The sequence below is a fragment of the Kitasatospora cystarginea genome (genome assembly GCF_039533515.1).
GTDB classification, from domain to species: Bacteria; Actinomycetota; Actinomycetes; order Streptomycetales; family Streptomycetaceae; genus Kitasatospora; species Kitasatospora cystarginea.
On the sequence record NZ_BAAATR010000035.1, the window covers coordinates 1 to 57,671 of the forward strand.

Here is a 57,671-nt window from a genome sequence, read left to right on the forward strand (position 1 = left end):
GACCGGTGGGAGGTTGCCGTCCGGGTCCACCACCGCGCCCTCCGAGCGCGGGAAGAACTCGTACCAGGACCCGAACAGCGCCCGCTGCCGGTCCACCACCAGATCGAACGGCCCTGTCTCGGTGAGGAGTTCACGCAGCGGATGACGGGCGAGGGTCTGCCTGATCCGCTCCTCGCCGGCCGCCGCCAGCCGGTGCGCCGGGGGCAGCTTCTCGTCCCGCAGCACTCGCGCCGCGCCCAGCAGGGCGGACCGGCCGGCGCCGCGCGGGACGCCCCCGGCGGCCCGCTCCAGGAGCAACGCCCCTTCCTCCAGCACGAGTTCGATGTCCTGGCCGGCCGGAACCTTGATCTCGGCGGTGTGCAACCAGTCGGCGACCGGGTCGCTCCAGGTCTCCACGGTGTAGGTCCATCGGCCTTCCGCGTCGGGGGTGACCTCGGCCCCCCAGCGGTCGGTACCGGGCGCCAGCTCGCGCATCGGCGTCCACCGGCCCCGGCGGCCACGCGGGCCGCGAAGCACCACATTGGCTCCGACGGCACCGTGCCCCTCACGGAAGATCGTGGCGGTGACGGGGAAGGTCTCGCCCAGTACCGCCTTCGCGGGTCTGCGCCCGAGGTCGACCAGGGGCTGGACCTCCAGCACGGGGATCCGGCCGATGGCCGGGGACTGCTGCGGATGGGTCGGCTGGATCGTGATCGTGCTCATTTCCGGGATCTCCTCGGCAGGCGGTCGAACGGAAAGGACGAGCGGTACGGACAGGACGAGCGGTACGCTCGGGCCGCGCGGGATCGGCGGGGCACGCGGCCCGAGCGGAGCGTGCGGCATGGGCGGAGCGTGCGGCGCGCGCGGCGCGCGCGGGTGGGGAAGCCGGACAGTGCATGCGGAAACGTCTCGCCAGGGGGATGTCCGGCCGGACTCAATCGGCGGACGAGCGCCGGGCGGCCAGTTGCTCGATGATGGTCCGGGCGAACAGATGGCAGTGGTTCCCGGTGCGGGCGGTGACCAGGTCGCGGTCCACCACGATGTCCTGGTCCACGAAGACCCCGCCCATGTTGCGCAGGTCGCCGAGCAGGTTGTTGTGCACCACCGCCCGGCGGCCCCGGATCACCTGCGGGATAGGGGCGGCCAGCCACATGCCGTGGCAGATGATGCCCTTGACGATGGCCGGGTCGGCGAACGCCCGGCGCAGGAAGGCCGCGGCCGGCGGGAGGCGGTCGACCTCCTCGGTGTACCGCAGGCGGTCGGCGACGATACCGGACGGGACGATCACCGCCGCGAACTCCTTGAGCCCGTACTCGTCCAGTTCCTCGAAGGACTCGTCGACCTCGAACGGCAGCCCGTGCTCGTGCCCCCGGAAGACCAGCCGGTCGTTTCCCCAGAGCCGGGTGAGGAAGTGCGTCTCGGCACCTTCCTCGGCGAACCGGCGCTGGTAGTAGAGGATTTCGGGCTCGTAGAAGTCGCTCTCCATCAGTACCGCGATCTTGAGACCGTTCAGCCGCACGGTCCTCACACCCCTCTCGGTCAGCTGGTGCGGTCGATGACCAGGTCGATGAGGAACGGCCCCGGGTGGGCCAGCGCCTCGGTGATCGCCGGGGCGGCCTGCTCCGGCTTCTCCACCCGGACGGCCCGCACGCCCAGCGACTCGGCGAGCGCCACGAAGTCGATCTCCGGCCGGGTGAGGTCGAAGGCCCCGGGGAAGTCGTGGGGTTCGATGCCCTGGGTCCGCCAGTACTGCTCGATGTTGTGGTCGAGCAGCCGGTAGCGGCCGTTGTTGCAGATCACGAACTTGGCAGCGATCTCGTAGCGGGCGGCCGTCCACAGGGCCTGGAAGGTGTACATGCTGCCGCCGTCGCCGGTGAACCCGACCACCGTGCGCTCCGGGTGGGCGAGCTTGGCGCCGATGGCGCCCGGGATGCCCACGCCGAGCGATCCGCCCCGGGTCTGGAACCAGTTCCCGGGCACGTTCGGCGGGTTGTGCTGGAAGATGCCCGGCGAGCAGGTCAGCGCCTCGTCGAAGAGGATGGCGTCCGGGGGCAGTTGCAGCGACAGCTGGTGGCCGAAGAAGCCGGCCGTCAGCGGCCCGTCCGCCCCGCTGTCCCGCTCCACCGCCTCGGCCAGCGCCGCGGACTTCTCCTCGGCCCATCCCTGCAGCCGGCGCCGGGCGGCCTGCCGCTGCTCCTGGCTCAGCCGGTGCTCCAGCGCGTCGGCGAGCCCGGCCAGTGTCGGCCTCGGGTCGGCCACCAGACCGAGGTCGACCGGGAAGTTCTTGGCGATGGCACCGCTGTCCAGATCGACATGGACGACCGGAGCACCCTCGGCGAACACCCCCTCCAGCGCCGGGAACACCTCGGGCAGCGCATAGGTACCGGTGATCAGCACGGCATCGGCCGCCGAGGTGACCCGACTGCTGACCGAGCCGAACATGTGGCCGAGCTGGCCACGGTAGGCGGGGTGGTCGACCGGCAGGTTCACCTCGGCCCAGTCCGCGCCCCAGACCTCCGCGCCCCAGACCTCGGCCAGCCGGGCGAGTTCCCGCTGCGCCCCGGCGAAGTGGATGCCGTCGCCCGCGATGATCAGCGGCCGCTCGGCTCCGGCCAGCAGCGCGGCGGCTTCCGCCTGGGTGCCCTGCTCGGGCACGGTCGCGGTCCGCAGGTACGAGGTCGGAACCACCGGCTCACTGGTCGGGCTGTCCAGTACGTCGGCCGGCAGCACCACCATGACCGGCCCGTACGGCGGGGTGGCGGCGACCTTGAAGGCCCGGCGCAGCACCCGCAGGGTGGAGTCCGGATCCACCACCCTGGTCGCCCACTTGGTGACCGGTCCGGCCATGCCGACCAGGTCCGCGGCCATCTGGGCCTCCATGCTGTCGTAGGCCAGCCCGGCCTCGCCTACCAGTACCACTAGCGGAGCGTGGCCGCGCATCGCCTGGTACAGCATGCCGATGCCGTTGCCGAGGCCGACCCCGGAGTGCAGTTGCAGCAGGGCCGGCCTGCGGGTGGCCCGCGCGTACCCGTCGGCGAGGCCGACGACCGCGGCCTCCTGCAGCGCCAGCACGTACTCCAGCTCCGGGAAGCCGCGCAGTTCGTCCAGGAAGCCCTGTTCCACGGTGCCGGGGTTGCCGAACATGTACCTGATGCCGTCGGCCTTGAACTGTTCGAGCATCGCCACCCGGGCGGGCCTGCTCACCATGTCGTCCTCTCCATCCGTTCCGTGCGGTAAGGGAGTTGGTCGGGACGGGCGGCCGGTACGATCGCCACGGCCGCCCGTCCCCGGGCTGCGTCAGGCGGTGTAGCCCCACTGCCGCAGGCCCTGCTCCAGGACCTCGACCAGCTTCTGGCCGGTGAGGTAGGAGTCGGGGGTGGAACGCCCGGTGATGAACGGGTAGTCGACGATCACCGAGGTCTCCTTGCCGAAGTTGCCGTGGAAGGCGCCCTCGGGTGCGGTGGCGTCACGCAGGATGTACTCCAGCGGGTACGGCGGCGGGCCGATCACGAAGTCGGTCCCCATGAAGCCGGTGCCGTCCTTGTAGTCGTACTCGATGCAGTGACCGGTGATGTGCTTGTTGCGGATGATGCTCGCCCGGTCGTCCTGCTCCCTGGCGAATGCCAGGGCGGCGACGCCGTAGCACTCCGCGGCGATCGGCAGACCCAGGTGGTAGAAGGCCAGGATCAGGTCGTGGATGCGCCAGTTGTTGGCCAGGTCGACGATCGGGCCGCTGCCGCCGACGATCAGCAGCGCGTCGTAGCGGTCCGCGACCTGCTGCTGCACGTGCTCCCGGCGGGTCTGGTAGCCCTCCCAGGCCCGCAGGAAGTCGCTGCGGCTGCGGTAGGGCCGGTCGGGCAGCCAGGAGGAGAGGTTCAGCGGGTTGTCCAGCCGGTCCGAGCTGTCGATCGCCTTGACCTTCTCCGCCATCTCGGTGCTGGTCACCGAGCGGCCGAGCGGCGGGTCGATGTACTCGGGGTCGTAACTCGGCGGCAGGGCCACCGGACGCTTGCCGGTGGGCGTCGCGAAGGTGACCTCGTAGCCGGCCTCGTCGAAGGTCTCCAGCGGACCGATCAGTTCCTCGCCCCAGTAGCCGTACTCGGAGAGGACCACGAGAATGCGTTTCTTCGCCATCGGTGATGGCCTCCTTGGAGGAAGGTGGGTTGGCGGCACTCGGTGGCGTCGGGCGCGCCGTCCGGAACCGGATCCGGCCGCCCTCGCAGTGCCCGACTCCTGTGTAGCAAGCGGCTGCAGGGGGCCGCGAGAGTCGAGGGGCGACCCGTCGGGCACACGTCAGGTCCGTCTGCGCACTACTCCAAGTCGAGCCTCTGCCGAGCTGGTTCGGGATGTCCCGGGGTGAGTGGGGTGGACCGGGGTGGGTCCGGGCGGTTTCGGGCCACTGCCGGGCCAGTTGGGCGCACCGAGCGGCTCCGGGCCGACGCGGGGCGGAAAACAGAGATCCCCCGGCCGGTTGCGATGCAACCAGCCGGGGGGATGCCTCTATGCGGAGGCTATATGACGCTACGTCAGCTGACCGGAGTGCGGACCGTGCTCTCCAGCAGGCCCCGGTAGCGGCGGCCGGCCTCGGCGACGTCCTCGTCGGTGTAGGTGCGGACACCCTGGAAGATCAGCGGGTCGGCGTAGACCATGCCGCACAGGTGTGCCGTGGCGTCCAGCGGGAGGAGCAACTGGCGGGCGGTGAACCGGTTGTAGCCGTCCGGACGGTAGGACTTCTCCGGGCCGCCGGTCGTGGTGACGAGCTGCAGGGTCTTGCCGTGCAGGGCGTCGCCGCCGGCGCCGTAGGCGAAGCCCTCCAGCAGGACCTCGTCCAGCCACTGCTTCAGCCGCGGCGGCACCGAGTACCAGTAGAACGGGAACTGAAGCACGATGACATCGTGCTCGACCAGCAGCCGCTGCTCCCGCTCGGCGTCGATCGGGCCCTCTGGGTAGGCGGCGTACAGGTCGTGGACGGCCACGTGCTCGGTGTCACGGGCCTGGGCCACCAGGGCGGAGTTGATCCGCGAGGTGTCCGGGTTCGGGTGGGCGAACACGACAAGGGTGCTGGTGGAACTGGGCATTGGGGGCTCCAGTGCTTGTTGGGTCGGCCCCTGCCCCGCCCGTGCGCTCGCGGCACGCGGGCCGGGCACGGTACCGGAGGGTTCGGTCAGCGCTCTTCGAGCAGCCAGTCGCCGACGCGGTCACCGATCATGATGCAGGTGAGGTTGGTGTTGGCACGGATCATGATCGGCATGACCGAGGCGTCCGCGACGCGCAGGCCGGGCACGCCGTGGACCCGGCAGCGGGAGTCGACGACGGCCATCGGGTCGTCGGCCGGGCCCATCTTGGCCGTGCCCACCGGGTGGAAGTGCGTTCCGACCGCCGACATCATGAACTCGTCGAGCGCCTCGTCGGAGGCCAGCACCTCGGGACCGGGCACCATCCGGCCGGTGGCGAACATCTCGAAGGCCCGGCTGCTGGCGATCTGGGCGGCCAGCCGCATGCCGGTCCGCAACCGGCGCCGGTCCTCGGGGTGGTCCAGGAAGTTGAACTCGATGTGCGGAGCCGCCTCCGGGTCCGTGCTGTCGATGGTCACCCGGCCGCGCGAGAGCGGCCGCTCGATGCCGGCGGAGAGCATGAAGACCTTGTCGGTGCCGACCGCCTCGACCAGGGCGGGGGCGTAGCCGTTCAGGTCGACGTGGTTGAACAGGTAGATCTGCATGTCGTTGAACTCCGCCGACTCCGGCGCCGTGTACTGCAGCAGGATCTGCGTCACGGGCAGCGAGTCGTCGTAGACACCGGGCCGCGGCTTCAGGGTGACCATGCAGGTGGGGTGGTCGAGCAGGTTCTCCCCCACCCCGGGGAGGTCGGCCACCACCGGGACCCCGAGCCGCTCCAGGGTGGCGGCCGGGCCGATGCCCGAGCGCATCAGCAGGGCCGGGGTGCCGATGGCCCCGGCGCAGAGGGTGATCCGGTCGGCGTGCACCGTCTCCGCGACGCCGTCGGTGATCACGCGTACCCCGACCGCCCGACCGTCCTCGAAGACGATCCGGTCGACCGTCGTGTTGGCCCGGATCTCCAGTTGTTCACGCTTGCGCACCGGTCCCAGGTACGCCGTGGCCGTCGAGACCCGAGTACCGTCCACCAGGTTCTGCGCCAGCGGTCCGACACCGGTGCCCTCCGGCGAGTTGTGGTCCGGCATGTCGGGGAAGCCGAGGCCCTTGCAGGTGTCGAGCAGTGCCCGCTGCAGCGGGGTCAGCTGCTCGTCCCGCCAGCGGGCGACCGGGATCGGGCCGCCCTTGCCGTGCAGCGGCTGCCCGAAGTCCTTGTCGTCCTCCATCCGGACGAAGTACGGCAGGACGTCCTCCCAGGTCCAGCCGTCGTTCCCGAGGCGCGCCCACTCCTCGAAGTCCAGCGGGTGCGGACGGACCGCCAGGCAGGTGTTGATGGCGGAGGTGCCGCCGACCACCTTGCCGCGGGCCAGGTGGATCTCCCGACCGGGGACGGCCTCGGCCTGGTAGCCCCAGTCGTGCCCGGCGAAGGACGGGTAGAGGCCGTTGCGCAGGTTCTCCGGCAGGGTCCCGGGGTCTGGGTAGTCCGGGCCGGCCTCGATCAACAGCACCTGGTTGGACGGCTCCTCGGTGAGCCGGGCTGCGACCACCGCACCGGACGATCCGGCGCCGATGACGATGTCCGTGTATTTGACCATTGCGACAAGCTCCTTGTCTGCGACAGTTGTGCGACATGAGTTGTGCTGGTGGTGCGAGGGGTGCGGTGCGGAGAGTGCACTGTGCAAGGGAGTGCGAGGCGCGGAAGGTTTGCGGTGCGGGCGACCGCGTGGTCCGGCTGCGGGCCACGCGGTCGCCCGGCCGGATCAGTGCTGGTGCGTGCCCCACCAGCGGCGCGGCGTCGTGATGACGGCCGTGATCAGGGCCAGCAGCAGGGTGTAGGCGAGGCTCGCGGCGAAGGCCCGGCCGTAGTGGCCGGGGGAACCGGCACTGCCGAGCGTGCCGTAGAAGATGATCCCGATCAGGGCCACGCCCAGCGCACCAGCCATCTGCTGGGTGGTGGAGAGGACACCGGACGCGGAGCCGGTGTGCTCACCGGGTACGCCGAGCAGCACCTGGGCGATCAGCGGCGGGCCCATCGCACCCATCCCGGCCCCGATCACCAGCATGAGCAGGGCCAGCAGTGCGGTGCTCGGGCGGCTGTCGGCCCGCAGTGCGACCAGTGCCATGGCGATCTCACCGATGCCCAGGATCACCGCACCGAGGGCCAGAGTCCGGTGGCCCAGCGCGCGGACGATCCGCGGCGAGCCCATCGAGAGCGCGAAGAAGCCGACGCCGCAGGGCAGGCAGACCAGCCCGGACTTGAGCGCCGAGAAGCCCAGCCCCTCCTGCAGGTACAGCGCGAACACCAGGAAGAAGGAGGCCATCCCGGCGTAGACGGTGAACATCGTCAGCAGTCCGGTCAGGAAGCTCCTGGTCTTGAAGAGCGCCGGCTCGACCAGCGGAGTGCCGCCGCGCTGGGAGAGCTGCCGCTGGTGCCGGGCGAAGACGCCGAGCACCACCACGCTGGCCACCAGGCACACCCACGACCACAGCGGCCAGCCGGCCTGCCGGCCCTCGACCAGCGGGATCAGCAGCAGCAACAGACCGGGGGTGACGATGGCGAACCCGACCAGGTCGAGACCGCGGGCGGTGGCCGAACGGCTCTCCGGCACCAGGGAAGGAACGAGCGCCAGCACGGCCAGTCCCACCGGGACGTTGACCAGGAAGCAGCTGCGCCAGCCCAGGCCGAGGACGTCCGCCTGGATCAGCAGGCCGCCGATCACCTGGCCGCTGACCGAGGCCAGACCGATCGTCATGCCGAAGCCCATGAAGGCCTTCGGCCGGTCCTCGCCGGTGTAGGTGACGTTGATGATCGACAGCACCTGCGGGAAGAGCAGGGCCGCGGCCACGCCCTGCGCCATCCGGGCGAGGATCAGTAAGTTGGCACTGGTGGCCAGACCGCAGCCGGCCGAGGCCAGCGTGAACAGGGTCAGGCCGATGACGAACAGCCGCCGCCTGCCGTACAGGTCACCGAGCCGACCGCCGGTGATCAGCCCGGCCGCGTAGGCCACTCCGTAACCGGCCACCACCAGCTGGATCTGCGCGCCGCTGGCGTGCAGGTCCGACTGGGCCGACGGGATGGCGACGTTGACGATGAAGAAGTCCAGGATCGTCATGAACGTGCCGACGAGGATCACGGGAAGGGCCAGCCAACGGCGTCCGGCCGACCCGGCCGTGGGTGGGGCGAGTGCTCCGGGTGTTTCGGAGACGGTATTGCTCATTGGAGATCACTCCGTTGCTGTGCGAGGGAAAAGAGCCCGGCGACGGCCGGACGGTCGGCTGGGCAGCTACAGCGCCGCGGAGCCCGGCATCGGCGCCAGGTCCTCGACGATGTACTCGGAGATCTTCGGTTCGCCGTCGCGGAGGACCACGGTCCAGGTCTGGGTGGCGTCGAAGCCGAGCCACTCGCTCCTGGCGGCCGGCGGACTCCACACCCTGGCCTGCCAGTTGACCACGACCTGGATGTCGGCCCGGCCGTCGGCGTTGGTGCGCACCTCGACCGACTTGACCTCGTGGACCTCGTCGAAGAACCGGTTGGTGACGGCGGCGTACCAGTCGTGGAAGTCCGCCGAACCGCGCAGGGTCGCCTCGGGGAACACCATGACCAGGCCGTCCTCGGCCAGGAACGGGGTCACCTGCTCGACGGCGTCGTGCCGGTCGAGCGCCTCGTACCACTCTCGGACGATCTCCTCGATCTGCCCGGTGGTCAACTCCTGCTTTCCCATGGGGATTTCCTTTCCGGAATGGGTGGACAGCGAGCCGCCAGGGCAGTTCCTCTGCCTCAGGCAGCCAGGCTCCCGCACCGTCGCCGCCTCACCACGGCGGATGCGGGCACTGCGTGCGCATCTGAGCAGGTTCGCGCTCGTACTACGTCAAGTCGCCGGCCGGGCGGGAGTGCGCGGCGGCCCGCGCACTCCCGTCGGCCGCGGGTCAGGCCAGTTCGGCCGGGTCCTGGTCGACGTACCCCTGGCTGACCTCGACCACCACTCCGTCGGGGTCGGTCACCCAGACCGTGCGCCAGCCGGGGATGTGCTCGTCGAAGCCCAGCGGTCCGAGGGAGACGTCGAAGCTCCCGTCGGCCGCCGCCAGGAAGGCGTCGAGGTCGTCCACCTGGAACGCCAGGTGGCGTACCGAGCCCGGGTTCGGCGGGCCGTCCCCGCCGGCCCTGGCGGCCGGCTCCGCCTGGGCCGGGAACAGCTCCAGGCAGGCGGCGTCGTTGCGCAGGAAGACCACCCGGACGTCCGGCGTCTCGACCACCCGCGCCCGGCGGAAGCCGAACCAGCGGGTGTAGAACTCCTCGGTGCGCTGCTGGTCCTGGCAGTTGAGGCCGACGTGGGCCCAGCGCACGCCGTTGGCTCCCGCCATCACGCCACCTTCTCCAGTGATCGGACCCGGTAGGTGACGATCTCCAGCCGGCCGGTCCGGAAGGACCGCCGCACCTGCCAGGACTGCAGCCCGCGGAAGGCCGAGCGGGATCCGTCGGCGCGCGTGGTGGCCTTCCAGATGACCGCGAGGTCCACGTCCACCGCGCCCGCGAGGTCGCCGGGGGTGACCTTGAGGTACTCCAGGTCGTGGGTGTGCTCGTGGAAGGTCGCCATGACCGTGGCGTACCACTCGCGCACGTCCTCGACGCTGGTCAGGGTCCCCTCGGGGAAGTCCATCCGCAGCCCGGCCGGGCTGAGGAAGCCCAGCAGCGTCTCGACCGGCGCCTCCGCGGTGATCGCGCCGAACCAGGAGGTGGCGAAGGCCAGCACCTCGTCGGCGCTCGGCTTGGTCGCCAACGGGACCACCTGGCGCAGCAGTTCGGAGCGGGGCTCGTCCGCCAGCGCCGGCAGGAAGGACTCCCACAGCGACTGGTCCTGCGCGAGGTGGGCGTCCAGGTGCTCCTGGCTCTCCCACTGCTCGACCAGCGTGAACCGGTAGGGGTCGGCGTCATGCTGGAACCAGGTGAACTGCAGGCAGCCGGCGTCCCGCAGCGAGCGGCGTTCGATCGCGCCGAGCGTCTCCAGCGCCTGCTGCTCGTGGCCCGGCCTCACGGTGATGTGCAGTGCGTAGGCGAGCATCGGTGCTCCTCTCTCTCGGTGGTCAGGTCGTTCCCGGGTCGGCCCTCGGCCGCCGTCACGGCAGGGTGACGCCGAGCTGCTTCATCAGGCCGGTGGTGTCGGCCTGCACCCAGCGCTCGACGATCTTGCGGTTCTCGATCCGGAACACCTCGATGCTGGTCCACTGAACCTCCTTGCCGGTCGGCTGCACGCCGAAGAACTCCCCGACGTGGCGCCCGGTGAAGGTGAGGTGGATGACGATCTTCCCGCCCTCCGCGGCGTAGATCAGGTCCTGCTGGGAGGTGAACTCCAGCGCGGCCTTGGCGACCTTGAGCAGCTCCTTGAGCTCGGCCACGCCGGTCACGCTCCAGGCCGGGTTGCGGTCCACGAACGACTCGTCGAACAGCTCGTCCATGTCGTCGTAGCGCCGCTCGTTCACCACGTCGTTGAGGCGGCGGATCAGCTCGACGTTCTCCGCGTCCGGCGACAGCTGGTTGCGCAGGCCGAGCAGGTCGTCCTCGGCCCAGCGCTCGACCAGCATGCCGTCGGCGACCCGCCAGATCTCGGTGGTGGTCCAGGAAACCGCCTTCCCGGTGGGCGCGAAGCCCAGCACCGGCCCGACGTGACGGCCGGTCAGCGCGACCCGGGCGATGATCCGGTCGCCGGTGGTCAGGATCTCCTCCAGCTCGGCCCTGATCTGGAGGGTCTGTGCGACCCCGCGCAGCGCCTCCTGGTACTGGGCCACGCCGTGCACCTCGAAGCCCGGGTGGTGGTCCTCGAAGTCGGGCGCCATCACCTGGGCGATCCCGTCGTAGTCACCGTCGTTCAGTGCCTTGAGGAAGCGGTTGTACAGGTCGACACCGGCCTGTTCGGCAGCGGTTGCCATGATCGGCTCCTTGGGTTCGAAGGGTACTCAGCTGTCGGTGGTGCGGATCAGGTCGGCGGCCTTCTCGCCGATCATCACGGTGGGTGCGTTGGTGTTGCCGGACACGATCACCGGCATGATCGAGGCGTCGGCGATCCTCAGGCCCGGGACGCCGCGGACCCGCAGCTGCGGATCCACCACCGCGTCACTCCCGGTGCCCATCCGGCAGGTTCCGACCGGGTGCCACAGCGTGGTGGCCTCGGCCGCGACATAGCCCCGCAGCTCCTTCCCGGTCCCGAAGGCCGGTCCGGGGGCCAGCTCCTCGCCCCGGAAGGCGTCGAAGACCGGGGTGTGCGCCAGCTCCCGGGCCAGTTCCACGCCCTCCACCAGCACGTCCACGTCGGCCTGCTCGCCGAGGTAGCCGGCCCGGACGACGGCCGGCTCGTGCGGGTCCGCGCTGCGCAGGCTGACCCGGCCCCGGCTGCGCGGGGTGAGCAGGATCGGGGCGAAGGTGAAGCCGTGGCCCTCCCCCGCCCGCGCCGGCGCACTCGCGGGCAGGAACTTGACCGTGCCGAAGGTGAACTGCAGGTCCGGTGGCGCGTCCGCCGGTGTGAGCCGGCTGCGGGTGAACAGGCCCGCCTCGGAGATGAGTTCGGCCGACGGATGGGTCTGCAGGGACTGGTAGCAGACCGGTACGAAGACGTGGTCCTGCAGGTTGCCGCCGACGCCCGGGAGGTTCTGGACGCAGCGGATGCCCTGCCGCTCCAGGTCCGCCGCCGGGCCGATGCCGGAGAGCATCAGCAGCTTGGGGGTCTCGAAGGCGCCGGCACTGAGCACGATCTCGCCCTCGGCCGTCGCCGTGCGCAGCCGGCCCTCGTGCAGGTGCTCCAGGCCGGCCGCGCGGCCGTCGCGGAGCACGATCCGGGTGGCGTGCGCACCGGTGCGGATGGCCAGGTTCGGCCGGTCCGCGGCCGGCCGCAGGTATCCGGTGGCGCAGCAGCAGCGCTCGCCCTCGGCGGTCCGGTTGGTCTGGTAGAGGAATCCGAAGCCGTCCTGCCGGGGGCCGTTGTAGTCCGCCTCGGGTGCGGCGTAGCCCAGGTGCTCCGCCGCGGCCACGAATGCCTCCGCCACCGGGGTCGGGTCACGGTGGTCCTGCACGCTGATCGGGCCCGAACTGCCGCGGTCCTGGGCGCCGGTGGGGTAGGACTCGGCCCGGATGAAGTACGGCAGCACCTCCTCGAAGGACCAGCCGGTGTTCCCGAGGGCGCTCCACCGCTCGTAGTCGAGCCGGTTGCCGCGCACCCACATCAGCGCGTTCACCGAGCTGCAGCCGCCGACTCCCTTGCCGCGGGCTATCGGTATGCTCCGCCCCTCGAGGTGCGGCTCCTGCTCGGTGGTGTAGCCCCAGTCGATTCCGCGGCCCCAGGGCTCCGTCCAGAGCGCCGTCAGCGAGGGCACGTCCACCCGGTTGATCTCCGGCCGGGTGTGCCAGTCGCCCGCCTCCACGAGCAGGACCGAGCAGGAGGGGTCCGCACTGAGCCGGCTGGCCACCGCACAGCCCGAGGATCCGGCGCCGACCACGATGTAATCGAAATTGTCGACGGATCGTTCTGCTGACATGGCGTGATCCCCCTTTTCGACTCTTCCGACGCTACCGCCGGAGGAATTCCGATCGGGACTTCTGCGTTCCGGGATTGGGTGCTTCGCGAACTCGGACCCGACATTGCGTCAGATTCCGTTCTCAGCAAGGAATCAGAGGAGATCCACGGCCCGGCGGAAGAACAGCGGGATGGTCCTTCCGGTGGTGAGCATCCAGTACTCGATGCCGTTGACCGCGATCAGCACGGCGGCGGTGACGGCCAGGGTGACCAGGCCGGGGACGAGCGGTGCGGCCGGCGCGGCCAGCAGCAGGCACAGGCCCGCGATCACCCTGGTCGAGGAGGCCCCGCCGAACATCCGCCAGCGGGTGTAGCCGAAGGTGAGGGTGAACAGACCGGCTCCGATCGGCACGAGTGCGCCGATTCCGGTGTGTGGCGCGGCGGTTGGCTCGGACACGATCCGGCTGGTGCCGACGGCGACCAGCAGCAGCCCGACGACCAGGATGAAATGGCCGTAGCTCAGGACGTCGCGAACCACCACGGCCTGCGTCCGGTGGGTGCGCAGCGCGTGCTCCACCGCCGGGGCCACGTAGTGGAAGTAGAGCCACCACAGGGCGCAACCGGTGACGAAGCTCAGCACCACGGCGCACATCCCAGCGAGGTCGAGGTGCGAGGTCGCGGCGCGCAGACCGGCCGAGAGCACGCACTCGCCCAGCGCGATGATGATGAACAGGCCGAACCGCTCCGGGAGATGGCTGGGTCCGAAGGTCATCCGGTGCAGCCGGTCCCGGTGGACGACCGGCGCGGCGATCTCCGCGAGCACGCCGGTCGCCCACACCGGGCCGCGGATTCCGGCGGGCAGCAGGGCGCCCGCGACGAGTACGGTCGCGCAGGCCCAGCCGACGTTGTGGTGGTTGATGCTGTGTGAGATGGCCCGGGTGCACCGGACGCACTGCGCCATCAGCACCCGCAGGCCCAGGTAGGAGCCGGCGAACAGGAGTGCCGCGCCGCGGTGTTCCAGCGCCAGCGGGGCGCTGACGCCCATGGTGAAGGTGGCGAGTCCGGCCGCGAACAGCAGCAGGCGCTGGGTGTTGGTCTCGCTGACCGCGTTCAGCGCGAGCGTCATGCTGACCCACGCCCACCACAGCGGTAGCAGGACCAGCAGGGCCTGGGCCATGCCGCCCCAGCTGGGGGCCTCGGCCAGGATGTGCGCGGCCTGGCCGATGCCGAAGACGAGCACGAGGTCGTAGAAGAGTTCGGCCCAGGTGGCACGGTCACGGGTCGGCGCCGAGGGCGTGGTGGCCGGGTTGGCTGTCATGGCGTTGTCCCTCGCTAGGTCGGAGCGGTGAACAGGGTTCGGTGACCGACCCGGCAGTGGGTCGGCGTGCCTCGTCCAAGGTGGTGCGGTCCTTTCGGGAGAGGGGTGGTGGCGGCCTATCCGAGGCTCACGGGGCGGTCCGGCTCGCCGGGTCGCGCCAGCTGCTGCAGGGCGTGGAAGCCCCTGGCTGCGGAGACCAGCGTCACGTGGTGGTGCCAGCCGGGGAACGACCGGCCCTCGAAGTCGCCGAGGCCGTAGTCCTGATGGAGCTGTTCGCAGCACCGGCTGGACTGGTGGCGGAGTTCGGCCAGTGCGACCAGCTCGTTCAGCCGGTCGCCGCACAGGTTGGTCACCAGGTAGGTGCGCGGCTGCGGACGGCCGAACGGCCACTCCACCACCAGCTGGCGCGGCGCCGGCGAGCGGCCGGTGGCGCCGGTGGTGAGCGGGACGAGCATGAACTGCGAGTGCTGGTACCGGCTGTCGGGCCGGTCCCGCCAGACCGCCACCGACCTGTCGGTGCGCAGGGCGGGGTCGCGGGCGACGGCCGCGGCCGTCCAGCGCCTGGCGGAGGTGCTGCGCTCGGTGCTGGGGTACGAGTGGACCGGCCGGCCGGGCAGTTGGGTGGTGGCGCCGACCTCGACCAGGTAGCCGAGGCCGCGCTGTTCGAGTCCGAGCAGCAGCGGTTCGACCTCAGGTTCGAAGCTCCAGTCCGCGAGTACCGGCGCCGGGGGCAGGTCCCAGTCCTGGAGCATCTCGTCCACCGAATCCAGCAGGTAGTGCCATCTCGGCCGGTGCCGCTCCTCGTCGGGCACCCGGGCCTGGGTGCGCAGGTCCTCGTCCGCGTCCCAGTGCCTGGGCATCAGCAGCCGCCAGTTGACCGGCAGGCTGGCCTCCTGGCTCACCAGCGAGGCGGCCAGCGCCAGCTGGCAGTTGACCATCCGGCCCTCGGCCGGCACGAACTGGCGGGCGACGCCGACCGAGCGGGTGCCGTTCTTGCGGAAGACCACCTCGTCGAAGGCCCAGGCCTGCGGCTGGGTGGCCGCGCAGAGCCGTTCGGCGAGGTACCGCCGCAGTTCCGTCGGGTCCCAGGTGCTCTGGTTGACGAACTGTTGGATGGGCTGGGTGGCCGGCCGGCCGAGCACGTGCTCGGCGATGTTCCGCGGGGTCCTGCGACCGCTGGCGTGCAGCAGCCCACTCAGGTAGACCTCGCCCCAGCGGCGCTGGTCGGCCCGCCCCAGCAGCGCGAAGAGCTCCTTGCAGTAGGTGGAGAAGCCGTCCGGCGCCTCGGCCGCTTTCGCCGGACGGACTTGCAGCATCGTGGACACATCGATCCTTCGGGGAGTCGTGACGCCTGGTCAGCCGTGACGTCGGCGGTCAGTAGTCGTCGCAGGGGGCGGTGGGGTCGAGCAGGAAGGCGTCGGTGGCCACCAGCGCCTGGGCGACCTCGGGCAGGGCGCAGCCGACGATCACGAAGTCGACGTCCAGCCCGATCTTGGTGCGCTGGAAGAGCAGTTCGTTGATCACGGGCCGGGCGAGCTCGGTGACCTTGCACAGGTGGAACTCCACCCGTCGCGGCTCGCAGGACAGCGCCTCGGTGAGGGACCGGCGGAACTTCTCCAGCTCCTCCAGATCGATCACGCCCTCGCAGTGGATGTGGGCGGTGCGGCCGTCGAAGTCGCTGGAGATCCGCAGCCGCATGTCGGCCGGTTCCAGTTCGACCCGGACCCGCACGGGCCGGCTGGTGACCGGGAGTTTGACCGTCAGGGCCTTGGCGTCGAAGTCCTCGAACGGCTCGTCGTCGATCCACACCCGGCCGATCTGGACCGACCCGGTGGGCAGCAGGTCGGGGGCGACCCGCAGGATCCGGTCCGGGTACGCCTCGGGCCGCGGCCGGAAGTGCAGGGTGAGCGGCGCGGAGTCGTTCAGCAGGCCGGTGTAGACGGCGGCCAGGTAGCACAGCTCCAGGGCGTGGTAGCCGGCCATCGAGTGGCTGCCCTTGAGGCGCTCGGTGCCCACCAGGTAGGGCATGCCGTCGGCGAGCACGTTGAAGTAGACGCCGCCGTCGTCGTAGTCGAGGAAGAACGCGTTGTAGAACGAGGCGGCCTCGCGGGCCAGCCGGCGGTGCTCCGGGTCGCCGGAGACACCGGCCAGGATGAGGTAGGCGAGGATCGCCTGCTCCTGCTGCCACCAGGCCTTGCGGTCGTGCCAGACCAGGCGGTGGGTGCCGCTGTCGGGGTCCGCCTTCCGGTCCACCACGTCGTACCAGCCGCCCCGCTGCTGGTCGCTGCCGACCGGCGGCATGATCTCTGCGATCCGCTCGGCCAGGGCGGCGTACTCGGGCTTGTCGTGCAGGGCGCGGATCCGGGTGAGGTTCCAGGCGATCTTCAGGTTGTGTCCGACCACCGCGCGGTCCTGCTGCCAGCCCCAGGTCCGGTCCGGGCTCCAGTCCTCGTGGAAGCGCTCCTGGACGAAGGGGCTGTCGGGCTCGTCCGGGAAGTACCGGACGATGGTGTCGGCGGTCTCCTCCAACAGGTCGGCGAAGTCCTGGCGCTCGGTGGCCAGATAGGCGTTGATCAGGTAGGCCGGTGCGTGGTCGCCGATGGAGTTCCAGTTCTTGCGGGCCCGGTTGCGGCCGAGCGCGTCCGAGCGCGGGTCCATGGTGATCGGGTCGAGGTGGGAGAAGAACCCGCCCTTGTCCTCGTCCTTGAAGTACCGGTGGAACAGCTCGACGGTGCGGTCGATGTCCGACATGATCCGCGGGTCGCCGGTGATCCGGTAGGTCTGGGTCGGGCCGGCCAGTGCGTAGATCTGCTCGTACATCGGGACGGCGTCGTAGTCGTCGCCGAACTCCGAGGCGAACACCTTGCGCTGGCCGCTCTCGGCGATGTCGATGCCGTGGTACCAGTAGACGATGCCCTCGCGCTCGTCGGCGACCTGCATGTGCTCGCGCAGGTACTCGGTGCCGGACTCGGCGGCCTGCAGGAAGCGCTCCTCGCCGGTCAGCAGGTAGGCGGTGGCCAGGCCGTAGACCAGCCGGGAGATGGTGTCGGTCTCCTGGCGCACGTCCTCCCCGGTGTCCGGGACGTGGGTGCCGTGCAGGGTCAGCTTGGTGCGGAAGTTGCGCCAGTCGTACACGCCGTCCGGGAAGTGGCCGCGCAGGTAGAAGTCGGCGATCTCGGCGGCCTGCTGGACCCACCAGCCCGGCTTCTCGAAGACGTACGCGCCGCGGCTCTCCTCCGGGAAGGTGATCTGCCGGGCCTCGATCCGCTCGCCGCCCTCCCACTGGTAGAACAGCCCGTGCACGAAGACGTACCGCCCCTCGGCCAGCATGTCCCGGGTGGCGGCGGTGGTGTCGCGGTAGTCGTCGCCGAGGTTGCGGACGATCTGCGAGCCGAGGAAGCCGTCCAGGTGGATGGTGAACTCGCGGCCGTCACCCGTGCGCAGGCCGAAGCGGTCGCGGGTCGGCTCGTACGAGGTCACGTAGCCGGCGATGCAGTCGGAGTAGGTACGCCGGGTGTCGGGAGTGCTCATCACAGGGTGCCTCCGTGGTCGGGCAGCGCCGTCAGGATGACGATGCTGCGGCCGTGGGCGTGGTAGGTGCGGCCGTGGACCCGCTCTTCGCTTCCGGGTGCGAGGAGGTCAAGCGGGGAGTCCTGGGCGGTGTCCGCGACGCGGTGCCAGGGCCGGCCGGGGATGTGCGGCAGCTCGAAGTCCAGGCCCAGGTGGAACATGTTGAGGATCACGTGCAGGTCGGGTTCCTCACCGAAGCCGGCCAGCGTGAACGACAGCACGCGCGCTCCGGTGTCCTCCCAGCCGGGCTGTTCCAGCTTGGTGCCGTGCCAGGTGACGTCCGGCAGGCCGCGGTCGTTGTGGCGGCCGGTGAAGAAGTGCGGGTCGCGCAGGGAGCGGTGGCGCTTGCGCAGCCCGATCATGCCCTGGAAGAAGTGGCGGACCTCGGTCTCCTTCTCGGCCTGGTCCCAGTCCAGCCAGGTGATCGGGTTGTTCTGGCAGTAGGCGTTGTTGTTGCCGCCCTGGGTGTTGCGGAACTCGTCGCCCGCCAGGATCATCGGGACCCCGCGGCTGAGCAGCAGCAGGGCGGCGAAGTTCTTGATCTGACGGATCCTCAGCTGCTCGATCTCGGGCGAGTCGCTCGGACCCTCCACACCGCAGTTCCAGCTGAAGTTCTCGTTCGCCCCGTCCGCATTGGACTCGCCGTTGGCGCTGTTGCGCTTGTGCCCGTAGCTGACCAGGTCGTTGAGGGTGAAGCCGTCGTGGCAGGTGATGAAGTTGATGCTGTTGGTGGGCAGTTCGCCGTCCTTGCCGAACAGGTCGCGGGAGCCGCCGATGCGGGTCGCGATGGTGCCGACCAGGCCCGCGTCGCCGCGCACGAAGCGCCGCACGTCGTCGCGGAACGGCCCGTTCCACTGCGCCCAGCGCCGCCCGGGGAACCGGCCGACCTGGTACAGCCCGCCGCCGTCCCAGGGCTCAGCGATGATCTTGCTGTCGGACAGGATGCCCGACAGCTCGATGCCCCAGAGCACCGGCGGCACCTCCATCTCGTAGCCCTCGGCGCCGCGCGAGAGCTCGGAGGCCAGGTCGAAGCGGAAGCCGTCGACGTGGTGCTCGGTGACCCAGTACTCCAGGCACTCGATGATGAACTTGGCCACCGCCGGGTGGTTGGCGTTGATCGCGTTGCCGCAGCCGGTGAAGTCCATGTAGTGCCGGCGGTCCTGCGGCCAGAGGTGGTAGTAGATCTCGTTGGCCTGGCCGCGGAAGCTGATCGTGGGGCCGTGCTCGTTGCCCTCGGACGTGTGGTTGAAGACGACGTCCAGGATCACCTCGATGCCCGCCCGGTGCAGCGCCTTGACCATGTTCCGGAACTCGGTGATGTGGGTGCACTGGCAGGGGTTGGAGCAGTACCCGGTGTGCGGGGCGAAGAACCCGAACGGGTCGTACCCCCAGTAGTTGTAGAGCGGGACGCCGTGCGGCCCCATCCGCAGCAGCTGCCGCTCGTCGAAGTCGAAGACCGGGAGTAACTCGACCGCGGTGACGCCGAGTTCCTTGAGGTAGGGGATCTTCTCCACCACAGCCGAGAAGGTCCCCGGGTGGGTGACGCCCGAGCTCGGCGAGGCGGTCAGGCCCCCGACGTGCATCTCGTAGATCACGGTGTCGGCCAGCGGCGTGCGGAGCGGCTCGTCGTCCTCCCAGTCGTAACCGGACAGGTCGACCACCATGCTGCGCATCGAGTAGGCGCAGTTGTCCTCGGGGCCGATCGCCCGGCTGCGGTCCCAGAGGGTGTTGATGTTCGCCCGCGAGTAGGGGTCGAGCAGTACCTTGCGGCGGTTGAACCGGGCACCGGTGGCCCGGGTGTGGTTCGGCCCGTCCATCCGGTACGCATAGGTCTGGCCCGCCTTCAGACCGCTCACGTGGCAGTGCCAGAAGTGGTAGCTGCGGTGGTGGTCCGGGTCCAGGTCGATGGTCCTGGTCGGCGCCAGGTCGTCGTAGTTGTCGAACAGCAACAGCTGGACGTGGGTGGCGTGTTCGGAGAAGACCGAGAAGTTGACCCCGTTGGCGTCCAGCGTGGCACCCAGTGGCTGCGAGCGTCCGGGAGTGACCTCTGCAAGCACGACAGGCGACGGCGTTGTGTGACTCACTGTCATTCCCTCATCGTTGTGATCGGCGCGGCTCTCAGGCGGTGCCCGGTCAGGCGACGGCCACCCGGTCGGGCTCCAGCTCGGCGAACGCCCGGCCCCAGTCGGCCAGCGGCGCTCCCGGCTCGTTGAACAGCTCGAAGGTCACGCCCCTGGCCGCCTCGGCGTAGAGGGCGCGGACACAGGCCTCGGCCGCGTCCGTGCGGGAGACCAGGCCGATCCCGCGATCGCCCTGCTCCAGGCGCACCCGCTCACCCGCGGACTGGTCGTCGACCAGCCAGCCCGGCCGCACCACGGTGTAGGGCAGCCCGGAGCCGCGGACCGCCTCCTCGCCCGCCCGCCGCCAGTCGAGCAGCCGGCCGTAGGCGTTCAACGGGTGGCCGCGGTGGGTGACATGGAGCTGGCTGACCAGGACCACGTGCGGCCGCCCGCCGTCCGCGGTGGCGGCGGCGAGGACGTTCCGGACACCTTGGTACATGGTGGTCTCCGGCCGGTTCGGGCCGTCCTCGTCCGTCCCGGGCTCGACGCAGTACACCAGCGCCGAGCAAGTGCCGAGCGGTCCGGCCAGGGTGTGCGGCACCCGCACGTCGCCCTGGCTGAATCCGACACCGGGCGGCAGCGGCCAACGGTCCGACCGGTCGGTACGGCCGATCGCCCACACCCGCTCGCCGCGGTCGAGCAGGCGCTGCGCGATGAGCCGACCGACCCGGCCGGCGCCGCCCACCACCACTACGGGGTTATCCATCGTTCCTCCTCCATTGCCTCGGACTCGTCGCCTTGCTGCTGCTTGCCGCTGGGTCTGACCGCCGGCCGGCGGTCAGACCCAGCGGAGAATGTCGTCGGAGCTGGTGAGAGTGGTCCCGGCCGGAAGACCGGCGATCGCCGGGACGTTGAGCCGGGGGTAGACGCTGACCCCGGAGAGCCGGGCGCCGGCGAAGACCCGCGCACCGTCGCCGACCGCCGAGTAGCCGTCCAGCCGGGCCGGCCGCACCCGGGCCGAGCGGATCTCCGCCATCGGCCCGACGTAACTGTCGCTGATCTCGGCGTACGGGCCGATCACCGCCGAGTCGCCGCAGGAGGCGCCGCTGAGCCTGGCGCCCTCGCACACCTCGGCACCGTCGCCGATGTCGGTGTACTCCAGGCGGACGTCGGCGCCGATGCTGACGTGCCGTCCGATCCGGACCCCGGGGCCGATCTGCACACTGCCTTCGGCGATCTTGTCGGCCAGGGTGGTGCCCGTGAGGTCGTCCCGGGCCGCCAGGCTCGACTCGTGGATCCAGTACCGCGGATCCTCGCTCTGCGGCCGCGGCATCAGCTGGTTCATCCCCAGGTAGTCGCCCGACAGGACGTCGCGCAGGGTCACCAGGTAGTCCTCGACGTTGCCCAGGTCGCCGAGGCGGCCGATCCGGTGCGCGGCCACCCGGTGTCCGTGGCGCACCAGCCAGGGCAGCAGTTCACCGCCCCAGTCCAGCCGCCGCTGGGCCTGGCGCATCAGCGCCGGCTCCCGGGCGGCCCGGCGCAGCCGGGCGCAGTCGACCAGGTACATCCCGGCGTTGGTCGGGATCACGTCCTCGTCGTCGGCCGCGTCGGGGAACAGGCCGTGCAACCGGTCGAGCGCGGGCTTCTCGACGAACCCGGCAACCAGACCGTCCGCCCCGGTTCGGATGGCGCCGTACTTCCCGGCGACCTCCCGCGGGCTGCGGGCCACCGAGGCCACGGTCACCACCGCGTCGGCCGCGTCGTGCGCGGCCTCCAGACCGGCCAGCGAGAAGTCGAAGACGGAGTCGACCGGCAGGACCAGCGCCCGCTCGGTGAGGTCCCACTGCTCCAGGTTGTGCAGCGTGGCCGCACCGGAGCCGACGTTGTAGCGGTCGAAGCTCGACCGGGAGTAGCGGACGTCGACGCCATAGCGCTCGCCGTGGCCGAGCACCAGCTTGATCTGGCTCCGGTTCTCCAGGCCCTGCGCGACCACGTGGAAACGGCGGATGCCCTGCTCCCGGCAGGCGTCGACCACCCACTCGATCAGCCGGCGGCCGGCGAACGGGAGCAGGGCCTTGCTGCGGATGTAGTCGGCGGACTCCAGGGTGAGGGGCTTGGCCCGTTCCCCGCGCCCTCCGGCCAGGATGATCCCGACCGTGCTGGACTCTCCCCCGGTCATGGCGTTCCTCCCCTAGGCAACCTGTCGACAAGATTCAACATCGGTTGTCAATTCTTGTCAAACGCCTCTGTCAATCTCCCCCTCCACTCAAGTTGAGGCCTGCGGCTTCACTGTCCGATTTATTAACCTTTCCACCTATTTACCATTCAAGGTGCGACGGTTTTCATGAGCACGACATAAGTCTTTCGGCCAATTCGCGAACGGGGATTCCCTGACGATCCGGCCCCATGGCTGGCCAATGACCTCGTGCGCTACGGTCGGTCCGACAGAAGTGACTGTTGGTGTCAATGAGTCGGTAAAGTCAACCGCCGGACACGCGCGCTTTAGGCGAACAGGGATGGACGGGGGCCATGGAGACGGAATTACGCCGCGCTGCCTTTTTCGACCTGGGTTCCTGCTGCAGATCCGTGGCCGGCGCGGTGGTCAGCGCGATCGAGACGCACAGGCGTGCCGGAGACCTGCTGATCCTCGTACTTCCTGACGACCGCGTCCCGCCGCACCCCTACCAGCTCGGACTGCGGATGGATCTGATGGTCTACGCCAGAAGCGCCCGCACCCCGGAGGACATCAACCAGCCGAGCAGCCTCGACAGCGCCAAACTGCAGATCGTCGTGGAGACCATGGCCAGGCTCGGGCTGGACGCCTCACGCTGCTTCGCCTACGGCCACCGTTCCAGCGGGCTCGGCACCCTCGCCGTGGTGGGCAACCCCCGGGTGATCGCCCCCGATCCGGAACTCACCCGGTACGCGCGCTCCCGGGGCTGGCCGTTGATCGACGCGCCGCGGGTGAGCCCGGAGACGCCCTCGTCCTGCTGACCGGACCGCACCGCCGTGCCGCTAACCCTCCTCCCACGCAGGGCACTTGCACCATCACGGCAGGACCCTGATCCCTCCTCACCGGGGAGCGGCGATCGGGCCCGCGGGTTCGCACCGGGTTCCCCCGGCCGCGGCGGAGCCGGTCCAGCCGGTCTCCAGGGCGGCCCCGGCAGGCGGGAGAACGCGCCGCGCCGGGCCGAGAGCCCCTCGAACGGCCCAGTCCCCGGTGGGATGTGCCCGCCACGCGATCGGCGGCCGAACGGCCGCTCCCCGGCGGCCCGACCGCTCCGGACAGGCCCGACCAGCGCACTCCCGCAGGCGTGGCGCGTCAGCACTCGAAGCAGAATCGGGCTAAAACAGGCATATGGCCCGAGTCCTGGGCCGCTGCTTTCGGCTGCCCCCAGCGCCGACCGGGTGGCCGCCGCGGGCGGCGACAGCCGTGCCCAGTTCGGAGGGAGCCGTCAGTGAGGCGTCTGCGGTCGATGGCGAGCATCCGCAGCGTCGCCGGGCAGATGTTCCTGCTGCAGGTGCTGATCGTGCTGCTGCTCGTGGTGTCCGCGGTGACCACGCTGGTGCTCAAGGCACGGAGCGACAGGTTCCAGTCAGCCCGCAGCCGTTCGCTCGCCGTCGCCGCGACCTTCGCCCAGGGTCCGGCCCTGGCGGACATCCTGAGGGGCCCCGACCCCACCGCGCAGCTCCAGCCCTACGCCCAGGCCGCCCAGACGCAGAGCGGAGTCGACTTCGTCGTGGTGATGAACCGGGACGGCATCCGCTACACCGCCCCCACGCCGGAGGAGATCGGGAAGAAGTTCATCGGCACCATCGGCCCCTCACTGGCCGGCGGCATCACCGTGGAGACCGTCAGCGGCGTGAGCGGCCAGGACGTGCAGGCGGTGGTCCCGGTGACCGACGCGAGCGGCACGGTGGTGGGCCTGGTGTCGTCCGGGCTCACGGTCAGCCAGGTGAGCGGTGCGATCAACCGTCAGCTGCCGGTCATCCTGGGTGCCGGCGCGGCCGCACTGGCGCTGGCGACGGCCGGTACGGCGCTGGTGACCGGCCGGCTGCGGCGGCAGACGCACGGCCTCGGCCCGGCCGAGATGACCCGGATGTACGAACACCACGACGCGGTACTGCACTCGGTGCGCGAGGGCGTGGTCATCGTCGGCGGCGACGGCCGGGTCCTACTGGTCAACGACGAAGCGCGCCGCCTGCTCGGCCTGCCCCCGGAGGCGGAGGGCCGGCTCGTCGACGACCTCCGCCTCGACCCCCGGATGGCCGAGTTGCTGAGCTCGCGCCGGGTCGCCACCGACGAGGTGGTACCGCTCGGAGAGCGGCTGCTGGCGGTGAACAACAGGCCCATCGAACGGGCCGGCGGGCCGCCCAGCAGCGTCGCCACCCTGCGGGACTCCACCGAGCTGCGCGCCCTCGCGGGGAAGGCCGAGGTGGCCCAGAGCCGGCTGCGACTGCTGTACGACGCCAGCGTCGCCATCGGCACCACCCTCGACGTCCAGCGCACCGCCGAGGAGCTCGCCCAGGTGGCGGTCGGCCGGTTCGCCGACCATGTCACCGTCGACCTCGCCGAGTCCGTCCTGCGCGGCGAGGAGCCGTCGACGGGCGTCTACGACGAGGCGCCGGAGCTGCGGCGGGTGGCCCTCGCCGGTGTCCGGGACGACCACCCGCTGTACCGGGAGGGCGGGGTGCACCGCTACCCTCCGGCCACCCCGATGGCGGTCGGCTTCGTCACCGGGCGCCCGGTACTGGTGCCGGACCTGCGGGCGTCCCTCGACACGCACACCCCGGGCGGTGACCGCACCCAGGTGATGCTGGGCTACGGCCTGCGCTCACTGATCACCGTCCCGCTGCGGGCCCGGGGGGTGCTGATGGGGATCGCCAACTTCTGGCGCGCCGAGGGGAGCGTGCCCTTCGACGAGGACGACCTGTCGCTGGCCGAGGAGTTGGCGGCCCGCGCCGCCGTTTCCATCGACAACGCCCGCCGCTTCACCCGCGAGCACAGCATGGCCGTCACCCTGCAGCACAGTCTGCTGCCGCGCGGCCTTCCCGAGCAGAACGCCCTCGAGATCGCCTACCGCTACCTGCCCGCCCAGGCCGGCGTGGGCGGCGACTGGTTCGACGTCATCCCGCTGCCCGGCACCCGGGTCGCCCTGGTGGTCGGCGACGTGGTGGGGCACGGTCTGCACGCCGCCGCGACCATGGGGCGGCTGCGCACCGCCGTGCAGAACTTCTCCACCCTCGACCTGCCGCCGGACGAACTCCTCGGCCATCTGGACGAACTCGTCACCCGGATCGACCAGGAGGCCGCCTCCGCGGAGGGGGAGACCGCGATCACCGGCGCCACCTGCGTGTACGCCATCTACGACCCCACCACCGGCCTGTGCAGTCTGGCCCGGGCGGGCCACCCACTGCCCGCCCTGGTCCACCCCGACGGCAGCACGGAGTTCCTCGAACTCCCCGCGGGACCACCGCTCGGCCTGGGCAGCCTGCCCTTCGAGGCGGTCGAGCTGGCCCTGCCCGAGGGCAGCAGCCTGGTGCTCTACACCGACGGCCTGGTCGAGGACCGCACCCGCGACATCAGCACCGGCCTCGAGATCCTCACCGACACGCTGGCCCACCCCGGCCGCAGCCCGCAGGAGACCTGCGACGCGGTCCTCGACGCGCTGCTGCCCGCCCGTCAGACCGACGACATCGCGGTGCTCGTCGCCCGCACGCGGCTGCTGGACCCCGAGCGGATCGCCGAGTGGGACGTACCCTCCGACCCGTCGGCGGTGGCCGGGGTACGGGCCGAGGTCACCCGGCAGCTGACCCGGTGGGACCTGGACGAGGCCGCGTTCGTCACCGAACTGGTGCTCAGCGAGCTGATCACCAATGCCATCCGCTACGGAACGCCACCGATCAGCGTGCGGATGCTCTACGACCGCACCCTGATCTGCGAAGTCTCCGACACCAGCAGCACCGCACCCCATCTGCGCTACGCGGCCGCCGAGGACGAAGGCGGCCGCGGGCTGTTTCTCATCGCACAGCTCGCCGAGCGCTGGGGGACCCGGTACACCCCCGACGGCAAGATCATCTGGGCCGAACAGCTCCTCCCCGGCGCCGCGGGCGCCGAGATCGTCCTACCCGGTCTCGACCTGGACAACTTGTTCTGATCACACTGGGAGTTGACGATCAAGCGGGGTCCCCAGGCCGTCCCTCACGGGTCGTGCGCGCCGCCCCGGAGGCCGCATCCGGCCCGTTCCTCAGCCACCCGCACCGACACCGGCCGACGCGCTTCGACTCCGACCACTCCGAACCGAAGGCCGATGTCGCGGCAATCCTCGACAAAACCAAATCCAGGGGGTATAAAACCAGCCACTCGCGGCCACAATCGATCAACGATTCGACCCTTGACAAATGTTTCACATGTCCTAATCTTTACATTATACCTTCGTAGACACAGGGGGGAGGAGGGGGCGCACTGGCCGCGGCCTCCACCGCCGCCTTTCGGTGCGCACGCCCAGCGTTTCTTATGAACCAATTGCAGGACGTCCTGAATTTCACCGACCGCATCGTCGACCGCATTCGATCCGACGACCGCATCCTGCCGACCGTCACCGTCTCGCGGGGGGACCACATCTACAACTGCACCGAGCGGGACCGCAGCGTTTATCTGATCAAGTCTGGGCAGGTCAAGACGGTGATGGTAACGTCCAGCGGCAAGCGATGTCTGCTCGACCTCTACATCACCGGGGATATCTTCGGCGAACTCTGCATGACGGATCCGTGTCGTGTCGAAACCGCCATAGCGATGGCCGACACCGAAATCACGAAAATCCCGCGCCGACGGCTCCTGACAATTCTCGAGGAGGAGGACCTCTTCGAGGGATTCGCCGAGCACCTCACCAGTCGACTCTCCGAACAGCAACGGATAATCGTCAATCTAGTAACGATGGAGAGCGAATTGCGGCTGGCTGCAAGATTACTCCAGCTGTCGCATCGTTTCGGCCAGATCCACCAGAGCGGGTCCACCATCGGCGCCCGGCTCACCCAGGAGGAACTCGCCGAAATGGTCGGGACGACCCGGTCCCGGGTGGGCTTCTTCCTCAAGCGGTTCCGGGAGGCCGGCCTGCTGGAGTCCAGCCGGGGCTGGATCACGATCCGCAACGAGGCGAGCCTGGCCGACTACATCGACGAGCGCATGGGACTCAGTACCGCCTTCTGACCTCCTCTCCCCGCCGTGTGGCACCCCCCGGGCCGTCCGGGCCGGTCACGCCGGCCCGGTCACCACGGTGTGCACCAGGCGGCCCTGGGCCACCTCCGCGAGTTCGCCGCCGAGTTGCTCCACCACCAGATGGTCATGGGTCACCACCACCAGCGCGACGCCGAGCTCCCGGCTGATCCGGTCGAGCACCTCCAGCACGGCCAGTGCGGTGGAGCGGTCCAGCGCGCTGGTGATCTCGTCGCAGAGCAGGACGTCCGGCCGGGCCGCCAACGCCCGTGCCAGTGCGACGCGTTGACGCTCACCTCCCGACAACGCCGCTGGCCTACAGGATAGATGACTTTCCGTCAGACCGATCCGGCGGACCAGATCCAGTGTCTCCTCGGCGACCCGGTCTGGCGGCACCAGGGCGAACTGCCGCATCGGGCGCCCCACGATCCGGGCCACGGTGTGCCGCGGGTTGAGCGAGTCGTACGGGTTCTGGGGGACCAACTGGAGCCTCCGGCGCTGGAGTGCCGTCCGCTCCCCCACGCTGGCCGCCAACACCTCGCCGGCCAGGGCGACTTGGCCCCCGGTCGGCTCCACAAGACCGGCCATCGACCGCAGCAGGGTGCTCTTGCCGCTGCCGGAGGGGCCGACGACGCAGAGTCGGCCGCCGGCCGGAACGGTCAGCTCCACCCCGGCGAGGACCTGCCCGGCCCCCGGCCGCTCCACCGTGAGCCCGGCCACCGACAGGCGGGCGGCACCGGCCGGCTCCGCCGCCAGCAGACCGGGCACCGGCTCCACTGGTCCGACCTTCTCCTCGTCCACACTGGTGGTCCCCGGCTCGGCGGGGCCCCGGCCGGTCGGCCCGGTCTCTACCAGCACCTCGGCCGCGGGACCCGTCCGCACCACCCGTCCCTCGCGCACCATCACCACCGTGTCGGCGCTGCGGGCCACCGCGGCGAGGTCGTGCGAGATCAGCAGCACCGCGGTCCCGGCCTTGCGGCAGAGTTCGACCACCTCGACCAGCAGCCGGGCGGTGTTCTCCGGATCAAGCGCGCTGGTGGGCTCGTCCAGCACCAGCAGGCGCGGGTCGCGAGCCAACGCGACCGCCATGGCGAGCCGTTGGAGCTGGCCGCCGGATAGCTGGAACGGGCGCCTGGCGAGGAAGGCCGCATCGTACGGCAGGGCAACCCGGCGCAGCGCCTCCTCGGCGCGCGGGCGCCGTTCGGGCGCGGGCACGCCGGCCGCGCGCAGCTGCTCGGTGATCTGCTCCGCCACGCGGAGGTTCATCGGCAGCGAGGTCCTGGGGTCCTGGGCGACGTACCCGACGGTCCGCGCGCGGTGGCGGGCCAGTTCGCGGCGCGACAGCCCGTCCAGGGCGATCCCGAAGAGGTGTGCCGTACCGGCGACGCGCTCCAGGCCGGGGGCGGTGTGGCCGAGCAGGGCCAGGGCGGTGCTGGTCTTGCCGCTTCCGGAGTCGCCGATCAGGGCCACCACCGTCCCCTGACTGACCGTCAGATCGATGCCCCGGACGGTCTCCCGGCCGGACTCGGCGACCCGCAGGCGCAGCCCGCGGACGGCCGCCACGGTGTCCGGGGCCGCGCCGGGCCCGGTGGGCGCGGCCCGCCCGGGTGCCGGCTTCCGCACCGCGGTGCGGAAGCCGCGCCGGCGCGCGCGCTCCGCGAAGCCGAGGCTGTCGGCCAGCCGCCCGGCGGCCAGCAGCAGAACCAGCAGCATCGCCGCGGGTGCCAGCACGGCGAGGGGCTGGAGACTCAGACCACCCTGGTTCTCCATGATCATCAGACCCCAGTCGGGCGTGGGTGGCTGCGCCCCGAGTCCCAGGAAGCCTGCGGTGGCGACCGCGTAGGCGGCGCCGGCGAAGCGCACCGACGCGTCGGCGGCCAGCGTCAGTACCAGGTTCGGCAGCACCTCGCGGAAGAGCACGGCGGCGGTGGACTCGCCGCGGGCCACCGCGACCTCGACGTAGTCGTGGGCCAGGATCTGGACGGTGGCGGCCCGGACGACCCGGGTGATGTCCGGCAGCATCACCGCGACCACCGAGATCGCCACCCCGGTCACGCCGGGTCCGGTACCGGTCGCGATCACCGCGATCAGCACCAGCGGCGGCAGGCCCATCAGCACGTCCGCCATCCGCATCGTCAGGGTGGCCGCCCAGCCGCCGCGGAAGGCGGCGAGCATCCCGGCCGCGGTGCCCAGCAGGTAGGCGGCCAGCAGGATCACCACGGAGAGCAGGACCAGCGTCCGGCCGCCGGCCAGCACCCGGCTGAGCACATCGGCCCCGAGGTGGTCGGTGCCCAGCAGATGGGCGCCGTCGGCCGGAGCGAACGGCACTCCGACGCCCACCAGCGGGTTCTCGGGAGCCAGCCACGGCCCGCACAGCGTCAGCAGCACCAGCAGGACTAGGACCACCGCGGCCACCGGCCTGCGGCGGCCGGACCGGGTCGGGGGCTGCACGGCGTCGGTGGCCTTCACTGCGGCATTCTCCTCAGGGGGTCGACCAGTACACCCAGCAGATCGCCGAGCAGGTTCACCAGGACGGTCACCGCGGCGACGGTCAGCGCGGCCGCCTGTACGGTGGGCACGTCCCGCCCGGCGGACGCCTGCACCAGCATCGAGGCCAGCCCGGGGTAGCCGAACAGCGTCTCGGCCACCAGGGCACCGCCGACGAGCAGCGACAGGTACCGCGCCAGCAGCGGGATCACCGGCGGGATCGCGGCCGGCAGCACGTACCGCAGCACCACCCGGTGCTCGGGTACACCGTTGAGCCGCGCCGTGGCCACCGCGTCGCCCGCGCTCACCGCCACCACGCCCGCGCGCACCAGCCTGGCGTTGTGGGCGACGCAGGCCACCAGCAGGGTCACCACCGGCAGCACCAGGATCTGCGGCCGGTCGGCCAGTTGCTGGCCCGGGCCGAGCACCGAGACGGCCGGCAGCCAGTCCAGCTCGACCGCGAGCAGCAGCACCAGGACCGTCCCGGTGACGAACTCCGGCAGCGACACCAGGCTCAGGGTGACCAGTGCGACGACCCGGTCGGCGAGGCCGCCGGCCCGCAGGCCCGCCCAGACCCCGAGGCCGAGCGAGACGGGTACCAGCAGGGCGACCGTGACCCCGGCGAGCACCAGCGAGTTCCCGGCCCGTGCGCAGAGCAGGTCGGCGACCGGTGTGCCGGAGACGTAGGAGCGCCCGAGGTCGCCGTGCAGCACGCCGAGCAGCCACCCGCCGTAGCGGACCAGCGCGGGCCGGTCCAGGCCAAGTTCGGCCCGGCGGGCGGCGATGGCGGCCGGGTCGGCCTCCCCGCCGAGGGAGACCGACGCGGCGTCGCCGGCGGCGGCCCCGGTGGCCGCGAAGACGATCGCCGAGACCGCCAGCAGCACCAGCGCGCCGGACAGCAGCCGGCGCAGCACGAATCGCCACAGCGTCCACCGGCCGGCACCCGCGGTCGCGGTGGCGGTGGCCGTCGGATGGGTGGCCGTCATGCGAGGTAGGCGTCCTTGAAGCTGGGGAAGGTCGGGTAGCCGAGCGACTTGACGCCCTGTACCCGCGGCGAGGCCGCGGCGAGCACCGGCGCCTTCGCCCACACCAGGTCCCCGCCCTCCTCGTGGAGCAGCTGCTGGATGTCGGCGAGCGAGCTGCGCCGCTGCTCGTCGGTGACTGCGGAGCGGACCTTGGTCACCAGGTCGTCCACCTTCGGGCCGGCCAGCCCGGTGAACGGCAGCAGCGCGTCGCTGCCGTAGAAGAACAACACGTCCAGCGGCAGCGGCCGCGGTTTGCGGTTCGCGGACTGGAACTTGGCGCCGATGAAGACCTTGGGGTCGGCGAAGAAGTCGCCGGCCGGCACCTTGTCCAGGTTGATGGTGATGCCGGCCTTCTTCGCCTGCTCGGCGAGGACGACCGCGCCCTCGGTCAGACCGTACTCGTAGTCGCTGGTGCGGATGGTCAGCGAGAGGTTGCCGGCGCCCGCCTGGGCCAGCAGCTGCTTCGCCCGGTCCGGGTCGTACCGGGTCTGCGGCAGGTCGTCGGCGTAGAACGGGAGGTGCTTGCCGAACAGGTCGTTGGCCACCTCGCCGAAACCGAGGGTGACCCGGTCGACCATCTGCTGCCGGTCGACCGTGTACTTGAGCGCCTGGGCCACCCGCGGGTCGGTGAACGGTGCCTGGCTGCGCTTGAGCATCGCGCCGAAGTTGGGCCACTCCCACTTCGGCGGGGTGATCAACTGAATTTTGCCGTTGGCCCGTTCGGCCTTGCCGGCCACCAGCGAGATGCTCGCGGCGTAGTCGACCTGGCCTGCCTTGAGCGCGTTCAGCCGGGCGGTGCCGTCGGCGATGGAGACCAGCTCCAGCTCGTCCAGGTAGGGGCCCTCCGGCCCCCAGTAGTCGGGGTTGCGCTTGAGCAGCGCGCCCTGGCCGACCTTGTGCTGGGTCAGGATGTACGGGCCGCTGCCGGGCACGGCGGTGAAGTCCTTGGTGCCGTCCGGGATGACGAAGATGCCCTGGGTGAGGATCAGGTCCAGGCAGCCGTTCGGACGCTTCATCGGCAGCAGGAGGGTGCGGTCGTCCTTGCGCTGGGCTCCTGCGAGGTCGATGTCGGCGAGCAGCGGGGACTGGTTGGCCTTGGCGTCCATGTAGGTGCGCAGGGTGAACAGCACGTCGGCGGCGGTGAGTCTGCGGCCGTCGGTGAAGTGGACTCCGTCGCGTACCCGGAGGGTCCAGGCGGTGCCGTCGGCGTTGGGCTCGACGCTCTCGGCGAGCTGCATCTGGGTGCGGCCGTCGGGGCCGACGACGCACAGCTCGTCGTAGACGACCCGGGCACGGACGTAGTCGATCGGCGTGTTGGCGGCCTTCGTCACGTCGCCGGTCTCGTTGCTGCCGCCGATGAACGCGGCCCGCATCCGACCGCCCTTCCTCGGGGTGCCACTCGCACTGCTCGCCGTGACGGGCTTCGCGTCCGATCCGCAGGCGGTGAGCAGCGCGGCTCCCGCGGCACCCGCCGAGATGCCCGCCGCGGCTCGCAGCAGTGTCCTTCTCGACACCGAGCGCCCTGACTCAGTCATGGATCCTCCTCTGTTCCCCGGCCGCGACTCATGGACCGTGACGGCGCGAGGAACGTATCCACCTGAAGCTGGTGGGATCTGCGCAGCTTTGAGCATCCCGGGCACCGTTGGCGCTCAGCAGTGAGCATACGGTCCGGACCGCAGCTGCCAGCCTGAGCGCATGGACAATCAACTGACAGAGCTGCCAAGCGACTTCGAGCGGGTGCTGTGCGTGGTCGCGCACCCGGACGACATGGAGTTCGGCTCGGCCGGCGCGGTCGCCGCCTGGACGGCGGCCGGCAAGCAGGTGGCCTACCTGCTGCTGACCCGGGGCGAGGCCGGCATCGACTCGATGGCCCCGGCCGAGGCGGCCCGGGTACGGGAGGAGGAGCAGCGCCGCAGCGCCGAGGTGGTCGGGGTGGACAGCGTGGAGTTCCTCGACCACCGGGACGGCACGGTGGAGTACGGCCCGGCGCTGCGCCGGGACATCGCGGCGGCGATCCGCCGGCACCGGCCGGAGCTGGTGGTGGGCTACAACCACCGGGAGAACACGTACACGGGCAAGTGGAACACCCCGGACCACCGCAACTGCGGGCTGGCGCTGCTGGACGCGGTCGGCGACGCGGGCAACCGCTGGATCTTCCCGGAGGCCGGCGAGCCCTGGGCCGGGGTGCGGTACGCGGCGATGGCGAGCTCTCCGGCGCCGACGCACGCCGTCGACGTCACGGACTCGGTGGACAAGGCGGTGGCCTCGCTGGAGGCCCACGGCAGCTATCTGGCCGCGCTGGGCGGCGGACGGCCGGTGGACGTGCGCACCCCGCTGACCGGCCTGTTCCGGGCCACCGGCGAACGGTTCGGCGGCCGGCTGTCGGTCGGCTTCGAGCTGGTGGTCGGCTGAGAGACGGCCTCGGGATCGCGGGCCGGATGCGCATGGCGGCGGCGTACGGCTTTGCAACGGCGGGCCGGATGCGCATGGCGGCGGCGTACGGCTTTGCAACGGCGGGCCGGATGCGCAATCTTGGCCAGGCACGGCGGCCCGCGGTCCCTAGGGTCGTCCCATGGCTGCTATCCCATACACGAAGTACGAGGACGTGGCACGGGCCCTGGAGTGGCTGACCGAGGCGTTCGGGTTCACCGAGCGGGAGCGCTTCGCCAACCCCGACGGGTCCGTGTTCCACGCGGAGATGCTGACCCCGGCCGGCGACCCGGTGTTCCTGGCCGGACCGGGCGGTGACTACCGTGCGCCGGCGAGCACCGGGTACCGCAGCGCGATGGTGTCGGTGGAAGTGCCGGACGTCGACGCGCAGTTCGCGCGGGCCGAGGCGGCGGGCGCCAAGCCGGTGTTCCCGCCGACCGACACCCCGCAGGGCATGCGGGTCTGCAAGGTGGAGGACCTCGAGGGCCACGAGTGGTTCTTCACCCGGCACTCGGCCGGCTGAGACCGCGCCGGGTCCGGTACGACCGAGCGGGCCGGGGGGACTCCCCGGCCCGCTTCATCGTCGTGCGGTGCCTCACCAGGCGACCGGGAGGGCCTCCAGGCTGTGGATGACCACGTTCTTCTTCCACACCAGCTCGGCCTCGGGCACCGCCAGCCGCAGCCCGGGGAACCGGCGGATCAGCGAGGCGAGGCCGATCTGCAGCTCCAGCCTGGCGAGTTGGGCGCCCACGCAGTGGTGGATGCCGTGTCCGAAGCTGGTGTGGGCGCCCGGCCTGCGGGTGATGTCGAAGGTGTCCGGGGCGTCCCAGACCTCGGCGTCGCGGTTGGCCGAGTTGGTGACTGCGATGACGCCCTCGCCGGTCCGGATCACCTCCCCACCGATCTTGACGTCCTCGGTGGCGACCCGGATCAGCCCGCCGGCCGCGCCGCCGGGGATGTAGCGCAGCAGTTCCTCGACGGCGTCGCCGATCCGTTCCGGCTCGGCCCGCAGCAGTGCCAGCTGCGCCGGGTTACGCAGCAGCACCAGGACGGCGTTGGCCAGGCGGTTGGCGGTGGTCTCGTAGCCGGCCACGATCAGCCCGCCGGCGAAGGAGACCAACTCGCGCTCGGTGAGCCGGTCCTCGTTGTCGCGGGCCGCGATCAGCACGCCGAGCAGGTCGTCGGTGGGGTCGGCCCGGCGCTGCTCGACCATGCCGGCCAGGTAGCCGATCAACGCGTTGCGGGCGGCGACCGCGGCCTCCAGGGCGTCCGGGGAGGTCCGGAACATCAGGTCGGACCACTCCCGGAAGCGCGCCTGGTCGCGCTGCGGCACGCCGAGCAGGTCGCAGATGGTGGTGATGGGCAGCGGCCCGGCCAGGCCCGGTACCACGTCCGCCTCGGCGCCACCCTCCGCCATGGCGTCCAGCAGCCGGTCGACGGTGCGCTGGACACCCGGGCGCATCCCCGCGATACGGCGGGCGGTGAAGGCCGGGGCGACCAGTTTGCGCAGCCGGGTGTGGTCGGGCGCGTCCTTGCTGACGATCGACTCCGGATCGCCCTCGACGCCGGGCATGAACCGCGGCGCCCCGGGCCGGGTGGCGGCCTGCCGGCTGAACCGCGGGTCGCTGAAGACCGTCCGGACGTCCTCGTAGCGGGTCACGATCCAGGCCTGGTCGCCACTGGGCAGGGTCACCCGCACGGCAGGCTGCTCGGCCCGCAGGCGGGCGTACTCCGGCGACGGGTCGAGGGCCGACAGGATGGGGAACGGGAACTGCTGCGGGGTCTCCTGGCACGGGTCGGCAGGGCCCAGGTCCGAGTCAGGCCGGGTCACTCCGGCTCCCTTCTTCGGTCGGTGAGTGCGGGTAGTGGTCGTGGCGGCCGGGTGCGGTCACCAGGTGGCCGGCAGCGCGTGCACGCCGTGGACGAACATGTCGGTGCGGAACGGCACTTCGGTCAGCGGGACGGCCAACCGCAGCGTGGGCACCCTGGTGAACAGGGTGGACCAGAGCACCTGGAGCTGCAGCCGGGCCAGCAGCTGGCCCAGGCACTGGTGGAGTCCGAAGCCGAAGGCCAGGTGCTCGTTGCCCGCCCGGGTGAGGTCCAGCCGGTCGGGGTCGGAGAAAACGCTCTCGTCCCGGTTCGCCGAGGAGAGCACCACGACCACGCCCTCACCGGCCTTGATGGTCCGTCCGCCGACCTCGACGTCCTCCAGCGCCGCGCGGCGCAGGCCGTAGTCGATGACCGTCTGGTGGCGCAGCAGCTCCTCCACCGCGGCCGGCACCAGGTCCGGGTCGGCCCGCAGCGCGGCGAGCTGCTCGGGGTGCTGGAGCAGGGTGAGCGTGCCGATGCCGATCTGGTTGGCGATGGTCTCGAAGCCGGCGATCATCAACAGGGTGGCGATGCCGACCAGTTCGTCGTGGTCGATGCCGTCCTCGGCCATCCGGGCCGCGGCCCGGCTGAGCAGGTCGTCGGCGGGCTCCTGCCGCTTGCTGGTCACCAGGCGGTCCAGATAGCCGCGCAGTTCGTTGCGGACCACCTCGCGGCGGGCCGGCGGCGCCTGCTGGTCGCCGATCACCTGGGTGCAGCGCTGGAAGAACTCCCGGTCCTGGTAGGGGACTCCGAGGAGTTCGCAGATCACCAGGGTGGGCAGCGGCAGGGCGAGGACCCGGACCAGGTCGGCCGAGGTCCCCGCGGCGAGCATCTCGTCGATCAGCCCGTCCACGATCCCCTGGATCGCGGGCCTCAGGCGCTCCAACCGCTTGAGCCGGAACTCGCCCACTATGGTGCGCCGGAGCCGCCCGTGGTCCGGCGGGTCCATCCGGATGAAGGTTCCCGGGCCGGGCGGCCGTACGGTCATCCGGGCCGGGAACCCCTCACGGGAGAAGTCCGAGCTGAACCTCGGGTCCGCCAGTACCGCGCAGGCGTCGGCGTGCCGGGTGACCAGCCACACCTCGTTGCCGTCGAAGTCCAGGGTGGCCTTGGTGATCGGCTGCTCGCGCAGCCGGTGGTAGTCGGGCGCCGGATCCATCGGGCAGGTTCGCGGGATGGGGTACGACGACGGGCTCGTGGTGTCCAAGGGTCGCGTCCTGTTCGTCCGACGGGCGGCTGCCGGGCGGGTTGCCCGGCAGCCATCCTCACCGCCGTACGGTGACGCGTCTGCTCAACTTTGTGCTGGTGGAAGGCACGCTCTACCGGAAGTCGTAGTCGAGCCGGTAGGTCGCGTTGCCGGCCTCCTCGTGCGTGGCGGTGAAGCCGCCGCTGCCGGTGAGGCCGGCCAGCTCACCGGTGCCGGAACCGGGAACCACCGTCCAGCTGACCTCGGCGGTCGTGCCGGTCAGCTCTCCGGTGTGCTGGAGCACGAAGCTCCCGGAGCGGCCGCCGAGCCGACCCGTGATCTGCTCCAGGCCGACGAAGCTCGTCGACGTCTCGGACCGGTAGAACATCACGTACTCCTGCACCCCCTGGCCCTCGATGTCGCCGCTGTAGGAGTACTCGACGGCCGACCTGGTCAGCTTGCGGCCGTCGGCCTCGGTGAAGTCCTGCTCCTCCCAACTCTTGAGCGTGCGCGTACCGGTGGCGTTCGTGCTCATGAGTAGTCCTCTCCTTGACCGGATGTCGCGGGCGCACCCGTGCCGGGTGCCGGCTCGGCTCGCCCCCGGGCGCTCGTACCCGGCGTCGGCGCTCTCCCCCAGCCTAGGCGGCTGGGAGATGTCCTCCGCTCCGGCGCGCCGCCTAACCAGCATGCCCCGCAGAGCCGTTGTCCGCGAACCAGTCGCGCATTCCGCCCTCGATTCCCGCGACGTGACGCCACACCAGGCCGTCCTTGAGGACGTATGCGCCGAAGCCGAGCTCGCGTTCGCCGCGCACGCTCATCACGGCACGCACGAAGATGGTGTCCTCGCTGTGGGTGTACTCCAGCAGCCGCTCGTAGCGGGCGTCGATGTCCATGTACCGGCCGAAGGTCTCGCCGATCTCCTTGATGCCGTTCAGGATGCCCTGGAACCGGACCACCACCGCGTCCGGGTGGTAGGTCTCGATCAGCGCGGCGATGTCCTTCGTCTCCAGGCACTCGATCTGGCGGACGAAGATCGGGTGACAGGCCGACAGGTCCAGCTCCGACATGGTGACTCCTTCGTGGGTCGGTGGTGCTGACAGGGATGTGCGGTTGACCGGGTGGTGCTACGCCCTGCCCGGCGTAGTCGGCCGGCCGGGCCTAGGAGCGCGCGGGCACGCCCAACCGGTCGCGGACCAGCGCGAGCAGCTCACGCGGGTCCTGTCTCAGGTAGAAGTGGTCGCCGTCCAGCACCCGCAGCTCGAACGGTCCTCTGGTGGTGTCCCGCCAGCCGGCCATCTCGTCCGCGCCCACCTGCGGGTCGGCGCGGCCCACCACGGCGGACACCGGACAGCCCAACAGGCCCCCGGACAGCGGGACGTACGTCTCGTTCAGCTCGAAGTCGGCCCGCAGGACCGGGGCGAAGGCCCGTAGCAGCCCGGGGTGGGACAGCACCTCGGGCGGGGTGCCGCCCATCCGCCCGACGGCGGTGAGGAACTGCTCCTCCGGCAGCCGGTGCAGCGGATCCAGTCGGGCTGGCAGATGCGGGGCGCGACGGGCCGAGACGAACAGCTGCCGCGGCTCCCCCCAGCCCCGGGCGCCGAGTTCCCGGGCCGTCTCGTACGCGAGCACGGCGCCCAGGCTGTGCCCGAACAGCGCGAAGGGCCGGTCCAACATCGGGAGCAGCCCGTCACAGAGCCGGCCGACCACGTCGGCCACCCGGCGCAGCGGCCGTTCACGGGAGCGGCTCTCCCGGCCGGGCAGCAGGATCGGCGCGACGTCCAGGTCAGGTCCCAGCTTCCGCTGCCAGGAGCGGAATCCGGCGGGTCCGCCGCCGGCGTGCGCGAAGCAGAACAGTCGGGTGCCGGCATCGGGGGCCGCTGGCCCGCCCGCCGTCCACGGTCCGGTCACGGTGCTCCTCACTCCTCTCCTCCGCCGCTAGCAGCCGGCCAACAGGATGCTGGTCTCGATGCCCCCGAAGCCGAAGCCGTTGGAGAGCGCGTACCGGATGGCGGCGTGCTGCGCCGAGCGCCCGGCGAACCGCAGTCCGGCGTCGACGGGTCGGTACAGGTTGACGTTCGGGTGGACGAAGCCCGCCCGCATCTGGAGCACGGTGGCCACCGCCTCGATCACTCCGGCGGCGTGCAGGGTGTGGCCGGTCAGCGCCTTGGTGGCGTTGATCCACGGCCCGTCGGGCCGCTCTCCGAACACCGCGCGCAGCGCCTCGGCCTCGGTGCGGTCGCCCAGCTCGGAGGCGGTGCCGTGCGCGTTGACGTAACCGACCTGCTCGGGTTCGAGACCGGCCGTCCGCAGGGCGGCGGTCATCACCGCGCTCTCACCGTGCCGGTCGGGGTCGGCCTGGCTGTTGCCGTCCAGCCCGATCCCGTACCCGGCCAGCCGGGCGAGCGGCCGGGCACCGCGCCGCCGGACCGACTCCGTGCTCTCCAGCACCAGTGCGCCGCAGCCCTGTCCGAGCACGAAGCCGGTGCGCTCCGCGTCGAAGGGCCGGCAGACCTCGGCCGGATCCTCGCGGGCCCTGCCGTCGGCCATCGCACCCAGGTTGAACAGCGCCTGCCGTTCCAGCTCGGAGAGTTCGGCGCAGGCGCCGACCACCAGGCAGGCGTCGACCGCGTCCAGCGCGAGCAGCCGTGCCGCGGTGATGATGCCGACGTTGCCGCTGGCCGAGGCGCCGCCGACGGTGCAGCCCTCACCGGTGATGCCCAGCACCTCGCTCAGCACGCCCAGGTGGTCGCTGTCCAGCAGGTGCAGCGCCGCCCGGGCCGGGACGTGGGAGCGGCCGCGCCGCAGTCTCGGGTACAGGCTCTCGGCGTAGCCGGCGGTGAGGTTGTGGCCGGCCACCACCAGGCCGATCCGCTCCGGTGGCGGGCCGTCGGTGTCCAGGCCGGCCTGCTGCCAGGCGGCGAGTGCGGTGAGCAGCGCCGTCCGCACCCCCATCGGTGCCCGGGCCGCCGTCCGCACCGCCCTGGCGTGCCGCCCCGGCACGAGGCCGGGCAGCGCGTCGAGTTCCGCCGGCAGGTCCGGGATCGTCAGCCGGGCGGCGACGGCGCTCTGACCGGCCTGGGCGGACGGCAGCCGGGTGATGCCGCTGCGCCCGGCCCGCAGCGCCTCGGTGAATCCGGCCAGGTCAGTGGCGAGGGCGGTGCGCACCGCCATGCCGGTGATGACGGCGGGCTTCACGGGCGGTGCGCCCGGAGCAACTCGACCAGGGCGCCGATGTGCGGGAGTCCGTGGAACTCGGGCACCGGGACGTCGATGCCCAGGTCCTCCAGGACCAGGGTGACCACCTCGGCCCGGTCGATGCTGTTGCAGCCGAGATCGGCCATCGACACCTCGGGGGTGACCTCGGCCGGGTCGATCTCGGGCACCACGGCGACGATGTGCCGCCGTACCGTCTCGAAGAGCAGCTGTTCGTCCATCGCTCGTCCTCTCGGCGCCCGGTCAGCGCCAGTCGTAGCGCCGGTGGTGGTTCTCCACCCCGGTGAGCACCAGCAGTTCGCCGGGGTGTGCGGCCCGGTCCGCGAAGTCCCACCAGTCCTCGGGGTCCACCCGGCGGTCGCGCTCGGGGACGAGGCAGCGCCGGGTCTCCTTGAGCAGGCGGGTGTACTCCTCGAAGCCGACCGCCCGGCGGGCCGCAAGCCGTTCGGCGATCCGCATCCGGCCGAGCTCCGGCCCGGCCTCGGGAGCCACCACCCCGCTCAGGAACTCGGACGCGCAGCCGGAACCGTACGAGAACAGGCCGACCCGCTCGGGCCGTTGGACGGGTGCCCGGTCGATCGTGGAGGCCAGCGCCAGGTAGACCGACCCGGAGCAGAGGTTGCCGACCACCTGCGGGTAGGCCAGCGACGGCGCGACCCGCCGGGCGAAGTCGGCCTCGACGGCCTCGGCGCCGACCGCGGTGTGCTCGCGCATCATCTTGCGGTGCCCGGCCTTCACCAGGCCGGCGAACGGGGTGTGCAGCACCAGCCGGTCGAAGGTGGTGGCGAAGTCGGCGCCCTCCACCCGGTCCGCGTAGTCGGCGAAGCTCCGGGTGAGGCAGTCCAGGTAGGCGAAGAGCGAGCGGTCGGCGTCGGCGATGTCCAGGGTCGGCTCGGGCCGCGCCGAGTCCAGGGTCTCGTAGCTGTGCAGGCCGTACGCCCCGGGGTCGATGGCCAGGATCCGCGGCTGGTCACCGAGCAGCACGGCGGCCGCCCCGTGGCCGGTGGCGGCCTCGGCGTACTGCGCGTACTCGTCGACCACCGCGACGTCGGTGGCGATCACCAGCGCCCTCGCCCCGGGCGAGTGGCCGGACGCCAGCCAGCCGGCGGCGAGCTGCACCATGCCGGTGGCGGCGTAGCAGGCCTGCTTGGCCTCCAGCACCCGGCAGCTGCGGGACAGGCCCAGGTGTTCGTGGACGTAGGAGGCGACCGACTTGCTGTAGTCGACCCCGGACTCGGTGGAGGTGACGAGCAGTTCGATCCGGGCGCGCTCCCCCGGGGTCAGGGCGTCCACCAGGGGCTTGGCGGCGTTGACGGCGTTGGTGACCGGGTCCTCGAACGGCAGGCCGACGGAGCGACGCTCCATCATCAGGTTGGCGAGGCGGTCGTGGTCGAGTCCCCGGCCGTCGAACAGCTCGGTGAGCGCGATACCGGCCAGCCCGGCGTACACGTTGAGCCACTCGATGCCGATCATGCGCGCCTCGCCCGGGCCAGGTGGTCGATGAGGTGGTCGATGTCCGGGATGGCGCTGAAGGCCGACAGCGGCTCGTCGATGCCCAGCCGCCGGGTGACGGTCAGGATGATCTCGATCCGGTCGACCGAGTCGGCGCCCAGGTCCCGCAGGTGGCGGTTGCCGGTGATCTCCGCCGCCGGGAGGGTCGGCAGGATCTCCCCGATCGCCTCCCGCAGCGCCAGTTCGGCCGCTGACCTGGCCTCGCGGCCCACGGTGTCGTTCACTGCCCCTCCTCCTCGGGCTGCCGGTACACCCGCTGGGTGCTGACGGCGATCAGATTTCCGGTCGTTGCGTCCCGGATCACGACGTCGAACAACTCCTCGGCCCTGTCGGCCGTCCGGGCCCGTACGGTCACGCCGAGCTCCAACTCGGTGTCCGGGTCGGCGTTCTGGGCGTAGCACAGCTGCTGGTCGACCACCCGGCGGCGCAGGAAGGCGCCGTCGTCCCGCCCGAGCGCACGCCACTGGCACAGCACCGCCTGGTCCACGAAGGAGAAGTAGGAGGCGAAGTAGACGAGTCCGACGCCGTTGAGGTCACGGGTGATGTCGATCCGGTAGCGGGTGGTGAAGCCCTCGGCGACGGGGGTGTACTCCTCGGGCGGCTCGTCGCAGAAGCTGAGGGTCTGCCGGGCCCTGCCGTACGCCCGGCGCGGCGAGTACTCCTCGGGCAACGCCGGCAGCCGGCGGTGCCTGAAGTCCGCCGGAGAGGCCGGCACCAGGCCCTGGTTGGAGCCGGCCCGGCGGCGGCTGACCCAGCGGTTGAAGTTCTCCACGTGCAGTTCCCCGGGCGCCGGGCCCCGGTAGAACTCCGCCGCGGTGAGCGGGCGCCCGGGGTCGGCGGCCGACGCGGCCGCGATCCGGTGGATCGTCAGTACCGACTCGCTGCCGAAGTCGAACGAGCGCGAGGTGACGTCCAGCACGTCGCCGAAGCTGACGCTGCGCAGGTGGAAGTCCCTGCTGCCGCGCACCCGGTAGTAGTAGAAGGCCAGGTAGGCGGGGCTGCCGTCGGCGCCGCGGGCGCCGAGTACGTCGGTCCCGCAGAGCGTGCCGACCGTCTCCCAGGTCCAGTCGCCGATCTGGCCGAGGAAGAGCGAGTTGTGTCCGCACATCGCGGGGCTGACGGTGACCCGGCGGCGGAGCGTGCCCGCGTCCGGCGGCTGCGGGCCGGTACCGTCGGACGGGGCGGTGCCGTCGGCCGGGGCGGTCTGGTACGTCATCGGTTCTCCTGCCGGCCGGTCGCGTCGATCTCCGCCAGGAAGTCGGCGAGGACCCGGTTGAACCGCTCGGCCGAGGTGAGGCTGGGAAAGTGGCCGGCGTCCTCGAACTCGGCGTAGCGGACGTCGGGGAGCGTGCCGTGCAGCAGGTGGCCGGTCCGCAGCGGGACGACGGTGTCGTGCCGGCCGTGCACGATCAGGGCCGGCACGGCCAGGGTGGCGAGCTGCGACAGCAGGTCCCGCGAGGCGTCGAACTCGTCCAGGTAGCGCAGACCGATCCGGGCGTCCAGACTCTCGCAGCGCAGCAGCAGCTCCTCGAACTCGCCGCGGGCTGTCGCCAGTTGCTCGCTTCCGGTCCGGGCCAGCAGGTGGTCGAAGTCCTCCCGGGCCACCAGTGCCAGCCGGTTCATCTCACCCCGGCGGTTGCCCACCTTGTACGAGCCGCCGATCAGGGTCACCGAGGCGACCTCGCGCGGGTGCCGCAGCGCCAGCGTGAGCGCGGGCAGCGTGCCGAACGAGGCGCCGGCCAGGTGCACCGGCTCCCGCACGTCCAGCGCGTCCAGGGTGCGGCGCAGCAGTTCGGCCATGCCCTCCACGGACAGGTCGGCGGCGGCCGTGGTGGCCCCGACACCCGAGTGGTGCACCGAGATCACCCGGTGCCGGTCGGCCAGGCCCGCGAACTGCGGGCCGAAGAAGCCCGCCCCGATGTTGAACGGGTGCACCAGGACCAGCGGGGTGCCCTCGCCCGCCTCGAACACCTCGACCTCGCCGTCGCTGAACCCGAGCAGGCGCCGCCGGACGGCCGGCTGGTACTCGGTCAGCACCGCGTGGTTCTGGCTCAGTGGCCGGTGTCCCTCGTCCATCGCGGCCCGGACGTCGGCCGGGATGGCGGCGGCGGGATGGTAGGTGGCGGTCGCCGGGTGGTGCGCGGCGGCCCGGGCGTCGACCGGGACCAGCTCGGGGGCCGGACCGGCGTCCCGCAGGCAGGCCGCCAGCCGGCGCCCGGCCTCCTCGGCCCGGCGGACCCCCAGGCCCACCGGCACCGCGAACCGGATCAGCCCCTGGCTCTCCGGGCCGACCGCCAGGTGGGGCGCACCGCGGACACCGGTGTGCCGGTAGATCCACGCGAGCCAGCCGGCCACCCGGTGCGGTCGTCCCGCCTCGCCCGGCAGCCGGGCGGTGTCGAGCAGGACGCAGTGGCCGCCCGACGCGGACACCGGCAGACCGGCCGCCGCGAGCGGCGCGTGCAGGGCCCGGACGGCCGCCATCCGCTCGGTGACTTCGGCGGCGGCCCGCTCGCGGTCGGCCAGCGCGGTGGCGATCAGCCGGCGCTGGGTCAGGCCCGGTTCTGCGCCCCGCTGGAGGACGTCCTCGGCCAGCCGCTCGGCCAGCTCGGGATCGTCGGTGGCCACCACGCCGCCGACGTCGATGCCGAAGTCCTTGGAGAGGCCGAGCGTGACGGTGTCGGCGAGGGAGAGGATCTCCTCGGCCACCTCCCACAGGCTCCGGCCCGTCTCACCGGCCTCGTACTCGGCGACGAAGGCCGCGTTCTCCAGCACCCGGGTGGCGTCCAGGACCAGCGGTACGCCGTGGGCGTCCGCGCTCCGCCTGATCAGCCGCAGGTTGGCGAGCGAGAGCGGGCGGCCGCCGAGTGCGTTGGTGCTGGTCTCCACACAGACGAAGGACACCTTGCCCGGGTTGGCGGCGAGCGTCCGCGCCAGCGCCTCGACGTCCAGGTCGCCCCAGGACGGCGTCCGGCCGTCCACCGCGTCGGCGGCCGGTACCGGCAGCGGGGTGAAACCGTGGTCGAGCTGGTTGATCGCCCAGGTGGGGAACAGCGCGTTCTGCACCACGAATCCGCGCCGGCGCGGCCACGCCCGGCAGAGCATCGCCTCGGCCGACCGTCCGCGCACGGTCGCCACCGCGTACCGGAACGGCAGCAGGGCCGCGAGGTCCGGCTCCGTACCCGAGGCGGCGTCGGTCCGGGCACGCAATGCTGCCATGCCCTCGGCGACGAACGGTGTGTCGAGCTCCGTCCAGGAGTCGGTGACCAGGTCGAAGTCGGCCTCGACGGACGGGAGCAGCAGCGGGTTGTGGCCGGTGGCGGCAAGCCGCCGCTCTCGCGTGCGGACGGCGTTGGGCGTGGCGGGGATGGTGGGTTTGGCGGGGGTGATGAGGGCTGCGGGAGTGGCGGGGGCTGCGGGAGTGGCGGGGGCTGCGGGAGTGGCGGGCGTAGCCAGGGCGTCGGGTTCGACGGACTGCGGCTGCGGTACCTCGGGGTTGGCGATCATCAGGATGATCTCGCCGATGTCCGTCGGTTCGCCGTCGGCCGGTCGACACAGGTAGATCGGCAGGTTGACGGGCCGGAACTTGTTCTTGAAGCGGAAGTTCCCCTCCCCGGTGAAGACCCCGGTGGAGCGCAGCTCCGCGAGCGCCCGCTCGGCCACCGGATCGGCGTTGGCCGAAGCGCCGAGCCGCACGCCCAGACTCGCCCCGAAGCTGAACATGGTGCAACCCTCGTCCGCGAGCAGCCGGACGATCCGGGTGATCGTGTACTCGAGTCCGCCCATCGGCAGGTCCTCGGCGTAGAACTCCAGGTCCAGCAGGTACCCGGGCTCGGAGGGGATGCGTGTCACGATCACCGCGCAGCGCAGCTCCTCGCCAGTGTGGGTCAAGAACATCCGGTGCCGCTCGCCGAGCACCCCGCGCCGGATCTCCTCCCGGACGGTGGACACGTACGGGTTCACCATGTCCTTGGTGGCGCACCAGCGGTCGATCAGCTCCGCGATCCGGGAGTCGGTGGCCGGTTCGGAGCCCACCCGGTACTCGGCCGTTCCCGCTCCGGGCACCCGCTCGAACCGCTGCACCATGTAGCGGAGTTTCTGCTTCTGGGTACCCGCGAGGGTGAAGTCCCGGATGTTCTCCATCCGTTGGACGGCCCCGAACGGCGTGGCCGAGTAGGGGCGGCCGTCCACCTCCGTCAGCCGGACCATGGACAGCAGGTTGGGCCGCAGGCCGTGGCGGGCGGCGTGCTCGCTGTACTCGCGGGTCAGCCCGGGCAGGTCCGCCTCGGATCCGACGTAGCTCCAGGCCAGGACCGAGCCCGTTCGCTGGGAGAAGTTGAAGTACGCGGTGCGGGCCGAACCCAGGAAGACCAGGGGTGCGATGTCCCGCCCCGGCAGGCCGCCCTCCTTGGCGTGGCGGAGGTCCAGCTCGGCCAGCACCGCGGCGATTTCGGGCTGCTCGCCGAGTTCGCGCTTGCGTACCACCAGCGGGCCCGGCTGGTCGACGCCCGCGGGCCGGCCGGCGGCGAGGTCCGGGGCCGGGGGTGCCGCCTCCGCCGGGTCGACCGCCGCCTCGGCCGCCAGCAGCTCGGCGGTACCGGGACCGTGGAGTGCGACCAGGTGCCCGGCGAGCGCGCTGACGGTGGGGTGGTCGAACAGCAGGGTCTTGCGCTGCGCGCCGAACCGGCGTTCCAGCACCGCGACCACCCTCAGCATGTCGAAGGAGGTGAAGCCCTGGTCGGCGAAGTCCGAGCCGGGCTCGACGGACCGGCCCACGGTCCGCCCGATCAGCCGGCTGAGCGCCTCGGCCTCCGGCCCCGGCCCTCCGGCCGGGAGGGGGCCGGCGGGCGCAACCGACGCCACGGGTGGAGCCGGGGACGGTACCGGCACCGGTGCCGCTGCCACCGCGGGGGCCTGAGGGAGCACCGCGCCGAGGGCCGCGGCCACATGGGCCGTCAGACGGTCGACGGAGTCCTGTTCGTAGAGCTCCGCCGCTTTCAGGTCCAGGCCGTAGGCCTCGTTGAGCCTGTGGACCAGATCCATCCGGAAGATCGAGTCCAGCCCGAGGTCGCCGAACGGCCGGTCGTGCGACAGTTCCCGCTCCGGGGTGCCGAGGATCTCGGAGAGGCCGGCGAGCACGGTACGGCGGACCTCGGTGACCACCTCGTCCCCCCACACGTGCACGATCGCGGGTACCTCAGCCACGGACACCGCGGTTGACGTTACGTCAGACAAGGACTGCACACGAGTCGGCACGGTCGGCAGGCCGTCGAGGGGGGCCAGCCTCACCCGCTCCCGTTGCTGCTGCGGCGCGGGAGTCCGCGCCGCGCGGACGGTTGATGGCGCTTCGATGGTGACCTCCGGGTCGGGTGCCGGTGCGCCGGGGGCGAACCAGTGACGGGTTCCGTTGAGCGGGATGCCGGGCAGCGGGGTGCGCCGCGGCGGCCGGTCGGTCCACAGCCGCGCCCAGTCGACGGAGCGGCCGCCGACCCACTCGCGGGCCAGTCCGTCCAGATCGCCGTAGGCCGTGGCCGGCCCGTCCGCACGCGCGGCGCCGAGGTGTCCGCCGGGCACCGACTCGCCCCGGGCCAGCGAGGTCAGCGCGCGGACCAGCTCCGCACGGTCCTCGACCACCACCGCGAACCGCTCCGGCCACTCCTCGCGGCCGGTCTGGAGGGTGCGGGCGACCTCCGCCAGGCCCGGCGCCCCGCGCTCCAGGCGCCGGACGAGCCTGGCGGCGTAGCCGGCCAGCTGTTCGCGCGTCGGTGCCGACACGGCCACCAGCTGCGGACCGTGGCCCTCCACCGCGGGCCGCGGGCGGTAGGACTCCAGCACCACATGCGCGTTAGTCCCGCCGAAGCCGAAGGAACTGACACCCGCGCAGCGCGACTTCACACCGTCGGCCCCGGCCGGGGCGTCCCAGTCGGTGAGTTCGGTGCCGATCCGCAGCGGTGTGCCGTCCAGCCTGATGTGCGGGTTCGGATTTTCGAGGTGGAGGTGCGGGGGAAGTTGGCCGTGTTCCATGCCGAGCAGCACCTTGAGCACCCCGGCGATGCCCGCGGCGGCCTCCAGATGGCCGATGTTGGTCTTCACCGAGCCGAGCACGGTGTACGGCCGGTTCGGCAACTCCCGCCCCAGGTCGGCGTAGAGGGTGGTGAGGGCACGCTTCACACCCTCGACCTCCACCGGGTCGCCCAGGCTGGTACCGGTGCCGTGCGCCTCCAGGTAGCCCAGCCGGTCCGGGTCGGTGCCCGCCGAGCGGTGCGCCTGGACCAGGACCCGCGCCTGCGCCTCCGGGTTGGGCGCGGTGAGGGAGTTGGCTCGCCCGCCGTGGCCCACGGCCGTTCCGGTGACGAGCCCGTACACGTGGTCGCCGTCGGCCAGCGCGCGGTCGAGCGGCTTCAGCAGGACCACCCCGCAGCCCTCGCCGCGGACGTATCCGTCGGCGGCCGCGTCGAAGGTCCGGCAGCGGCCGTCGGCACTGAGCATCCCGGACTGCTGGAAGGCGGTGAACAGGGCCGGGCTGAGCAGCGCGCTGACCCCGCCCGCGAGGGCCTGCTCGCACTCCCCCGCGGCCAACGCGCGCACCGCGCGGTGGATGGCGACCAGCGAGCTCGAACACGCGGTGTCCACCGACTCGCTGGGCCCGCGCAGATCCATCAGGTACGAGACCCGGTTGGCCAGCACGGCGTGGGCGACGCCGGTCGCGGTGTGGGCCTCGACCCGGGCGCCGTCCCTGCCGAGCAGGTCGGCGTAGTCGGAGGTGGACACGCCCGCGAACAGGGCGGTGGCCGTGCCCGCCAGGTCGGCGGGACGGTAGCCGGCGTCCCAGACCGCCCGCCACGCGGTCTCCAGGAACAGCCGCTGCTGCGGGTCCATCATGGCGGCCTCGCGCGGGGCGATACCGAAGAACCCCGCATCGAAGCGGTCGATCCCGTTCAGGAAGCCGCCGCGGAATCCCTCCGCCCCGGCGGCGGCCCGCAGTTCGGTCCGGTCCTCGGGTACCGCCGTCACCAGGTCGTGCCCGGCCGCCAGGTGCTCCCAGAACTCCTCGGTGTCGGCGGACCCGGGCAGCACCCCGGCCATCCCCACCACGGCGACCTCGAACCGCCCGGAGCGCACCGCCGGCGCCTGGCGGCCGGGCGTCCGCCCTGGCCGTTCGGTCCGGTGGACGGTCGGCTCGGGCTTCTGCCCTTCGGCGGGTGCGGGCTCGGGGTCTGCCGCAGGCTCGGACTCCGCCGACGGACTGTGCCGCGCCGCCACCTCAACGGCGTGGTGCCGGCCGAGGTAGGCCGCGAAGGAGACCAGGTCCGGGCACTCGAACAGGACGGTGGGCAACAGGTCCAGGCCGTAGTGCTCGTTGACCTTGATGATCAACTCGGTCAGTGTGATCGAGTCGAACCCCAGCTCGAGCAACTGCTCACCGGGGTCGACCTCGGCAGGGTCGACCAGCAGGAAATCGGCTGCCATGGCACGGAGTTCACGCTCCACCGCCTCGATGTCCGGCGTGGCCGAGCCGATTGGGCCCCCGGACGTCCCGGCGGCACTTCCCACTCCCCCGGGCGCGGCTGCCTCCTCGAGTACCTCGGTCGGCTCGGGCGGGACCGCATCGCCCCCGGCCGGACGAGCAGCCCGCTGCACCACCGAGACCCGGGTCTGCGGGCCCGCCGCCAGCAGCTCGAAGGCCCGCAGACCGCCGGCCGTGCTCAACGGAACCATGCCCCAACGCCGTTCCAGGAGTTCCCTCGTCGCGCCGTCGACGGTGATGCCGCCCTCCTCCCACAGCGGCCAGCCGATCGAGACGGTACGGCCGGAGCAGAGGCCGGCTTGCTGCCGCTGCGCCCGCAGCTCGGCGAACTCGTCGAGGAAGGCGTTGGCATAGGCGTAGTCCACCTGGCCCGGGTTGCCACTGCGGGCCACCACCGAGGAGAACAGCACGAAGAAGTCCAGCGGCTGGTCCGCCGTCAGCTCGTCCAGGGCCATCGATCCGAACGCCTTGGGCGCGAGCACCGCGTCGAGGCCGGCCCGGCGCTTGGTGACCGCGCGGGCGTCCCTGGTGACCCCCGCCGCGTGCACCACCCCGCTCAGCGGCCCGTGCTCGTCCGTGACGGCGGCGACGAGCTCACGGACCTCCTGGGGCCGGGAGACGTCGGCGCGCAGATGGCGGACGGTGCTGCCGTTCCGGGACAGCTCGGCCAGCAGCGCGAGTTGCCCGCCGTCCGGTTCCGAACGGCCGGTCAGGACCACGGTGACCGGACCGGCCTGGACCAGCCGGCGGGCCACCAGCAGGCCCAGCGCGCCGAGCCCGCCGGTGACCAGGTAGGTGCCGCCGGGCCGCAGCCGCAGGGGCTCGGTCCCGTCCGGCGTGAACTCGGCCATCCCGACGAGTTGCCGCTCACCGGAGCGGTAACGGACGTCCTCGGCCGTGCCGGGACGGCAGGCGAGCAGCTCGCCGGCCAAGCGGTCGGCGAGCAGCGGCGGTTCGGCCAGGGCCTCGGCGCCCTCGAAGGCGACCCGGGCCGCGCCGAGCCGGCTGTGCTCCAGGGCCAGGCTGCGCAGGGCGGCACCGAGCGCGGCATCGACCGGGCGGGAGACCGGGGTGGGTGCCGGATAGCCGTACACCACCCGGAGGTCGCGCGGGCCCGTCTCCCGGGCCAGCAGCGCGGTCAGCAGGGAGAGCGGTGCGTGGAACCCGGCTTCGAGGTCGGCCGGGAGCGCGGCCGTGCCGTACTCCGCGGCGCCCTCGGAGGCGTACCAGACCACGGCATCGGGCGCACCGGCACCGTCCGCGAGCTCGGCCACCAGCCGGGCGCACTGTTCGGGGTCGGAGAGCGCCAGCCGGTAGCCGCCGGTGGCGGTGCGGCCGAAGACCGTTCCCGGGACGACCGGGATGACCACCGGAACAACCGTGACCGAATGCTCGGCCAGCCGCTCCGTCAGCCCCTCGGCCAGTTCGGCGGCCGACGCGGTGTCCTCCGCGACCAGGAGGACGGTGCGCGGGACCGCGCCCTCCGGCATCGGCAGCGGGGCCGCCTCCCAGACCGGCCGGGAGTACTCGACCCGGGCCAACTCCTGCTCCGGCACCGGCACCTGCTCCGGCACCGGCTGCGCTGCGGCCGGCCTCGCGGGGCCCGGGAGCCAGTGCCGGGTGCGGTCGAACGGGTAGGTGGGGAAGGCCGCCCGGCGCGGGCGCGGGCCCTGCCACAGCCGCCGCCAGTCCACCTCGGCGCCCGTCACCCAGGCGCGGGCGGCCTCGGTCGGGTCGTCGCCCTCCCAGGACGGCGGATCTCCGCGCCGCACGGTACCGCGCAGCAGCCCGTCCGGCTGCCCTCCGTCGGCGAAGGCCCGTAGGGACGCGGCGAGTTGGTCCGTTCCGGTGGCCGGCACGGCCAGCCGCTCGGCCATCTCCCGCCGCCCGGTCTGGCTGGTCCACGCCAGCTCGCGCAGCATGGCGCCGTCCGGGGCCTCCGCCAGCCGGTCCGCGACCCGCCCGGCGAGGACGGCGAGCCGTTCGGGGGTCCGTGCGGAGAGCAGGAACACCTGCCGGCCGCCGGCCGGCTCACCCGCCGGCTCCGGCTCGCGCCGGTCCCGGTACTCCTCCAGCACCAGGTGGACGTTGGCACCCCCGGCGCCGAAGGAGCTGACACCGGCCCGGCGCGGACACTCGGCCAGGACACCGTCCTGCTCCAGCGTGGGCCGGTGCCACGGGGCCAGCGCGGTCTGCGGCCGGAACGGCGACTTCTCGAAGCCGATCCTCGGGTTGGCCCGGTCGAGGTTGACGCTCGGGTACAGCCGGCCCTCCTTCAGCTGGAGCAGCACCTTGGTCAGCCCGGCGATGCCGGCCGCGCCCTCCAGATGGCCGATGTTGGACTTCACCGAGCCGACCGGGACCGTCCGCCCGGCGACACCGTCCTCCGTGGCGCCGCCGAACGCCCGGGTGAGGCCGGCGATCTCGATCGGGTCGCCGAGGCCCGTTCCGGTGCCGTGCGCCTCGACGTAGGAGACGGTCCGGGGGTCCACGCCGGCGCGGCGCAGCGACTCACCGATCAGTTCGGCCTGGGCGTTGGGGTTGGGCACCGTGTATCCGCTGGTCCTGCCGCCCGCGTTCGTCCAGCCGCCCCGGATGACGGCCCAGATCCGGTCACCGTCGCGCTCGGCGTCCGCCAGCGGTTTCAGCAACACCGCGCCGACGCCCTCACCCGGCACGTAGCCGTCGGCATCGGCGTCGAACGGGCGGCAACCGGGCCCGCCTGCCAGCATGTTCCGGCTGGACAGCGCCACCAGGTGCGCCGGGTGGAGGATCAGGTTCACCCCGCCGGCGACGGCCATCCGGCACTCGCCGCGGCGGATGCTCTCGCAGGCCAGGTGGACGGCCATCAGCGAGGAGGAGCAGGCCGAGTCGACGGCCATGCTCGGACCGGTCAGGTCGAACACATGGCTGACCCGGTTGGCCACCGACCAGTACGCCGAGTGGGCGCCGGTGAACTCGCCCCGGCTCCACCCCTCGGCGGCGAGCTGGCCGTACGACCCGTACATCAGGCCGGCGAAGACACCGGTCTCCGGCACCCTGGTGTGCTCGCCGAGGTAGCCGCTCTCCTCGAGCAGGTTCCAGCAGGTCTCCAGGAAGAGCCGTTCCTGCGGGTCGATCGAGCCCGCCTCGCGCGGCAGGATGCCGAAGAGTTGGGGGTCGAAGGCGTCGACGTCCGTCAGGAAGCCCGCCCATCGGCCGTAGCTGCGGTTGGGCTGGCCGCGGCGGGCGTCGAAGTACTCGCGCCAGTCCCAGCGGTCGGCCGGTACCTCGGTGACGCAGTTGACCCCGGCCGCCAGGTTGCGGGCGAAGGCGGCCAGGTCCGGCGAGCCCGGGTAGCGGCCGGCGACCCCCACGACGGCGATTCCGGCACCGGCGGGCACCGGCTCGACCGCCGGGGCCGTGGGCTCCGCAGACGTGGCCGGGGCGGAGCTGGCCGGAGCCATGGGCTCCGCGGAGCTGGCCGGGGCGGAGGGCTGCGCAGAGGCGGCCGGCGCCGTCGAAGTGGTCGGCACCGCCGAGGCGGTGGCGTGCTCCGGGCCGATGGCCTCCTCCTGGTCGGCGGCCGTGAGCGGGGCGAGCCGGTCGCCGTGCACGGCCGTCAGGTGTTCGGCGAGCCGTTCGATCGTCAGGTGTTCGAAGAGCAGGGTCGCCGGGAGTTCGCCCAGGTCCCGGGAGAGCCGATCGACGATCTCCGCACCGATCAGCGAGTCGACCCCGAAGGTCTCGAACGTCTCGCGGTCGGTCAGCTCGTCCTCTGCGCACTTGAGCACCTCGGCGAAGATCCGCCGCAGGTAGCGGCGGGTACCGGGCCGCACGTCCGGGGTGCTCTCCGGGACCCCGGCGGCGAGCGGAACGCCGGTGACCGCCCCGGCGGTGAGCGGAGCGCCGGTGAGCGGCATGCCGTGCTCGGCCAGGCGGGCCGGGTCCGCCTTGATGACCAGCAGCTGACCGAGTCCGGAGGAGATCGCGCGGGCCAGGGCGGGCACGCCGTCCTCCGGCTCGATCGAACCGACGCCGAGTCCGGCGAAGGACCGGTGGTAGCGCTCCCGGGCGACGGCGCCGACGCTCCCCCAGAAGCCCCAGTTCACCACCGACACCGGGAAGTCGTACCGCCGCCGCGCGTTCCAGGCGAGGGCGTCCTCGAGGGTAGCCGCCGCCGCGTAGTTGGCCTGGCCCGGCGAGGCGACGAAGGACGCGGCGGAGGAGAAGAACACGCAGAAGTCCGGCCGCTCCCCCGCCAGGGCGTCGAGCAGCGCCGCCGCACCGGCCGACTTCGGCGTGATCACCCGGCCGAACTCGTCCTCGGTCATCCGCGCGAACGGCACGTCGCACAGCTCGCCCGCCGCGTGCAGGACCCCGTTCAGCGCGCCGAACGACTCCCTGGCCTGCGCCACCGCGGCCCGGACGGCCACCGGATCGGCGGTGTCACCGGACACGTACCGGATCTCGCCGCCGAGTCGGGCGATCTCCGCCAGCCCCTCGGCCACCTCGGGGTGGTCGGCCGGCCGGCGGCCGAGCCAGACCAGCCCGGCCCGGTGGTCGGCGGCCAGCCGCCGGCTCACCGCACGACCCAGGCCGCCGCTCCCGCCGACCACCAGATAGCTGCCGCCGTCCCGGAAGGGGGTCGGCCCGTCCTGCTCGGGAACGGGCCGGAAGCGCCGGAGGTAGCGCCGCCCCTCCCGCCAGGCCACCACCGGGTGCGTGGCGTCCTCGGCCACGATCCGGTCGGCCTGGGTCGTGACGTCCTCCGGGTCGGCGCCGCCGAGGTCGAGGCAACCGACCTCCCAGTGCGGGTACTCCGCGGCCAGGCTCCGGATCAGGCCCGGCAGGCCAGCGCCGCACGTTTCGACCTCGTCCGCCTCCCTCACCGGCAGTACCCCGTAGACGACTTGACGGATCGTCAGCTCGCGGTCCGACTGCCCGGCCCGGATCAGCTGCTTGAGCAGGCGGAAGGCGGCCGTGGTGACCGGATCGCCGGCCGGCCCGGTGACCGCCGGACCGGCCGGCGGACCGGCCAGGACGTAGAGCACGTCGAACGGCCCGGGCGCGCGCTCGGCGCCGTCCAGCGGGATGCGGACCACCTCGTCGGCGGAGTGCCTGGCCGCCAGCGCGTCGGCCAGCGGACCGGCGGTGGCCGTGTGGGCGAGCGCCACCCGGCGGCCGCCGACTGCGGCCGGGCGCGGGGCGAGCGGGCGCGGGGCGGGCGGGTCTGCGGCCTGCCACTCCGGCCGGCAGACCAGCAACCGGTGTGCCCCGGTACCACCCGCGTCCGGTCGGGGCCCGAGCGTCATCTCGGCCCGGGCGGCCGGCACCGTGATGGTACGGCCGGAGCCGGTGATCCAGTGCGAGGTACGGGCGAAGGGGTGGCCGGGCAGCGGGACGTGCCGGGCGGGCCGGTCCCGATGCAGCGCCTGCCAGTCGACCTCCCGTCCGGCCAGGAAGTCCTCGGCGAGCCGGTGCAGCCGGGAACCGTACCGGTCGAGCGTGGGCCGGCCACCCGCCGACAGCAGTCCGGCCTGCTCCCGCAACTCCGCGAGGTCACGCACCACGAACGCGGCCCGCACCGGGAAGTGCGCCCGGCGAAGGCTCAGCGTCCGGGCGACGTCGCCCAGATCGTGCTCCTCGGTCAGCTGCCCGGCCAGCTCCCGGACCAGCGTGTGCAGCGCGTCCGGCGTCCGCGCCGAGAGCGGCAGCAGTACGGCCTCCGTGCTTCCGGGCCGCTCCGCCGGGGCGGGGCGGGCGGGCGCCTCGGCCAGTACGGCGTGCGCGTTGGTCCCGCTGAAGCCGAAGCTGCTCACGGTGCCGATCCGGACACCCGAAGGTCCCGGTCGCCAGGGTGTGGGCTCGGTGACGACGCGGATCGGCACCGCCGGGTCGATCTCCGGGTTGGTCTCGCGGTAGTTCAGCGACGGGGGTATCTCGCCGTGGTGGAGGCCGAGCACCACCTTGATGAACCCGGCGATGCCCGCCGCCAGTGTGGTGTGGCCGATGTTGGACTTCACCGAGCCGACCGGACAGGGGTCCGCGGCGGACCGGCCGCGCAGGATCCGGCCGAGTGCCTTGGCCTCGATCGGGTCGCCGAGCTGGGTCCCGGTTCCGTGCGCTTCGATGTAACCGATGTCCCGGGCGCTGACTCCGGCCCGGCGGTGGACCTCGGCCAGCAGGGCGGCCTGGGAGTCGGCGCTGGGCGCGGTGATGCCGTTGGTCCGCCCGTCGCCGTTGGTGCCGGTGGCCTTGACCACGGCGTACACCGTGTCGCCGTCGGCGAGTGCCCGGTCGAGCGGCTTGAGCACCACCGCTCCGACCCCCTCGCCGAGGACCATCCCGTCGGCCGAGGCGTCGAACGGCGCGCAGCGGCCCGAGGGGGAGAGCATGCCCGTGCGGCTGGTCCAGACGTGCATGCGCGGCGTGAGCATCACCGCGACCCCGCCCGCGACGGCCAGGTCGCACTCGCCCGCGCGGATGGCGGTCACCGCCTGGTGGACGGCGACCAGCGAGGACGAGCAGGCGGTGTCGACGGCGACGGTGGGCCCGCCGAGGTTGAGGTGGTAGGCGATCCTGGCGGCCAGGATCGACGGGGAGTTGCCGAGGAAGGCCTGCCCGGAGCCGTCCTGGCCGACCTCCTCCAGCAGCCGGAGGTAGTCGCCCTGGCCGGTCCCGACGAACACTCCGCAGCGAGCCCGTTCCGGGCCCGGAACGGCGTACCCGGCGTGCTCCAGCGCCGACCACGCCTCCTGGAGGAACAGTCGCTGCTGAGGATCCATCAACTCGGCCTCCATCGGCGAGAGATGGAAGAACCCGGCGTCGAACCGGTCCACGTCGGTGAGCAGCGCGGCCCACCGGCTGTAGGTGCGGCCCGGCGCACGCGGGTCGGGGTCGAAGTACCGGTCTACGTCCCAGCGTTCGGCGGGCACCTCGCGGATGCTGCTGCGGCCGGCCATCAGGTTGTCCCAGAAGCCCTCCACCGTCGGGGCGTCGGGGAAGCGCGCGGACAGCCCGATCACCGCGATGTCCACCGGCCCGATGACGCCGCCGCCCGTCGCCGTGGACACCGGCCCCGGATCAACGACAGGCGGCACGGAATCGGCGGGCCCCACCGCAGACGACGCAGCCACAAGCGGTTCAGTCACTGGCGGTTCAGTCGCTGGCGTTCCAGCCCCTGCCGGTACGGAATCGGCGGGCACGGTGCGCCCGGGCACCGGGGCCAGGACGACCGGTCCCGGACGGGCCGGTGCCGAAGGGGCCGGTGCCGAAGGGGCCTGCCCGGCAGCGGGATTGACCAGCGTCAGGGCGGGGGGCAGCGGGCGCTGCGGGGCTGCTGTCGGGGGTTCCACCGGGACCGGAGGGGAGGGGGCGGGCGCGGAGGACGCGGTCCCGGCCGGGGACGGGACCGGTGCGCTGGGGACGGCGCCGGCCTCGACCGCCAGGGCGGCGGCGTGCAGGGCGTGTGCCCGGCCCGCCTCGGCGACGGTGAAGTCGGCGAGGCGGCCCAGCGTCGGGTGGTCGTACACCGCGACCGAGTCCAGGGTCAGGCCGAAGCGCTCGTTCAGGTCCCGGACGATCTCGACCACGCCCAGCGAGTCGACGCCCATCTCACTGAAGGTAAGTCGCGGGTCGATCTCGCCCCGGCCCAGGTAGAGGTGGTCGCAGAGGGTCTCGATGACCACGGAGACCACGGCGTCGCGGTCGGGCCCGGCAGGTACGGAAGTCCCGACAGGCTCAGCGGACGGTTCGGCGACGGGGCCACCGACCGGAGCGGTCACGGTGTCCGGAGCGGTCATGGTGTCCGGTGCATCGGCGGGGGCCGCGAGCGCCGGCTGCGGTGTCTCCTCGAACGGTGTCTCCTCGAACGGTGCCGCCGCGTGCGGGCCGGGGGTTCGGTAGCCGGCCAGCCGGGCGGTGTGGGCGTGTACCCGGTCCACCGCGTCGCGGCCGAGCACCCGTCCGTGCAGTTCGGCCTCGCGGGCCACCACGCCGGAAAGCTCGGCCAGTGTCCGTCCGGCCAGTTCGCGCTTGAGCTCGCGGACGGCCCCGGCCGGGCGGGCGGCGACGGACCGGGCGAGGTCGAGCGCGGCGGGCAGCACCTCGGCACGCGGCAGCACGGTCAACTGAGCTCCCCGGCGGGCCAGTTCGGCACCGCTCAGCGGTCTGCCGGTGTAGAACATCTCGGCGGCCAGCGAGCGGCCGAGCCGCCGCTGGAGGATGTACGTGGCCCCGAGCCCGGGAGTGAACCCGTAGCGCAGGAAGCTGGCCGAGTACATCGCCTCGCGGGCCAGCAGCACGACATCCGCGTGCAGGCCGAAGGTCAGGCCACCGCCGGAGGCGTGCCCGGAGATCGCGGCGATCACGGGACGGTCGCAGCTCAGCAGGCCCTCGTAGAGGAACGGGACGTCGGTGAAGCTGCCCCGGCCGCCGGCCAGCCGCTCCAGCGCCTCGGGGGTGCCGCCCATGCTGAAGGCTGGACCCGCGCTGGTCAGCACCACGACCTTCACCGCGTCGTCGGCCGACAGCTCGGCGAACGCCGCCTCCAGCCCGCGTACCGTCTCCTCGGTGAACATGTTGCTCTCGCCCCGCATGGTGACCAGGGCGATACCCGGGTCGAGCACCCGCAGTTCGACGGCGGGAGCGTCGTCCGCGCCGGGCCGTTCGGCGGAGCGCTCCGGTTCCGCCCCGCGCGCCACCGGCCGCATATCGGCCGCTGCTACCTCCCACGGTCGCTGATCCAACGGGTGACCGGCCCGGTCCGGCTCGAAGCGGTCCAGCACGGAGCGGTCCGGCACGGAGCGGTCCGGCTCGGAGCGGTCCGGCTCGGAGCGGTCCGGCTCGCCGGCGTCGGGGGTCGCCGCGCTGCGCCAGCGGCCGATCCAGCAGGGTTCCTCGCTCAACGGATGGACGGGCAGCGGGATCCGCCGTCCGGCGGGTCGCCCGGCCACCTCTCGCACCGCCGGCCAGCGCACCTCGGCACCCCGGACCCAGGCGGCGGCCAGTTCGCGCAGCCGGCCCGCCCGGAACAGCTCGGCGCAGTCGGCGGCTGTCGGACCGGCCGGACTGGTCGGACTCGTCGGACTCGTCGGACCGGAATCGGCCCAGCCGGAGAGGTAGTTCGCACCGTCCGCCGGTTCGCCGCGCAGGTACGCGTCCAGACCGGCCATCAGGCGGGCGATCCCGTTGGCCGGGTCGTCGGCGACCACGGCCAGCCGGTGGGCCCGGTCGGTGCGCCCGACCTGCAGGGTGTGCGCCACGTCGGCGGCGAAGCGCCCGCTCCCCGGAGCGGATCGGCCGATCGCCCGCAGGGTTCCGTCCAGGGTGAGCGCATCCGGCGGGACTTCCCGTCCGAGCAACTCACCTGTCTGGCGGGCCAGTTCGAGCAGGGTGGAGCCGTCCAGACCCAGTTCGCCGAGCGGTGCGTCCTGGTCGATCTGGTCGGGCCGCACACCGAGGATTCCGGCGGCCAGCCGGGCGAGCTCGGTGCCGTCGTCAAAGACCGTGTCCTGGGAGGACGTGGCCTGGAAGGCCGGATCCAGGGTGGCCCGCAGTGCGCCGGCGTAGCCGCGCAGGGAGTTCTCGTCGGGTGCGGAGAGGACGAAGAGCAGCCCGGTGTCCGGCTCGGGCGCCGGGGCCGGCCGGCCGTGGTCGTACTCCTCCACCAGCACGTGCACATTGGC

At 72.2% G+C, this 57,671-nt stretch carries 37 protein-coding genes (1 of these 37 running past the window's edge); 5 read left to right on the forward strand and 32 right to left on the reverse strand.

The window, feature by feature from the left end; genetic code table 11:
• From ABD369_RS30075 to ABD369_RS30160, 18 genes are all read right to left on the reverse strand, one after another.
• Window positions 1-702: maltotransferase domain-containing protein (locus ABD369_RS30075; RefSeq protein WP_344639731.1), on the reverse strand; the 702-nt coding region annotated here is incomplete at its 3' end.
• Window positions 703-913: 211 nt separating this feature from the next.
• Entirely contained in the window at window positions 914-1,498 is a 585-nt protein-coding gene (locus tag ABD369_RS30080) for a DJ-1/PfpI family protein (protein ID WP_344639732.1), read from the reverse strand.
• A 20-nt stretch (window positions 1,499-1,518) separates the two neighbouring features.
• Window positions 1,519-3,186, reverse strand: a complete 1,668-nt coding sequence (locus ABD369_RS30085; protein WP_344639733.1) for a thiamine pyrophosphate-binding protein — start codon at window positions 3,184-3,186, stop codon at window positions 1,519-1,521.
• Between the two features lie 90 nt (window positions 3,187-3,276).
• On the reverse strand, window positions 3,277-4,113 hold the full coding sequence (locus ABD369_RS30090; protein WP_344639734.1) for a type 1 glutamine amidotransferase domain-containing protein: 837 nt from the start codon (window positions 4,111-4,113) through the stop codon (window positions 3,277-3,279).
• Between the two features lie 392 nt (window positions 4,114-4,505).
• The gene (locus ABD369_RS30095; protein WP_344639735.1) at window positions 4,506-5,057 is read right to left on the reverse strand and encodes an NAD(P)H-dependent oxidoreductase; all 552 of its coding nucleotides are present in this window, start codon (window positions 5,055-5,057) and stop codon (window positions 4,506-4,508) included.
• A gap of 86 nt (window positions 5,058-5,143) precedes the next feature.
• Window positions 5,144-6,685, reverse strand: coding sequence for a mycofactocin dehydrogenase MftG (gene mftG / locus ABD369_RS30100; protein WP_344639736.1), 1,542 nt, complete (start codon window positions 6,683-6,685; stop codon window positions 5,144-5,146).
• 165 nt (window positions 6,686-6,850) lie between these two features.
• The gene (locus tag ABD369_RS30105; RefSeq protein ID WP_344639737.1) at window positions 6,851-8,308 is read right to left on the reverse strand and encodes an MFS transporter; all 1,458 of its coding nucleotides are present in this window, start codon (window positions 8,306-8,308) and stop codon (window positions 6,851-6,853) included.
• Between the two features lie 66 nt (window positions 8,309-8,374).
• Entirely contained in the window at window positions 8,375-8,812 is a 438-nt protein-coding gene (locus tag ABD369_RS30110) for a nuclear transport factor 2 family protein (protein ID WP_344639738.1), read from the reverse strand.
• 205 nt (window positions 8,813-9,017) lie between these two features.
• Window positions 9,018-9,452, reverse strand: coding sequence for a VOC family protein (locus tag ABD369_RS30115; protein WP_344639739.1), 435 nt, complete (start codon window positions 9,450-9,452; stop codon window positions 9,018-9,020).
• Window positions 9,452-10,150, reverse strand: coding sequence for a putative quinol monooxygenase (locus tag ABD369_RS30120; protein ID WP_344639740.1), 699 nt, complete (start codon window positions 10,148-10,150; stop codon window positions 9,452-9,454). Before ABD369_RS30120 ends, ABD369_RS30115 begins: the two co-directional genes overlap by 1 nt.
• 55 nt (window positions 10,151-10,205) lie before the next feature.
• Window positions 10,206-11,015, reverse strand: a complete 810-nt coding sequence (locus ABD369_RS30125; RefSeq protein WP_344639741.1) for an ester cyclase — start codon at window positions 11,013-11,015, stop codon at window positions 10,206-10,208.
• 27 nt (window positions 11,016-11,042) lie between these two features.
• On the reverse strand, window positions 11,043-12,614 hold the full coding sequence (locus ABD369_RS30130; RefSeq protein ID WP_344639742.1) for a GMC family oxidoreductase: 1,572 nt from the start codon (window positions 12,612-12,614) through the stop codon (window positions 11,043-11,045).
• 132 nt (window positions 12,615-12,746) lie between these two features.
• Window positions 12,747-13,910, reverse strand: a complete 1,164-nt coding sequence (locus ABD369_RS30135) for a low temperature requirement protein A (protein WP_344639743.1) — start codon at window positions 13,908-13,910, stop codon at window positions 12,747-12,749.
• 116 nt (window positions 13,911-14,026) lie between these two features.
• On the reverse strand, window positions 14,027-15,226 hold the full coding sequence (locus ABD369_RS30140) for an IS701 family transposase (RefSeq protein ID WP_344639788.1): 1,200 nt from the start codon (window positions 15,224-15,226) through the stop codon (window positions 14,027-14,029).
• Window positions 15,227-15,284: 58 nt separating this feature from the next.
• Window positions 15,285-17,441 (reverse strand): AGE family epimerase/isomerase, encoded by a 2,157-nt coding sequence (locus tag ABD369_RS30145; RefSeq protein ID WP_344639744.1) that lies wholly within the window; start codon window positions 17,439-17,441, stop codon window positions 15,285-15,287.
• Window positions 17,441-19,537, reverse strand: coding sequence for a glycogen debranching protein GlgX (gene glgX / locus ABD369_RS30150; RefSeq protein WP_344639745.1), 2,097 nt, complete (start codon window positions 19,535-19,537; stop codon window positions 17,441-17,443). The genes ABD369_RS30145 and glgX overlap by 1 nt, the downstream gene beginning before the upstream one ends.
• Before the next feature lie 76 nt (window positions 19,538-19,613).
• A complete protein-coding gene (locus ABD369_RS30155) occupies window positions 19,614-20,306 on the reverse strand; it encodes an NAD(P)H-binding protein (protein WP_344639746.1) in 693 nt (230 codons plus the stop codon).
• Window positions 20,307-20,378: 72 nt separating this feature from the next.
• Window positions 20,379-21,719: a sugar phosphate nucleotidyltransferase gene (locus ABD369_RS30160; RefSeq protein WP_344639747.1), complete on the reverse strand. Its 1,341-nt coding sequence runs from the start codon at window positions 21,717-21,719 to the stop codon at window positions 20,379-20,381.
• A 350-nt stretch (window positions 21,720-22,069) separates the two neighbouring features.
• Between ABD369_RS30160 and ABD369_RS30165 the strand changes: the two genes are divergently transcribed.
• From ABD369_RS30165 to ABD369_RS30175, 3 genes are all read left to right on the forward strand, one after another.
• On the forward strand, window positions 22,070-22,534 hold the full coding sequence (locus tag ABD369_RS30165; RefSeq protein WP_344639748.1) for an HAD family hydrolase: 465 nt from the start codon (window positions 22,070-22,072) through the stop codon (window positions 22,532-22,534).
• A 482-nt stretch (window positions 22,535-23,016) separates the two neighbouring features.
• The gene (locus ABD369_RS30170) at window positions 23,017-25,698 is read left to right on the forward strand and encodes a SpoIIE family protein phosphatase (protein WP_344639789.1); all 2,682 of its coding nucleotides are present in this window, start codon (window positions 23,017-23,019) and stop codon (window positions 25,696-25,698) included.
• 359 nt (window positions 25,699-26,057) lie between these two features.
• Entirely contained in the window at window positions 26,058-26,750 is a 693-nt protein-coding gene (locus tag ABD369_RS30175; RefSeq protein ID WP_344639749.1) for a Crp/Fnr family transcriptional regulator, read from the forward strand.
• 45 nt (window positions 26,751-26,795) lie between these two features.
• Here the strand turns inward: ABD369_RS30175 and ABD369_RS30180 are convergent, their stop codons facing one another.
• From ABD369_RS30180 to ABD369_RS30190, 3 genes are read right to left on the reverse strand one after another with little or no spacing between them, the layout of a single operon-like run.
• Window positions 26,796-29,225, reverse strand: a complete 2,430-nt coding sequence (locus ABD369_RS30180) for an ABC transporter ATP-binding protein/permease (RefSeq protein WP_344639750.1) — start codon at window positions 29,223-29,225, stop codon at window positions 26,796-26,798.
• A complete protein-coding gene (locus ABD369_RS30185) occupies window positions 29,222-30,229 on the reverse strand; it encodes an ABC transporter permease (RefSeq protein WP_344639751.1) in 1,008 nt (335 codons plus the stop codon). Before ABD369_RS30185 ends, ABD369_RS30180 begins: the two co-directional genes overlap by 4 nt.
• Window positions 30,226-31,803, reverse strand: coding sequence for an ABC transporter substrate-binding protein (locus ABD369_RS30190; protein ID WP_344639752.1), 1,578 nt, complete (start codon window positions 31,801-31,803; stop codon window positions 30,226-30,228). Before ABD369_RS30190 ends, ABD369_RS30185 begins: the two co-directional genes overlap by 4 nt.
• Window positions 31,804-31,963: 160 nt before the next feature.
• Between ABD369_RS30190 and ABD369_RS30195 the strand changes: the two genes are divergently transcribed.
• Both ABD369_RS30195 and ABD369_RS30200 read left to right on the forward strand, forming a co-directional pair.
• Window positions 31,964-32,680: a PIG-L deacetylase family protein gene (locus ABD369_RS30195; protein ID WP_344639753.1), complete on the forward strand. Its 717-nt coding sequence runs from the start codon at window positions 31,964-31,966 to the stop codon at window positions 32,678-32,680.
• A gap of 160 nt (window positions 32,681-32,840) precedes the next feature.
• Window positions 32,841-33,221: a VOC family protein gene (locus ABD369_RS30200; RefSeq protein ID WP_344639754.1), complete on the forward strand. Its 381-nt coding sequence runs from the start codon at window positions 32,841-32,843 to the stop codon at window positions 33,219-33,221.
• Window positions 33,222-33,293: 72 nt separating this feature from the next.
• Here the strand turns inward: ABD369_RS30200 and ABD369_RS30205 are convergent, their stop codons facing one another.
• The 11 genes from ABD369_RS30205 to ABD369_RS30255 form a co-directional block, all read right to left on the reverse strand.
• Window positions 33,294-34,529: a cytochrome P450 gene (locus ABD369_RS30205; protein ID WP_344639755.1), complete on the reverse strand. Its 1,236-nt coding sequence runs from the start codon at window positions 34,527-34,529 to the stop codon at window positions 33,294-33,296.
• A 57-nt stretch (window positions 34,530-34,586) separates the two neighbouring features.
• Window positions 34,587-35,774: a cytochrome P450 gene (locus tag ABD369_RS30210; protein WP_344639756.1), complete on the reverse strand. Its 1,188-nt coding sequence runs from the start codon at window positions 35,772-35,774 to the stop codon at window positions 34,587-34,589.
• Window positions 35,775-35,886: 112 nt separating this feature from the next.
• Window positions 35,887-36,288, reverse strand: coding sequence for a DUF3224 domain-containing protein (locus tag ABD369_RS30215; protein ID WP_344639757.1), 402 nt, complete (start codon window positions 36,286-36,288; stop codon window positions 35,887-35,889).
• 142 nt (window positions 36,289-36,430) lie between these two features.
• Window positions 36,431-36,820 (reverse strand): nuclear transport factor 2 family protein, encoded by a 390-nt coding sequence (locus ABD369_RS30220; RefSeq protein ID WP_344639758.1) that lies wholly within the window; start codon window positions 36,818-36,820, stop codon window positions 36,431-36,433.
• 91 nt (window positions 36,821-36,911) lie between these two features.
• Complete coding sequence (locus ABD369_RS30225; protein ID WP_344639759.1) at window positions 36,912-37,673, reverse strand: thioesterase II family protein; 762 nt, start codon at window positions 37,671-37,673, stop codon at window positions 36,912-36,914.
• Window positions 37,674-37,688: 15 nt separating this feature from the next.
• Window positions 37,689-38,948, reverse strand: a complete 1,260-nt coding sequence (locus tag ABD369_RS30230) for a beta-ketoacyl synthase N-terminal-like domain-containing protein (protein WP_344639760.1) — start codon at window positions 38,946-38,948, stop codon at window positions 37,689-37,691.
• Complete coding sequence (locus ABD369_RS30235) at window positions 38,945-39,187, reverse strand: phosphopantetheine-binding protein (RefSeq protein WP_344639761.1); 243 nt, start codon at window positions 39,185-39,187, stop codon at window positions 38,945-38,947. The genes ABD369_RS30230 and ABD369_RS30235 overlap by 4 nt, the downstream gene beginning before the upstream one ends.
• Window positions 39,188-39,209: 22 nt before the next feature.
• Complete coding sequence (locus ABD369_RS30240; RefSeq protein ID WP_344639762.1) at window positions 39,210-40,439, reverse strand: hydroxymethylglutaryl-CoA synthase family protein; 1,230 nt, start codon at window positions 40,437-40,439, stop codon at window positions 39,210-39,212.
• A complete protein-coding gene (locus ABD369_RS30245; protein WP_344639763.1) occupies window positions 40,436-40,702 on the reverse strand; it encodes an acyl carrier protein in 267 nt (88 codons plus the stop codon). The genes ABD369_RS30240 and ABD369_RS30245 overlap by 4 nt, the downstream gene beginning before the upstream one ends.
• Window positions 40,699-41,694, reverse strand: a complete 996-nt coding sequence (locus ABD369_RS30250) for an LnmK family bifunctional acyltransferase/decarboxylase (RefSeq protein WP_344639764.1) — start codon at window positions 41,692-41,694, stop codon at window positions 40,699-40,701. Before ABD369_RS30250 ends, ABD369_RS30245 begins: the two co-directional genes overlap by 4 nt.
• Window positions 41,691-57,671, reverse strand: the 3' portion of a protein-coding gene (locus ABD369_RS30255) for an SDR family NAD(P)-dependent oxidoreductase (RefSeq protein WP_344639765.1). 4,002 nt of this gene lie beyond the right edge of the window; 15,981 of the gene's 19,983 nt are visible here — the last part of the coding sequence; the start codon falls outside the window, past its right edge; its stop codon occupies window positions 41,691-41,693. Before ABD369_RS30255 ends, ABD369_RS30250 begins: the two co-directional genes overlap by 4 nt.

Bases quoted from the DNA above. Each gene is read 5' to 3' on its own strand.
- ABD369_RS30085 (WP_344639733.1), bottom strand. From the start codon at position 3,186: ATGGTGAGCAGGCCCGCCCGGGTGGCGATGCTCGAACAGTTCAAGGCC.
- ABD369_RS30090 (WP_344639734.1), bottom strand. From the start codon at position 4,113: ATGGCGAAGAAACGCATTCTCGTGGTCCTCTCCGAGTACGGCTACTGG.
- ABD369_RS30095 (WP_344639735.1), bottom strand. From the start codon at position 5,057: ATGCCCAGTTCCACCAGCACCCTTGTCGTGTTCGCCCACCCGAACCCG.
- mftG (WP_344639736.1), bottom strand. From the start codon at position 6,685: ATGGTCAAATACACGGACATCGTCATCGGCGCCGGATCGTCCGGTGCG.
- ABD369_RS30105 (WP_344639737.1), bottom strand. From the start codon at position 8,308: ATGAGCAATACCGTCTCCGAAACACCCGGAGCACTCGCCCCACCCACG.
- ABD369_RS30110 (WP_344639738.1), bottom strand. From the start codon at position 8,812: ATGGGAAAGCAGGAGTTGACCACCGGGCAGATCGAGGAGATCGTCCGA.
- ABD369_RS30115 (WP_344639739.1), bottom strand. From the start codon at position 9,452: ATGGCGGGAGCCAACGGCGTGCGCTGGGCCCACGTCGGCCTCAACTGC.
- ABD369_RS30120 (WP_344639740.1), bottom strand. From the start codon at position 10,150: ATGCTCGCCTACGCACTGCACATCACCGTGAGGCCGGGCCACGAGCAG.
- ABD369_RS30125 (WP_344639741.1), bottom strand. From the start codon at position 11,015: ATGGCAACCGCTGCCGAACAGGCCGGTGTCGACCTGTACAACCGCTTC.
- ABD369_RS30130 (WP_344639742.1), bottom strand. From the start codon at position 12,614: ATGTCAGCAGAACGATCCGTCGACAATTTCGATTACATCGTGGTCGGC.
- ABD369_RS30135 (WP_344639743.1), bottom strand. From the start codon at position 13,910: ATGACAGCCAACCCGGCCACCACGCCCTCGGCGCCGACCCGTGACCGT.
- ABD369_RS30140 (WP_344639788.1), bottom strand. From the start codon at position 15,226: ATGCTGCAAGTCCGTCCGGCGAAAGCGGCCGAGGCGCCGGACGGCTTC.
- ABD369_RS30145 (WP_344639744.1), bottom strand. From the start codon at position 17,441: ATGAGCACTCCCGACACCCGGCGTACCTACTCCGACTGCATCGCCGGC.
- ABD369_RS30155 (WP_344639746.1), bottom strand. From the start codon at position 20,306: ATGGATAACCCCGTAGTGGTGGTGGGCGGCGCCGGCCGGGTCGGTCGG.
- ABD369_RS30160 (WP_344639747.1), bottom strand. From the start codon at position 21,719: ATGACCGGGGGAGAGTCCAGCACGGTCGGGATCATCCTGGCCGGAGGG.
- ABD369_RS30165 (WP_344639748.1), top strand. From the start codon at position 22,070: ATGGAGACGGAATTACGCCGCGCTGCCTTTTTCGACCTGGGTTCCTGC.
- ABD369_RS30170 (WP_344639789.1), top strand. From the start codon at position 23,017: ATGGCGAGCATCCGCAGCGTCGCCGGGCAGATGTTCCTGCTGCAGGTG.
- ABD369_RS30175 (WP_344639749.1), top strand. From the start codon at position 26,058: ATGAACCAATTGCAGGACGTCCTGAATTTCACCGACCGCATCGTCGAC.
- ABD369_RS30185 (WP_344639751.1), bottom strand. From the start codon at position 30,229: ATGACGGCCACCCATCCGACGGCCACCGCCACCGCGACCGCGGGTGCC.
- ABD369_RS30190 (WP_344639752.1), bottom strand. From the start codon at position 31,803: ATGACTGAGTCAGGGCGCTCGGTGTCGAGAAGGACACTGCTGCGAGCC.
- ABD369_RS30195 (WP_344639753.1), top strand. From the start codon at position 31,964: ATGGACAATCAACTGACAGAGCTGCCAAGCGACTTCGAGCGGGTGCTG.
- ABD369_RS30200 (WP_344639754.1), top strand. From the start codon at position 32,841: ATGGCTGCTATCCCATACACGAAGTACGAGGACGTGGCACGGGCCCTG.
- ABD369_RS30215 (WP_344639757.1), bottom strand. From the start codon at position 36,288: ATGAGCACGAACGCCACCGGTACGCGCACGCTCAAGAGTTGGGAGGAG.
- ABD369_RS30220 (WP_344639758.1), bottom strand. From the start codon at position 36,820: ATGTCGGAGCTGGACCTGTCGGCCTGTCACCCGATCTTCGTCCGCCAG.
- ABD369_RS30235 (WP_344639761.1), bottom strand. From the start codon at position 39,187: ATGGACGAACAGCTGCTCTTCGAGACGGTACGGCGGCACATCGTCGCC.
- ABD369_RS30240 (WP_344639762.1), bottom strand. From the start codon at position 40,439: ATGATCGGCATCGAGTGGCTCAACGTGTACGCCGGGCTGGCCGGTATC.
- ABD369_RS30250 (WP_344639764.1), bottom strand. From the start codon at position 41,694: ATGACGTACCAGACCGCCCCGGCCGACGGCACCGCCCCGTCCGACGGT.